General features: G+C 67.3%; 53 protein-coding genes (2 of these 53 running past the window's edge). 25 read left to right on the top strand and 28 right to left on the bottom strand.

The window, feature by feature from the left end; translation table 11 throughout:
- The 3 genes in view from NL241_RS31455 to NL241_RS31445 are tightly spaced (at most 8 nt apart) and all read left to right on the top strand, a layout consistent with a single transcriptional unit that may run on beyond the window.
- Window positions 1–756, top strand: the 3' portion of a protein-coding gene (locus NL241_RS31455; protein WP_494398424.1) for an ABC transporter permease. 90 nt of this gene lie to the left of the window's left edge; the window shows 756 of its 846 coding nt (coding positions 91–846); its start codon lies beyond the left edge, outside the window; the stop codon is at window positions 754–756.
- An 8-nt stretch (window positions 757–764) separates the two neighbouring features.
- Window positions 765–1,583, top strand: a complete 819-nt coding sequence (locus NL241_RS31450; protein ID WP_487690551.1) for an ABC transporter permease — start codon at window positions 765–767, stop codon at window positions 1,581–1,583.
- On the top strand, window positions 1,580–2,626 hold the full coding sequence (locus tag NL241_RS31445) for an ABC transporter ATP-binding protein (protein WP_494396024.1): 1,047 nt from the start codon (window positions 1,580–1,582) through the stop codon (window positions 2,624–2,626). Before NL241_RS31450 ends, NL241_RS31445 begins: the two co-directional genes overlap by 4 nt.
- On the opposite strand, the gene NL241_RS31440 is transcribed toward NL241_RS31445, so the two are convergent.
- Entirely contained in the window at window positions 2,580–3,302 is a 723-nt protein-coding gene (locus NL241_RS31440; protein WP_487690555.1) for a FadR/GntR family transcriptional regulator, read from the bottom strand. The two genes, NL241_RS31445 and NL241_RS31440, sit on opposite strands and share 47 nt — an antisense overlap.
- Window positions 3,303–3,389: 87 nt before the next feature.
- Here NL241_RS31440 and NL241_RS31435 point away from each other — a divergent pair, with 87 nt between their 5' ends.
- Window positions 3,390–4,673, top strand: a complete 1,284-nt coding sequence (locus tag NL241_RS31435) for a maltokinase N-terminal cap-like domain-containing protein (RefSeq protein ID WP_494396023.1) — start codon at window positions 3,390–3,392, stop codon at window positions 4,671–4,673.
- Window positions 4,674–4,690: 17 nt separating this feature from the next.
- On the opposite strand, the gene NL241_RS31430 is transcribed toward NL241_RS31435, so the two are convergent.
- Window positions 4,691–6,283, bottom strand: coding sequence for an aminotransferase class I/II-fold pyridoxal phosphate-dependent enzyme (locus NL241_RS31430; protein ID WP_494396022.1), 1,593 nt, complete (start codon window positions 6,281–6,283; stop codon window positions 4,691–4,693).
- Between the two features lie 79 nt (window positions 6,284–6,362).
- On the opposite strand from NL241_RS31430, the gene NL241_RS31425 reads away from it, so the two are divergent.
- A complete protein-coding gene (locus NL241_RS31425; protein WP_494396021.1) occupies window positions 6,363–6,902 on the top strand; it encodes a CGNR zinc finger domain-containing protein in 540 nt (179 codons plus the stop codon).
- Between the two features lie 35 nt (window positions 6,903–6,937).
- Window positions 6,938–8,392, top strand: a complete 1,455-nt coding sequence (locus NL241_RS31420) for an MFS transporter (RefSeq protein WP_494396020.1) — start codon at window positions 6,938–6,940, stop codon at window positions 8,390–8,392.
- Window position 8,393: 1 nt separating this feature from the next.
- Here NL241_RS31420 and NL241_RS31415 read toward each other — a convergent pair whose 3' ends face one another.
- Window positions 8,394–8,951, bottom strand: a complete 558-nt coding sequence (locus NL241_RS31415; protein WP_494396019.1) for an LppU/SCO3897 family protein — start codon at window positions 8,949–8,951, stop codon at window positions 8,394–8,396.
- Between the two features lie 209 nt (window positions 8,952–9,160).
- On the opposite strand from NL241_RS31415, the gene NL241_RS31410 reads away from it, so the two are divergent.
- From NL241_RS31410 to NL241_RS31380, 7 genes are all read left to right on the top strand, one after another.
- A complete protein-coding gene (locus tag NL241_RS31410; RefSeq protein ID WP_494396018.1) occupies window positions 9,161–10,468 on the top strand; it encodes a cytochrome P450 in 1,308 nt (435 codons plus the stop codon).
- Window positions 10,469–10,605: 137 nt separating this feature from the next.
- Entirely contained in the window at window positions 10,606–11,961 is a 1,356-nt protein-coding gene (locus tag NL241_RS31405; protein WP_494396017.1) for an NtaA/DmoA family FMN-dependent monooxygenase, read from the top strand.
- Between the two features lie 31 nt (window positions 11,962–11,992).
- Entirely contained in the window at window positions 11,993–13,066 is a 1,074-nt protein-coding gene (locus NL241_RS31400) for an aldo/keto reductase (RefSeq protein WP_494396016.1), read from the top strand.
- Between the two features lie 10 nt (window positions 13,067–13,076).
- Entirely contained in the window at window positions 13,077–14,201 is a 1,125-nt protein-coding gene (gene solA, locus NL241_RS31395; RefSeq protein WP_494396015.1) for an N-methyl-L-tryptophan oxidase, read from the top strand.
- Complete coding sequence (locus NL241_RS31390; protein ID WP_494396014.1) at window positions 14,198–15,553, top strand: NtaA/DmoA family FMN-dependent monooxygenase; 1,356 nt, start codon at window positions 14,198–14,200, stop codon at window positions 15,551–15,553. Before solA ends, NL241_RS31390 begins: the two co-directional genes overlap by 4 nt.
- Entirely contained in the window at window positions 15,550–16,938 is a 1,389-nt protein-coding gene (locus NL241_RS31385; protein ID WP_494396013.1) for an NtaA/DmoA family FMN-dependent monooxygenase, read from the top strand. Before NL241_RS31390 ends, NL241_RS31385 begins: the two co-directional genes overlap by 4 nt.
- Complete coding sequence (locus NL241_RS31380; RefSeq protein ID WP_494396012.1) at window positions 16,931–18,067, top strand: acyl-CoA dehydrogenase family protein; 1,137 nt, start codon at window positions 16,931–16,933, stop codon at window positions 18,065–18,067. Before NL241_RS31385 ends, NL241_RS31380 begins: the two co-directional genes overlap by 8 nt.
- A gap of 6 nt (window positions 18,068–18,073) precedes the next feature.
- Here the strand turns inward: NL241_RS31380 and NL241_RS31375 are convergent, their stop codons facing one another.
- Genes NL241_RS31375 through NL241_RS31360 form a run of 4 tightly spaced genes read right to left on the bottom strand, consistent with a single transcriptional unit; the run spans window position 18,074 to window position 21,940 of the window.
- The gene (locus tag NL241_RS31375) at window positions 18,074–19,111 is read right to left on the bottom strand and encodes an ABC transporter ATP-binding protein (protein WP_494396011.1); all 1,038 of its coding nucleotides are present in this window, start codon (window positions 19,109–19,111) and stop codon (window positions 18,074–18,076) included.
- Complete coding sequence (locus NL241_RS31370) at window positions 19,108–19,932, bottom strand: ABC transporter permease subunit (RefSeq protein ID WP_494396010.1); 825 nt, start codon at window positions 19,930–19,932, stop codon at window positions 19,108–19,110. Before NL241_RS31370 ends, NL241_RS31375 begins: the two co-directional genes overlap by 4 nt.
- The gene (locus NL241_RS31365; protein WP_494396009.1) at window positions 19,929–20,819 is read right to left on the bottom strand and encodes an ABC transporter permease; all 891 of its coding nucleotides are present in this window, start codon (window positions 20,817–20,819) and stop codon (window positions 19,929–19,931) included. The genes NL241_RS31370 and NL241_RS31365 overlap by 4 nt, the downstream gene beginning before the upstream one ends.
- On the bottom strand, window positions 20,816–21,940 hold the full coding sequence (locus tag NL241_RS31360; protein ID WP_494396008.1) for an ABC transporter substrate-binding protein: 1,125 nt from the start codon (window positions 21,938–21,940) through the stop codon (window positions 20,816–20,818). Before NL241_RS31360 ends, NL241_RS31365 begins: the two co-directional genes overlap by 4 nt.
- A 316-nt stretch (window positions 21,941–22,256) precedes the next feature.
- Here NL241_RS31360 and recC point away from each other — a divergent pair, with 316 nt between their 5' ends.
- The 3 genes from recC to recD are packed head-to-tail and all read left to right on the top strand — an operon-like array spanning window position 22,257 to window position 30,606.
- Complete coding sequence (gene recC, locus NL241_RS31355) at window positions 22,257–25,559, top strand: exodeoxyribonuclease V subunit gamma (protein ID WP_487690567.1); 3,303 nt, start codon at window positions 22,257–22,259, stop codon at window positions 25,557–25,559.
- Entirely contained in the window at window positions 25,556–28,858 is a 3,303-nt protein-coding gene (locus tag NL241_RS31350) for a UvrD-helicase domain-containing protein (RefSeq protein ID WP_494396007.1), read from the top strand. The genes recC and NL241_RS31350 overlap by 4 nt, the downstream gene beginning before the upstream one ends.
- A complete protein-coding gene (gene recD, locus NL241_RS31345; RefSeq protein WP_487690570.1) occupies window positions 28,855–30,606 on the top strand; it encodes an exodeoxyribonuclease V subunit alpha in 1,752 nt (583 codons plus the stop codon). Before NL241_RS31350 ends, recD begins: the two co-directional genes overlap by 4 nt.
- 64 nt (window positions 30,607–30,670) lie before the next feature.
- Here recD and NL241_RS31340 read toward each other — a convergent pair whose 3' ends face one another.
- The 6 genes from NL241_RS31340 to NL241_RS31315 all read right to left on the bottom strand — a co-directional run bounded on the left by NL241_RS31340 (window position 30,671) and on the right by NL241_RS31315 (window position 37,658).
- Entirely contained in the window at window positions 30,671–31,873 is a 1,203-nt protein-coding gene (locus NL241_RS31340; RefSeq protein ID WP_487697449.1) for an IS30 family transposase, read from the bottom strand.
- A gap of 159 nt (window positions 31,874–32,032) precedes the next feature.
- Complete coding sequence (locus NL241_RS31335; protein WP_487693248.1) at window positions 32,033–33,016, bottom strand: esterase family protein; 984 nt, start codon at window positions 33,014–33,016, stop codon at window positions 32,033–32,035.
- 220 nt (window positions 33,017–33,236) lie between these two features.
- Window positions 33,237–34,436: a low temperature requirement protein A gene (locus NL241_RS31330; protein ID WP_494398423.1), complete on the bottom strand. Its 1,200-nt coding sequence runs from the start codon at window positions 34,434–34,436 to the stop codon at window positions 33,237–33,239.
- Window positions 34,437–34,502: 66 nt separating this feature from the next.
- Entirely contained in the window at window positions 34,503–35,039 is a 537-nt protein-coding gene (locus NL241_RS31325; protein ID WP_494396006.1) for a hypothetical protein, read from the bottom strand.
- Window positions 35,032–35,304 carry a helix-turn-helix transcriptional regulator gene (locus NL241_RS31320; protein WP_487693246.1) on the bottom strand — a complete coding sequence of 91 codons (273 nt, stop codon included), beginning with the start codon at window positions 35,302–35,304 and terminating at the stop codon, window positions 35,032–35,034. The genes NL241_RS31325 and NL241_RS31320 overlap by 8 nt, the downstream gene beginning before the upstream one ends.
- A 56-nt stretch (window positions 35,305–35,360) precedes the next feature.
- The gene (locus NL241_RS31315; protein WP_487693245.1) at window positions 35,361–37,658 is read right to left on the bottom strand and encodes an amino acid permease; all 2,298 of its coding nucleotides are present in this window, start codon (window positions 37,656–37,658) and stop codon (window positions 35,361–35,363) included.
- An 84-nt stretch (window positions 37,659–37,742) separates the two neighbouring features.
- On the opposite strand from NL241_RS31315, the gene NL241_RS31310 reads away from it, so the two are divergent.
- A complete protein-coding gene (locus NL241_RS31310; protein WP_494396005.1) occupies window positions 37,743–38,570 on the top strand; it encodes a pyridoxamine 5'-phosphate oxidase family protein in 828 nt (275 codons plus the stop codon).
- Here the strand turns inward: NL241_RS31310 and NL241_RS31305 are convergent.
- The 7 genes from NL241_RS31305 to NL241_RS31275 are packed head-to-tail and all read right to left on the bottom strand — an operon-like array spanning window position 38,550 to window position 42,585.
- Window positions 38,550–39,302, bottom strand: a complete 753-nt coding sequence (locus NL241_RS31305; protein ID WP_494396004.1) for an ABC transporter permease — start codon at window positions 39,300–39,302, stop codon at window positions 38,550–38,552. The genes NL241_RS31310 and NL241_RS31305 overlap by 21 nt on opposite strands.
- A gap of 55 nt (window positions 39,303–39,357) precedes the next feature.
- On the bottom strand, window positions 39,358–40,167 hold the full coding sequence (locus tag NL241_RS31300) for an ATP-binding cassette domain-containing protein (RefSeq protein ID WP_487693242.1): 810 nt from the start codon (window positions 40,165–40,167) through the stop codon (window positions 39,358–39,360).
- The gene (locus NL241_RS31295) at window positions 40,164–40,625 is read right to left on the bottom strand and encodes a MarR family winged helix-turn-helix transcriptional regulator (protein WP_494396003.1); all 462 of its coding nucleotides are present in this window, start codon (window positions 40,623–40,625) and stop codon (window positions 40,164–40,166) included. The genes NL241_RS31300 and NL241_RS31295 overlap by 4 nt, the downstream gene beginning before the upstream one ends.
- A gap of 26 nt (window positions 40,626–40,651) precedes the next feature.
- Window positions 40,652–41,161, bottom strand: a complete 510-nt coding sequence (locus NL241_RS31290) for a metallophosphoesterase family protein (protein WP_494396002.1) — start codon at window positions 41,159–41,161, stop codon at window positions 40,652–40,654.
- A complete protein-coding gene (locus NL241_RS31285; protein ID WP_487693239.1) occupies window positions 41,161–41,343 on the bottom strand; it encodes a hypothetical protein in 183 nt (60 codons plus the stop codon). The genes NL241_RS31290 and NL241_RS31285 overlap by 1 nt, the downstream gene beginning before the upstream one ends.
- A gap of 16 nt (window positions 41,344–41,359) precedes the next feature.
- Entirely contained in the window at window positions 41,360–42,157 is a 798-nt protein-coding gene (locus tag NL241_RS31280; RefSeq protein WP_487693237.1) for an SDR family NAD(P)-dependent oxidoreductase, read from the bottom strand.
- Window positions 42,154–42,585 (bottom strand): VOC family protein, encoded by a 432-nt coding sequence (locus NL241_RS31275; protein ID WP_487693236.1) that lies wholly within the window; start codon window positions 42,583–42,585, stop codon window positions 42,154–42,156. Before NL241_RS31275 ends, NL241_RS31280 begins: the two co-directional genes overlap by 4 nt.
- A gap of 106 nt (window positions 42,586–42,691) precedes the next feature.
- Here NL241_RS31275 and NL241_RS31270 point away from each other — a divergent pair, with 106 nt between their 5' ends.
- From NL241_RS31270 to NL241_RS31260, 3 genes are read left to right on the top strand one after another with little or no spacing between them, the layout of a single operon-like run.
- On the top strand, window positions 42,692–43,888 hold the full coding sequence (locus NL241_RS31270) for a CoA transferase (RefSeq protein ID WP_494396001.1): 1,197 nt from the start codon (window positions 42,692–42,694) through the stop codon (window positions 43,886–43,888).
- Entirely contained in the window at window positions 43,885–44,685 is an 801-nt protein-coding gene (locus NL241_RS31265; RefSeq protein ID WP_494396000.1) for an acyl-CoA thioesterase, read from the top strand. The genes NL241_RS31270 and NL241_RS31265 overlap by 4 nt, the downstream gene beginning before the upstream one ends.
- Before the next feature lie 35 nt (window positions 44,686–44,720).
- Window positions 44,721–45,176 (top strand): MaoC family dehydratase, encoded by a 456-nt coding sequence (locus NL241_RS31260; RefSeq protein ID WP_494395999.1) that lies wholly within the window; start codon window positions 44,721–44,723, stop codon window positions 45,174–45,176.
- Window positions 45,177–45,274: 98 nt separating this feature from the next.
- On the opposite strand, the gene NL241_RS31255 is transcribed toward NL241_RS31260, so the two are convergent.
- Window positions 45,275–45,745, bottom strand: a complete 471-nt coding sequence (locus NL241_RS31255; RefSeq protein WP_494398422.1) for a nuclear transport factor 2 family protein — start codon at window positions 45,743–45,745, stop codon at window positions 45,275–45,277.
- A 76-nt stretch (window positions 45,746–45,821) separates the two neighbouring features.
- Here NL241_RS31255 and NL241_RS31250 point away from each other — a divergent pair, with 76 nt between their 5' ends.
- On the top strand, window positions 45,822–47,360 hold the full coding sequence (locus tag NL241_RS31250; protein ID WP_494395998.1) for a gamma-glutamyltransferase family protein: 1,539 nt from the start codon (window positions 45,822–45,824) through the stop codon (window positions 47,358–47,360).
- A gap of 85 nt (window positions 47,361–47,445) precedes the next feature.
- Here NL241_RS31250 and NL241_RS31245 read toward each other — a convergent pair whose 3' ends face one another.
- Both NL241_RS31245 and NL241_RS31240 read right to left on the bottom strand, forming a co-directional pair.
- A complete protein-coding gene (locus tag NL241_RS31245) occupies window positions 47,446–48,201 on the bottom strand; it encodes a sulfite exporter TauE/SafE family protein (RefSeq protein ID WP_494395997.1) in 756 nt (251 codons plus the stop codon).
- A gap of 60 nt (window positions 48,202–48,261) precedes the next feature.
- On the bottom strand, window positions 48,262–49,185 hold the full coding sequence (locus NL241_RS31240) for a LysR family transcriptional regulator (RefSeq protein ID WP_487693229.1): 924 nt from the start codon (window positions 49,183–49,185) through the stop codon (window positions 48,262–48,264).
- Between the two features lie 101 nt (window positions 49,186–49,286).
- Between NL241_RS31240 and NL241_RS31235 the strand changes: the two genes are divergently transcribed.
- Window positions 49,287–50,336 carry an LLM class flavin-dependent oxidoreductase gene (locus NL241_RS31235; RefSeq protein WP_487693228.1) on the top strand — a complete coding sequence of 350 codons (1,050 nt, stop codon included), beginning with the start codon at window positions 49,287–49,289 and terminating at the stop codon, window positions 50,334–50,336.
- A gap of 21 nt (window positions 50,337–50,357) precedes the next feature.
- Here the strand turns inward: NL241_RS31235 and NL241_RS31230 are convergent, their stop codons facing one another.
- Window positions 50,358–51,002: a TetR/AcrR family transcriptional regulator gene (locus tag NL241_RS31230; RefSeq protein ID WP_494395996.1), complete on the bottom strand. Its 645-nt coding sequence runs from the start codon at window positions 51,000–51,002 to the stop codon at window positions 50,358–50,360.
- A gap of 6 nt (window positions 51,003–51,008) precedes the next feature.
- Window positions 51,009–52,304, bottom strand: coding sequence for an acyl-CoA dehydrogenase family protein (locus tag NL241_RS31225; protein ID WP_487693226.1), 1,296 nt, complete (start codon window positions 52,302–52,304; stop codon window positions 51,009–51,011).
- A gap of 127 nt (window positions 52,305–52,431) precedes the next feature.
- Between NL241_RS31225 and NL241_RS31220 the strand changes: the two genes are divergently transcribed.
- Window positions 52,432–52,578 (top strand): DUF1059 domain-containing protein, encoded by a 147-nt coding sequence (locus NL241_RS31220; protein ID WP_487693225.1) that lies wholly within the window; start codon window positions 52,432–52,434, stop codon window positions 52,576–52,578.
- Here the strand turns inward: NL241_RS31220 and NL241_RS31215 are convergent, their stop codons facing one another.
- Complete coding sequence (locus NL241_RS31215; RefSeq protein WP_494395995.1) at window positions 52,579–53,058, bottom strand: SRPBCC family protein; 480 nt, start codon at window positions 53,056–53,058, stop codon at window positions 52,579–52,581.
- A 9-nt stretch (window positions 53,059–53,067) separates the two neighbouring features.
- Window positions 53,068–53,952 carry an alpha/beta fold hydrolase gene (locus tag NL241_RS31210; protein ID WP_494395994.1) on the bottom strand — a complete coding sequence of 295 codons (885 nt, stop codon included), beginning with the start codon at window positions 53,950–53,952 and terminating at the stop codon, window positions 53,068–53,070.
- Between the two features lie 250 nt (window positions 53,953–54,202).
- On the opposite strand from NL241_RS31210, the gene NL241_RS31205 reads away from it, so the two are divergent.
- Entirely contained in the window at window positions 54,203–54,586 is a 384-nt protein-coding gene (locus NL241_RS31205; protein ID WP_494395993.1) for a hemophore-related protein, read from the top strand.
- Window positions 54,587–54,597: 11 nt separating this feature from the next.
- On the opposite strand, the gene NL241_RS31200 is transcribed toward NL241_RS31205, so the two are convergent.
- On the bottom strand, window positions 54,598–55,071 hold the full coding sequence (locus tag NL241_RS31200; RefSeq protein WP_494395992.1) for an Lrp/AsnC family transcriptional regulator: 474 nt from the start codon (window positions 55,069–55,071) through the stop codon (window positions 54,598–54,600).
- A 128-nt stretch (window positions 55,072–55,199) separates the two neighbouring features.
- Between NL241_RS31200 and NL241_RS31195 the strand changes: the two genes are divergently transcribed.
- Window positions 55,200–57,419 carry the 5' portion of a thiamine pyrophosphate-binding protein gene (locus NL241_RS31195; protein WP_494395991.1) on the top strand. Its footprint extends 66 nt past the window's final position, so the window shows 2,220 of its 2,286 coding nt (coding positions 1–2,220); the start codon lies at window positions 55,200–55,202; its stop codon lies off the right edge, out of view.

Genomic DNA, 57,419 nt, shown 5'->3' with positions numbered 1-57,419 from the left:
GTGAACGCCTTCGTGGGGGACGAAGGCTTCACGTTCGACCTGGTGGCCGCGTTGTTCTCGGACACCGCCCTGGCCGCACTGTGGCGCAGCCTGTTGCTGTCCGGCAGTACGGCGATCATCGGTGCGGTGCTGGGGGCGGTGCTGGCGTGGCTGATCCTGGCCCGCCCGGCGACGTCGGCGTTCCGGCGGGCGGCGCTGTCGTTGTGCAGCGTGTTGGCTCAGTTCGGCGGTGTGGCACTGGCATTCGCGTTCCTGGCGACGATCGGGCTCAACGGTGTGCTGACCGTCTGGGTGGTCGACCTGTCCGGGTTCAACCTCGCCGGCGGCGGCTGGTTGTACGGCCTGTCCGGGCTGGTGCTGGTGTACACCTACTTCCAGATCCCGCTGATGGTCATCGTGTTCCTTCCCGCACTCGAGGGGTTGCGAGAACAGTGGCGCGAAGCGGCGGTCAGCCTGGGAGCCACCACCTGGCAGTACTGGCGGGAAGTCGCGCTCCCGTTGTTGACACCGGCCTTTCTCGGTGGGGTACTGCTGTTGTTCGCCAACGCTTTTGCGGCCTACGCCACGGCCGCGGCGCTGGTCAGCCAGGGCAGTCCCATCCTGCCGCTGCTGATCCGGGCGGCGCTGACCAGTGAGGTGGTGTTGGGACAGTCCGGATTCGCCTACGCGCTGGCACTGGAGATGATCATCGTGGTCGCCGTGGTGATGGTGGCGTACAACCTGCTGGTGCGACGCACGAGCCGGTGGCTTCGGTGAGTCAAAGAATGGCGAGTCAAAGAATGGCGGCGAACCGGGTGGTCCGTGGCGTCCTGTGGGTGCTGTTCGGTCTGTTCTTCCTGTTCCCGCTGTACGCCATGGCGGACTTCTCGACGCGAAATCTGTTGCAGGGCGGTCGGACACTGCAGGCGTGGGTGAACCTGATCGAAGACGACGCATTGTTCTCGTCGATCGTCACGTCGCTGTTGCTGTCGGTGCTGACCGTCGCGGTGATGTTGCTGCTGTTGTTGCCGACGATGATCTGGGTGCGGCTGCGGGCGCCCTGGGCCACCGGATTGGTGGAGTTCTTGTGCCTGCTGCCGTTGACCATTCCCGCACTGGTCATCGTGGTGGGACTGCGCAACGTGTACCTCTGGGTGACGTATTTCCTCGGTGAGTCGGCGCTGACGCTGACGTTCGTGTACGTCATCATCGTGCTGCCGTTCGCCTACCGCGCGCTTGACGCCGCACTGTCTTCCATTGACCTGCGGACGCTTTCGGAGGCGGCACGCTCATTGGGGGCCGGCTGGTTCACCACCATCTCCCACGTCATCGTGCCCAATGTCTGGTCTGGTGTGCTGTCGGCGTCGTTCATCTCGATCGCGGTGGTGCTCGGCGAGTACACCATCGCCTCACTGACCGGATACAACACGCTGCAGGTGCAGATCGTGGCGATCGGCAAGAGCGACGGACCCACATCGGTGGCGGCGTCGCTGGCGGTACTGCTGTTCGGATTTGTTCTGCTGCTCGGTCTTTCGCTGGTCCGCCGCCGGGGTAGGCGCGGTGCGACCGTGGAAGAGGCCGCTGCCCCGCTAGGAGGGACATGACCCAAAGTATGGGCCTTGCCGTCGATCTCAACGACCTGACCCGTGCGTACGGCCCGGTGAAGGCGCTGGACGGGCTGAGCCTGCATCTGGAGCCGGGCGAGATGGTGGCGCTGCTGGGGCCGTCGGGGTGCGGCAAGACCACCGCGCTGCGCATCCTGGCCGGTCTCGACGATCCCACCACGGGCACCGTGGCCGTCGGTGGGCGAGACATCACCAAGGTGCCAGCCAACAAACGCGATATGGGCATGGTGTTCCAGGCCTACAGCCTGTTCCCGCACCTGACCGTCGTCGACAACATCGCCTTCGGACTCAAGCTGCGCGGAAAGCCGAAGCAGCACAGGGTTTCCCGGGCGATGGAAATGCTGGAGCTGGTGGGGCTGGGCGAACACGCGCACAAATTCGCCACCCAGCTCTCCGGCGGGCAGCAGCAGCGGGTTGCGCTGGCGCGGGCGCTTGCGATCGAGCCCAGCGTGCTGCTGCTCGACGAGCCGCTGTCGGCGTTGGACGCCAAGGTCCGGGTACAGCTGCGCGACGAGATCCGCCGCGTTCAGCTCGAGGTGGGCACCACGACGCTGTTCGTCACCCACGATCAGGAAGAGGCTCTGGCCGTCGCCGACCGGGTGGGGGTGATGAGCCGCGGCAAGCTGGAGCAGATCGCCGCGCCGGCCGAGCTCTACACCAACCCGGCCACGCCGTTCGTCGCCGAATTCGTCGGGCTCAACAACAAGGTGAGCGCCGAGGTGAGCCGCGGGACCGCGACCGTGCTGGGCACATCCATGCCGGCGTTGGCCGGGTCCATCGACGCCGGTGCCGGCGTGGCGATGGTGCGTCCGGAGTCGGTGACCGTGCAACCGGATCCCGACGGCACCGCGGCCGTCGCCGCGGTGGCCTTCCTCGGCCCGGTGTCGCGGGTCAGCACCACACTGGCCGACGGCACGCTCGTCATCGCGCAGATGCCCAGCGCGCAGGCGCAGCAGTTCAGTCCGGGCGACAAGGTCATGGTGGGGGTGGCTGCAGCCCCGGTCCTGGTGGTGACGGGTTGAGGCCCGAGTACTCGTAGAATTCGTGGATGTGGCGGGTGATCACCGCGGTGGCCTGGTCGGGGTCCGAGCGGGCGATGGCGTCGACGATGGCGTGGTGCTCACCGCGCAACTTGTTGATCAGGTTGGGCCAATCCGCGATGCGTGGGATGGCTGCGACCACATAGGTCTCGATCGAACCGCGCAGGGACGTCATCATCTGCGCCACCACCGCGTTGCCGGACAGGGCCGCGATCGCCACATGCAGTTCGGCGTCCAGGCGCAGGAACTCACGGACGTCGATCTCGGGCGCGTCCATCAGCTTCAGCAGCCGCAGCACCTCATCGAGTGGGGCGTCACCCGCGGCGGCGCGGGACACTGCCCACGACTCGAGTAACACCCGCGTCTCCACCACCTGGGCGACGGGAAACGCACGGGTGGCCACGTGCAGCCGCAACGCCGCGTCCAGCGGCGCGGCAGGTTCAGCGATCAAGATGGCGCCGGCTTCCTGCCCTGAGCCCACCGAGCGGCGCACCACACCCATGGCCGCCAACACCTGCAGTGCCTCGCGCACCGATCCGCGCGAGACGTTGAGCTGCTCGGCCAGCCCCCGCTCGCCGGGCAACCGCATCCCGACCTGCAGGTCCCCGGCCTCGAGCTGCTGCTCGATGTAGCGCAGGACGATCTCGGTGGCACGCACGTGGGAACTGTACCGGCGGCTGGTCCCGATTGAGGGTGGCCGGGTTCGGGTAATGGGAGAGACGATGGGACTCGTGGGAGGAAACTCGTGAATCTGGCATTCGACGAGTGGCTGCCGAGACAACGCTGGTACGCCGGTCGTAACCGTGAGCTGGTCTCGGCGCAGCCCGCGGCGGTGACCGCGCTGCGCGACGACCTGGACCTGGTGCTGGTGGACGCGCGGTACGCCGACGGCCCCGCGGAGCGGTACCAGGTGCTGGTCGCGTGGGATGCCGACGGGGTGCCGGAGAATGCACGGATCGGCGTCGACGGGGCCCGGACGGGCTACGACGCGCTGTACCACCCGGCGTCGGCGGCCTTTCTGCTGGCACTGATCGACGGCTCCGCGCGCCGCGATGACGTGGGCTTCGAGCGGGAACCCGATGTGGTGCTGCCCGTGGAGGCGCTGCCGCGGGTGTCGTCGGCCGAACAGAGCAATACCAGCGTCATCTTCGGCAAGCAGGCGATGTTCAAGGCGTTCCGCCGGGTCAGCCCCGGTATCAACCCGGATATCGAGATCAACCGGGTGCTGGGCCGCGCCGGGAACAGCAACGTCGCCAAACTGCTCGGCGCCTACGAGACGGTGTGGGACGGCCAGCCCTGCCCGCTGGGTATGGTGACCGATTTCGCGGCCAATTCCACCGAGGGGTGGGATATGGCCACCGCCAGCTCGCGTGCGCTCTACAGTGGTGAGCCCGGCGGGGACCTGGCGGCCGAGACCTACCGCCTCGGTGAGGCCGTCGCCTCCGTGCATCGTGCGCTGGCTGACGAACTGGGTTCTGCCACAGCGGAATTCCCGGTCGAGACGGCCCTGGCCCGGCTGGAGTCCGCCGCCGCGCAGGTGCCCGACCTGGGGAACTATGTCGCGGCCATCCAGAGTCGGTTCCGGGCGTTGGCCGGGGTGCCGATGACCGTGCAGCGCATGCACGGCGATCTTCATCTCGGGCAGGTGCTGCGCACACCGGAGACCTGGCTGCTGATCGACTTCGAGGGTGAACCCGGTGCGCCCCTGGAGGAGCGTCGCAAACCGGATTCACCGATCCGCGATGTGGCGGGCATGTTGCGCTCCTACGAGTACGCCGCCTACCAGCCGCTGGTCGGCAATGAGGTGGGGGTGAACGCGGTGGCACAGGCGACGGCCTGGGTGGACGACAACCGCACGGCGTTCTGCGACGGCTATGCCGCCGTCGCGGGTACCGACCCCCGCGAACACGATGCCCTGCTGGCGGCATACGAGTTGGACAAAGCCGTGTACGAAGCGGCGTATGAGTCGCGCTATCGTCCCGCGTGGCTGCCGATCCCGATGCGCTCGATCGCCCGACTGGTGACCTGATGCATGCCCGGCCGGGGCTAAAGGCACCGCCCGATCCGGTCCAGGATCTCGTCGAGCAGCGTCGGCGTCGTCGCGAAGTTCAGCCGCGCGTAGGACGAGGTGTCTACGTCGGTGTGCTGGCTGAAATCGGCGCCGGGGCTCAACTGCACGCCGCCGGCGAGGATTCGAGCGGCGGGATCGGCGGCCAGCGAAGTGCCCCTGAAGTCCAGCCAGCCCAGGTAGGTCGCCTCCGGCGCGCGGTAGGTCAGTCCGGGTTGGGCCGCGGCCCACTCGGACACCCGGGTGCGGTTGCGGTGTAACAGATCTGCAAGTTCCTTCTGCCACGGGTCGCTGTCGCGCCACGCGGCGACGGTGGCCACCCGGCTCAGCACACTCGGGGTGCCGAAGAAGTCCAGCGGCGCCCGATCCAGCGCGTGCGCGGTGGGTAGATGTCCGATGTGCGCGACGGCGCAGCGGGTTCCGGCCAGGTTGAACGCCTTGGTGGCCGAGGTGGCCGTGATGGTGAGCGCGGCTACGTCAGGCCCCAGCGAGGCGAACGGAACGTGGGTGTGCGGCGCATAGGTGAGGTCGGAGTGGATCTCGTCGGCGAACACCGGAATCCCGTGCTCGATGGCGAGTTCGGACAGTGCGCGCAGTTCCTGACGATCGAGCACCCGCCCGGTGGGATTGTGCGGGTTGACCACGACGAGGAGCCGGGGCGTGTGCCGCACCAGAGCAGCACGATGCTGCTCGAGATCAAGTTGCCCGGTGTCGTGGAAACGCAGTGGGACGATGGTCCGGCCGGCGCGCTGGATCGCCGCCAGGAACGGCGGGTAGGTCGGGACATGCAGTGCCACAGCCTCACCCGGGTGGGTGGTGTGTTCGATCACCACCTGCAGGATCTGGATCAGATCGCTGAACACCCGGGTGCGGTCGGGTTCCGGGGACCAGCCGTAGCGGGTGGTCATCCGGTCCGTGAACGCGGTGATCACCGGGTCGCCCTCCGGCCAGTACGGATATCCGAGGTCCTGGAGGTCGACGGTACGGCGCAGTGCCGCCGAAACGGCCGGCGGCACACCGAGATCCATGTCAGCGACCCAGGCGGGCAGCACCGTCGCCGGTACCGCTGTCCACTTGGCGCCGTGCCCGTCGCGCAGTCGTTCGGGATTGCCCGGCGGTCTGGACATCAGGAGGTCACGCAGCGTCTCCATTTGGCCGTGGTGTTGGGCGAGCTCTTCGAAGACGTGCTGCAGTGCGGCGCCCTGGGTGAGTTCTCGTGTCGGGCCGAGGAACTCCGACGGTGGCTGCTGCGACAGTGCCTCGGCGGGCTGAGCTGAGTCGACGTCGGCGTGCATGCGGACGCGGGTCTGAATGCACCGGCCCAGCAGTTCGTCCACGGGTCCGCTGGCGGTGAACTCGGACTCACGGTCGCGGTCCACCGGCCTGCCGCGCACGAAGCCCCCCACCCAGGTGTCGACCACAGCCAGGCAGTGGTGCAGCAGCGCGTAGGGGGTGTTGGCGCCGGGATAGGCGTGCGCATTGGCCCGCTCGTCGCCCAGCTGCTCCACGATCGAGACCATGCCATCCAGGGCGCGGTCGGTGAAATAGAGATAGTCGTCGCGCGTCAGCACCGCAGCGTCCCTTCAGTAGTAACCGGTTGAACCGGTGACGAAGTTTGCCTCATGGGGCGTCACCGGTCAAGATGGTGATGTGGACTTCGTATTCGTGAGCGGCAACCTCGGCCTCGACCTGGCCGGCACCAGGAAATGGCGGCGTACCGAGCCCGAGGAACTGCTGCCCGACGCGAACGCCTTGGCCCGCTGGTTCGCCGAGACCGGCGAGATGCCGGCGGGTATCCAGGTGGACTCCGAGGTGTTCGACGCGGGGCTGGTTCTGCGCGAAGCCATCTACCGGCTGGCGGCCGCTCGGATCTCGGGTGCCGCGTTTGATGCTGATGACCTGGTATGCGTTAACCGCTGGGCAGTGCAACCGGGGTTCGGCGTCGAGCTCACCGCCGAGGGCGTGACCAGGACCGGGGGAGCCCGGGCGGCCTTGGCGGAGGTGGCGCGCTCGGCTGCCGTCGTTCTGGCTGATGCCGCTGCGCCCATGAAGGAATGCGGCCGTCCCACCTGTACCCGCATCTACCTGGACCGGTCGCGAGGGATGCGGCGCACCTGGTGCGGTATGGACGAGTGCGGCAACCGAGTCAAGGCGGCGGCCTACCGCGCCCGCAAGCGCGAGCAGGCCTGAAGCTTTACACCACTGAAACGTCACCTGCTTGACAGGTGACGTTCTATCTCCCGATGATCTTCCCGTCACCTGTTGAAGTGGTGACGTCACTGGAATGGAAGGTCGCCCCCATGGATCCCACCCTGCCTACGGCGGTCCACGCCGAACGGCTCACCACCGCAGCGGTGTCCGCTCGTCTGGAACGTCTGCCGTGGACGCGTCATCAGCGCAGCCTGTTCCTGGTCATCGCAACCGCGTGGCTGTTCGACTCGATCGACCTCGGGGCGCTGACATTCCTGCTCGCGCCCATCAGCCGCGAGTTCGGGCTCAGCGCAACACAAGCGGGCCTGGTGGGCAGCGCCACCTTCGCGGGCATGTTCATCGGCGCGGTGGGGGCCGGGGTGCTGGCGGACCGGTTCGGCCGGCTGGCGGTGTTCAAATACAGCATCATCGTGTGGGGCACGGCGAGCCTGCTGCTGGCATGCTCGTGGGATTTCGGCAGCCTGGCGTCGTTCCGGTTTCTGCTCGGTATCGGCATGGGCGCTGAATTCCCTGTCGCCGCAGCACTTCTCTCCGAATTCGTGCCATCGGCCAAACGGGGCCGCTACGTCGCGCTGATGGAGGGCACCTGGCCGCTGGGTTTCATCCTGGCCGGAGTGTTGTCGTTCATCCTGCTCACCACCACGCTCGGCTGGCGCGGCTTCTTCGTCATGCAGGCGGTGCTGGCCGTCGTGGCGCTGATGGTGCGGCGCAATCTGCCCGAGTCGCCGCGGTGGCTGGTCTCCCGGGGACGCTACGAGCAGGCAGCGCAGGTGCTCGACGGACTCGAGCGGCGCACCGAGGCGGCGTACGGCAAGCCGCTGCCGGCGCCGGTCCCGGTGGCCGTCGGTGAGGATGGCGGAAAGGGCGGTCTGCGTGCACTTTTCAGCACGCGGTATCGCCGTCGCACGCTGGCCAGCTGGGCCATGTGGTTCTGTCTGCTGGGCGGCTACTACGGGCTGACGACGTGGTTGGGCAAGCTGCTCGCCGACTCCGGCTTCGACATGGTGAAGTCCGTCGGCTACATCGTGCTGATGGCGCTGTGGGGTATCCCCGGCTTCCTCACCGCCGCGTATCTGATCGAGGTTGTGGGTCGCAAGATGTGCTTGGTGGGCTTCACCCTGTGCTCGGCCGTCGCGGCCTTCGCCTACGGCAACGCGGCCGGGGTTGCCGAGCTGATCATCGCCGGGTCGTTCCTGCAGTTCTTCTTCTTCGGCATGTTCTCGTCGATCTTCGCCTACACCCCGGAGCTGTTTCCCACCCGCGCGCGTGCCATCGGTATGGGCAGCTCCACCGCCGCGGGCCGCCTCGGGTCCATCTTCGGCCCCCTGGTGGTTCCGATGGTGATTGCCTCGAGCGGACCCACCGTCGTGTTCACCTGCAGCGCCGTGTTGTTCGTCATCGGATCGCTGATTGCCATTGTCGCGCTGCCGGAGACGAGGCAGACGGTGCTGGAGGAGATCTCGGGCTAGCCTACAAGAGAGTTTCGGTGCAGTAGGTGCGCTCGGGCGACGGGTACGGCCAGACATACTGGTTGCCGGCGTCCGGGCACATCTGCTTGTCCTGAACGTCGAAGCGCTGGGTGACCTGAACCAGCAGCCCACCCGCTGGGGTGGCCGCGGCGGAATCGCAGTCCGCGCGTTGCAGCGCGCCGATGGGCATCTGCATCAGGTAGCAGTGCTCGGCGAGCAGGTTGGGCACCAAACACAGTGTGGCAGTGGCCTCGTCGGCGACATCGGCCGGAAAGTGTTGGTACTCGGGGTCGGGACACTGCCCCGAGGCGGTGGTGGTGGCACCGACGGTGTAACTGGGGTCCTCGGTGCAGGAGGTCTTCTTCGCCTGAACCCGGTTCGGTTCGGCTTGCGGCACCACCACGCAGTCACCGACGGCGAAGGTGCGGGCGAACTCCTCGTCGAATGCGACGCGGGCGCGGTGCAAGGCGCTGACGCCGACGACCGTGGCGGCAGCGACCATGACGGTGACGCTGAGCGCGACGAGGCTGCGCTCCTGGCGCTGCAGGCGGGGCGTCATCGTTGAAGGTTCTCAGAACCGGCCGCCGCTGTCTCCCGAACCCCATACACGCGACCGAGCGTGTTCGTCCTGCGACACGCCGAGGCTTGCGGGCAAAACCGTGCGCTCGCTGCTGTTACGGATGGGGCAAATGTGAGGTAGCGGCCTACTCTAGACGCCCGAGGTGACCAATGTCACACTGACGCGAAGCGTGCGGAAGGGCGGACACCATGACTGCAACCATCGGTCCGGTTGGTATCGCGCGACGGGAGAACGGGGCGCCGCCACCGGATGTGGCACTCAGCGACGTGCGCCTGGATCAACTGGACTTCTGGGAGCTCGACGACGACATCCGCGACGGCGCCTTCGCCACCCTGCGCCGCGAAGCGCCGATCACGTTCCACGAGGTGCCCGAGATCGCCGGCTTTCCGACCGGGGCGGGACACTGGGCGCTGGCGTCGTACGAACACGTGCACCACGCCAGTCGACATCCGGAGATCTTCAGCTCGGTGCCCACGTCGACGGCACTCAACGACACCGTGGTCGAACTCGCCGAGTTCCTCGGCTCGATGATCAACCTCGACGACCCCCGGCACCAGCGCCTGCGCGCCATCGTCAACCGGGCGTTCACGCCCAAGGTGCTGGCGCAGATCGAGCAGAGTGTGCGCGACCGCGCGCGCCGGTTGGTCGACGAGCTGATCGCCGGCCACCCGGACGGGCAGGCTGACTTCGTCACCGGCATCGCCGGGCCGCTGCCGTTGCAGATCATCTGCGACATGATGGGCATCCCCGAGGAGGACGAGGACAAGATCTTCCACTGGACCTCGGTGTTGCTGGGGGCCGGTGACCCCGAGGTGGCGCATGACGCGGAGGAATTCATCCAGGTGGGTACCGATCTCGCCATGTACGGGATCGCCCTGGCCGAGGCCCGGCGCGCACAGCCCGCCGAAGACCTGACCACCAACCTGGTCCGCGCCGAGGTGGACGGCGAGCGACTGTCCTCCGAGGAGATCGCCTCGTTCTTCATCCTGCTGTCGGCGGCCGGCAACGAGACCACCCGCAACGCCATCAGCCACGGCATGGTGGCACTGTCCCGGTATCCCGAACAGCGCGAGATCTGGTGGAACGACTTCGATGCCGTCGCCGGCACCGCCGTCGAGGAGATCGTCCGATGGGCTTCACCCATCATCTTCATGCGCCGCAACCTGACCCGCGACATCGAATTGGGCGGGGTGGCAATGAAAGCCGGCGACAAGGTGTCGATGTGGTACAACTCGGCGAACCGGGACGAGCGAAAGTTCGCCAACCCGTGGATGTTCGACGTCACGCGCGACCCGAATCCTCAGGTCGGCTTCGGCGGCGGTGGCGCGCATTTCTGCCTGGGTGCCAACCTCGCCCGCCGGGAGATTCGGGTTGCGTTCGAGGAGCTGCACCGGCGGGTGCCCGATATCGTCGCCGTCGAAGAGCCCGCCATCCTCAAGTCGGCCTTCGTGCACGGCATCAAACGGTTACCGGTGGCGTGGTCGGTGGCGCAGTAGCCGCCTGCAGGAGTTCGCCCGGCGCTTTGGAATCACAATGGTTTCGTTCGCGCTGATTTTTTGCACCGCTCAGTCCCCAGACTGCGCTCTGGTAGTAATTACGGCCGGACTAGTCAAGGGTTGGTGTCGATGTGATCGTGAACGCTTTCGAGATGGCGGGTGTCGGGTATTACGCCCAAGGCACCTGGGCGCATCCCGAGAGCACGCGCCACCGGTACACAGATCTCGAATTCTGGTTGCAGCGCGCGCAATTGCTGGACGAGGCGGGTTTCCACGCGCTGTTCTTCGCCGACGTGCTCGGCATCTACGACGTCTACCGCGATTCATTTGATCCAGCCATCGCGGGCGCGGTTGACTTTCCTCTCAACGATCCCTTCATGGTGATCCCCGCCATGCTCACGAAATCGCAGAATCTGTCTTTTGTGGTCACGGCATCGACCAGCTATGAGAATCCCTTTTCGCTGGCGCGGAAATTCGCTACTCTCGACCACCTTTCGAAAGGCCGGATCGGCTGGAACGTCGTCACGTCGTACCTGCCGAACGCCGCCCGCAACCACGGGCTCGATGATCAGTTGCCGCATGCCGTCCGCTACCGCAGGGCGCAGGAGTTCCTGGAGGTGGTTTACAAACTCCTCGAACGCAGTTGGGACGACGACGCCGTGGTATACGACAAGGTGCGCAAGGTGTATGCCGATCCGGCGAAGGTGCACACCATCGACCATCGCGGCGAGTTCTTCGCCGTGCAAGGCCCAGCGCTGACCGAGCCGTCGGTTCAGCGCACACCGGTCATCTATCAGGCCGGGGCGTCGGCCCGCGGTCTCGAATTCGCCGCAGCCCATGCCGAAGTCGTCTTCGTCAACGGACTCAATCGTTCAGGCCTGGCCAAGAACACGGCCAGATTGCGCGAGGCTGCGGTGCGGGCAGGTCGCGCGCCAGACGACGTCAAGGTCGTCACCGATCTGTCGGTTGTGCTCGGCCGCAGCCGATCTGACGCCGAGAGTCGGGCCGACGAGGTGCGGCGCGCCCAATCACCGGAGGCGCAGTACGCGGCATTCGGCGGTGCCAGCGGTTTCGACCTGTCCCGGTTCGGCGATGACGAGGTGCTCCCAGACACCTTGACCCAGTTCTCACAGTCCGAAGCCGCGCGATTCACCACCGAGAAGTCGCGGCCGGACACCATCGGTGACATCAAAGCACGCCTGGTCGACCTGTCACCGTACGCCCGCACCCTGGTGGGAACCCCGGATGACATCGCGACCGAGATGGAGACCATCCTGACCGAGACGGGCGTGGACGGGTTCAACCTGCACGAATTCGTCACGCCAAGGGATTTCGAGGAGTTCAGCGCCGAGGTGATGCCGATCCTCAAGTCGCGCGGAGTGCTCCAACCGCCGACGGGCCGGATATCGCACCGCCGGGCGCTGTTCGGCAACGGGGATCGACTCGAGGGACCACACCCGGCGGCAACGACGCGGCTGGCCGAGCAATCATGACTGACAACAACGAAAGGACACCGACCACCGCATGACTCGTCGCGTCGATTTCAGGGACAAGCGCGCAGACTCACACGCCCCATACATCGCACCGGAGGACCGGTTCAAGAGGTTCGACTACACCCGGGTGGGCAATACCGGCCTCGTGGTTTCGCCTATCGGGCTGGGATTTTGGTACAACTTCGGCGACGACAAGCCCTTCCAGGGGCAACGGGACATCGTCCGGTTCGCGTTCGACAACGGGATCAATCACTTTGATCTGGCCAACCAGTACGGCCCGCCGCTGGGGGCCGCCGAGGAGAACTTCGGCCGAATCCTGGCCAAGGACCTGGCCCGCTACCGTGACGAGCTCGTCATCGCCACCAAGGCCGGGTGGCCACAGTGGCTCGGTCCCAACGGCCGGCTCGGCGGCAAGAAACACCTCCTGCGCAGCCTGGAAGAGTCCCTGACCCGGCTCGGCACCGATCACGTCGACATCTTCTACTCGCACCGCTTCGATCCTGATACTCCGCTTCACGAGACCATCGGCGCGCTCGACCACCTGGTCCGTCAGGGCAAGGCACTGTTCGTCGGGGTGTCCTCGTACTCGGCAGCGCGTACCGCTGAGGCGTTGGACATCGCCGCTGAGCTGGGAACGCCGTTGATCGTGAACCAGTCGTCGTACTCGATGCTGAACCGCTGGATCGAACACGAACTGCTCGACGTGCTGGATCGCAACAACGCTGCCGCCGTGGCCTTCACCCCGCTGGCGCAGGGCCTGCTGACCTCGAAGTACCTCAACGGATACGAGGAGGTGAGTCGGGCAAGCCAACGCAACGAGTTGCCCGCCGATGCGCTGAACGAAGACAATCTGCGCCGGCTCCGTGGACTCGACCAGATTGCCCAGGGGCGGGGCCAGACGCTGGCGCAGTTGGCGGTCTCGTGGACACTGCGCGACCAGCGGGTGGCCTCGGCTTTGGTGGGTGTCTCGCGCATCGAACAACTCGAAGAGAATCTGAAAGCGTTGGACAGTCTGGATTTCTCGGCTGACGAGCTGGCCCGCATCGACGAGTTCGCCGTCATCGACGCAGGAGTGAACCCGTGGAAGGTGTCCTCCGAGCTGTGAGCGTGACACCATGACCAACCGGTACGACGTCGCTGTCATCGGTCTGGGGGCGCTTGGTTCGGCGACGGTCTGGGAGCTGTCCCGCCGTGGCCTCTCGACGCTTGGCGTGGACCAGTTCCCCGTACCCACGGCGCTGGGCTCCACCCACGGCCGCACCCGGTTGTTCCGGAAGGCGTGCCTGGAACATCCGGCGTTGTCGGAGTACGCCGTGCTGGCACAGCAGCGATTCCGTTTGCTCGAACAGTCCACCGGCGCTTCCCTTCTCGATATCACCGGTGGTGTCACCATCGGTGACCGGGAGTCCGAGAGTGTGCTGGGATCCCTCGCGGCGGCCCGCCGGGTCGGTGACGAGCCCGAGGTGTTACCGGCGCCGGACATCATCCGGCGGTACGGCCAGCACGCGGAGATCCGTGCCGGTGACGTGGGTGTGGTCGACCCCGGCGCGGGAATCGGCTATCCCGAACGCTTCGTCTCCGCCGCGCTGACCGCAGCCCGCGGCGCGGGGGCCGAGATCCTCGAAGGGGTGCGGATCTCCGATATTCGCTCCGGGGCACGCGGTGTCGAGATCGTTGCCCCCGCGGCGAGGTGGGTCGCCGACACTGTGGTGATCTGTGCAGGAGGGTGGATTCCGCGATTCCTGCCGGATCTGCCACTCGAGCCGGTCCGCACGCCCATGACATGGTTCACCGGGACGGCACAGCATTCGATAGAGGATCTCGGGATCTTCATCCGCGAGATCTCGCCGGCCCACCTGCTGTGGGGTCACGGTCACACCGGGGACGGTGTGGTCAAACTCGGTCTCAACGATGTTGGTGTGCCCCGGACACGCATCGACCCCGACGAGTTCGACCGCGGTGTCAACGCTTCCGACAGCTCTGCGATCAGTGCGACGGTGGCGCAGTACCTGCCGGGGGTGGATCCGGTGCCGCACCGGGTCGACCCCTGCATGATCACCAGGACCCCGGACGGTCAGTTCGTGGTCGGCCGGATCTCCGGCCAGGTGGTGGTGGCGGGCGGCGACAGTGGGCATGCGTTCAAACACGCGCCCGCGATCGGCGCGTTGGTCGGTGATCTGGTGATCGACGGGCGGAGCGACCTCGAACACGGATTTGTTGCCCCGGAGCGGTTTTCATGACGACTCCGTTGATCTGGAACGCGTTCGAGGGCGCCTCCGCGGGAAACATCCAGCAGGGTCTGTGGGCGCACCCGCGCGATGACCGGCTGGGGTTCGCCACCATGGAACACTGGCTGAACCGCGCCCGACGTTACGAGGCGGCGGGGTTCGACGCCGTGTTCTTTCCCGACGTCCTGGGCGTCTACGACACCTATCGCGGTACTCCCGACATCGCGATCGAGCAGGCTGTCGAGTTCCCGGCGCTCGATCCGGCTGCCCTGATTCCGGCGATGGCAGCGGTGACCACCCACCTGGGCTTCGTCGTCACTGCGTCCACCACCTACGAGCATCCGTTCCCGCATGCCCGTCGGTACTCCACCTTGGACCACCTCACCGCGGGCCGAATCGGATGGAACATCGTCACCTCATATCTGCCGTCGGCGGCTCGCAACTTCGGTATGCGGCAGCAGCTCTCGCACGACGAGCGTTACGACCGCGCCGATGAGTTCATGGAGGTGGTCTACGGGCTGTGGGAGCACAGCTGGGCCGACGGGGCGGTGCTGGCCGACCGGCAGCGGCGGATCTACGCCGACCCGCGTCTGGTGCGGCCGATCGATCACAATGGGCGGTACTACTCCGTCGCCGGACCGCATCTGGTAGGGCCGAGTCCGCAGCGCACCCCGGTGTTGTTCCAGGCGGGCACCTCAGGACGCGGCGTGCGCTTCGCGGGGACCCACGCCGAGGTGATCTTCGTCGGCGGTGACACCGCAGAGGCACACCTGCGCGCGCGTGACCAGATCACCGAAGCCGCCGTCGGCGCGGGACGCGATCCAGCCGATGTCCGACTGATCGGCGGTTTGCAGGTGATCGTCGGCGCCACCACGGATCAGGCCGAGCGCCGGGCAGAGGAGTACGTCAGCTTTCTGTCCGCCGAGGGATCTCTGGCGCACTGGTGCGGGGTCAGCGGTCGCGATCTGTCTGCCCATGACGACTCGACGGTATTCGCCGACGGGAACACCGATCACGTGCAGACCCAGGCCCGGCGGTTCTCGGCGTCCGGTACGCCCAGGACCGTGGGCAACCTCAAGGCGCACTTCGGCACTCTCGGGTCGTATGTGCAACCGATCGTGGGCACCCCGGAGGATGTGGCCGACGAGATCACTCGAAGGGCGGTGGCAGGTCGGCTCGACGGGTTCAATGTGCAGCCGGTGGTGTCGCCGGAGACGCTCGATGATTTCGCCGAACACATCGCGCCGCGACTGCGTGAGCGCGGATTGATGCGCGAGGGTCCCGCCGACCCGGTGCTGCGCCGCCGATGGTTCGGCGATGCCCGGCTGCCGTCCCGGCACCCGGCTCATGAGGTGGGCGCATGACAGAGCTGAAACCGCTGGTTTTCAACGTCTTCGACGAGGCCTGCGTCGGGTTGCGGCCGCACGGGCTGTGGGCACATCCGCAGAACACCCGGTTGCAGGTCGGCAGCCTCGACTACTGGCTGCCGCTGGCCCGGTTGTGTGACGACGCGCTGTTCCACTCGCTGTTCCTCGCCGATGTGCTCGGTGTGTACGACACCTACGGCGACTCTCCGGACGCCGCGATCGAAGGCGCGGTGGAGTTCCCGGTCTACGACCCCACGGTGCTGATCGCCGCGATGACACCGGCCACCCGGCAGCTGGGCTTCATCGTGACCTCGTCCACGAGTTACGAGCCGCCGTTCTCCCTCGCCCGCCGGATGAGCACACTCGACGCCATCTCGGCGGGCCGGATCGCCTGGAACGTGGTGACCTCGTATCTGCCGAACGCCGCGCGTAATCACGGACTTGCAGACCAACTCGAGCACGGCGCCCGCTACACCATCGCCGAGGAGTACCTGCAGGTCTGCTACAAGTTGTGGGAAGGCAGTTGGGATGACGACGCCGTCGTTGCCGACCGGACCACCGCGCGATACGCCGACCCGACGCGGGTACGCCGAATCAACCACGTGGGCCGGCATTTCAAGGTCCAGGGGCCTCACCTGGTGCCGCCGACGCCGCAGCGCACGCCGGTGATCGCGCAGGCGGGCAGCTCCACGCGCGGCATCGACTTCGCCGCCGCCAACGGCGAAGTGATCTTCCTGCATGCCGCCGATCCGCAGCAGATCGCCGACTACACCCACGCGCTCTACACCAGGGCCGAACACCATGGCAGGCCGCGAACCGACTTGCATCCCGTCGTCGGCCTGACCGTGATCGCGGGCAAGACGCGCGCCGCCGCCCAAGACCGCTACGACGAGTTCTCCCGGTGGCAGAACCTGCGGGCACACGAGGTGCATTTCGGTGGCGCCACCGGTTTCGACCTGTCGGGGATGAGCGATGACGAGCGCATCGCCGATACCACCTCCAACCACGGCAAGGGTGCCGCGGCGCAGTACACCGGCCAGGGAAAGCTCACCATCGGCGATATCCGCCGCCGGTTCAATACCCTGGGCAACGGGACGGTGAACATCGTCGGCACACCGGCGGAGATCGCCGACGAGATCACCCGCTACGTCACGCAAACAGGTGTGGCCGGATTCAATCTGTACTCGGTGGTCGTGCCCGGATCCATCGAGGAATTCGCCGAACTCGTCGTGCCCGAGCTTCAGCGTCGCGGTCTCTACCGGGACTCGGCGCCGAAGGGGACCATGCGGGCGGCGCTGCAGGGAGTCGACCGGCTCCCGGACAGCCATCCCGCCGCCCGATTCCGTACCTCAGATCGAAAGGAGCCCGACAACCGTGGGTGACAACTGGCTGGCCATCGCCGAGGAGACCCGAGACCAACTCGACCAGGTGGCGTTGGACGCCGATGCCTCAGGCGATTACGCCGAGGCGCGGGGAATCCTCGAACGCTCGGGCCTGCTGGGACTGCGGGTCCCGACGGAGGCGGGCGGCCCGGGCGGCAGCCAGTACGACGCCGTCGAGGTGTGCCGCATCCTCGGCTCCGCCGACCCCGGCATCGCGCAACTGCTGCAACCGCATTACGGGTTCACCGATGCGGTGAGCATGCTGGGGTCGGCCCAGGCGCGGGAACGGGTGTATGCCGATGTGCTCGCCGGCAAGCGGCTGGCCAACGCGGCCAGCGAGCGGTCCGGAAGGCACAGTGCAGATTTCAGCACCCGATTCGTTCGCCAGTCCGACGGCAGCTACCGCGTGTCTGGTACCAAGTACTACGCCACCGGTTCGATCGACGCGGCGTGGTTGACGGTGATGGCCGGCGACCAGGACGGCGTGCTGGTGATGGCGTACCTGCCGGTCGACTCGCCCGGTCTGGGCATCATCGACGACTGGGAAGGCATGGGGCAGAAGGGTAGTGCCAGTGGCACCGCGACCCTGGACGAGGTCGCCGTGCCGGCCGAGTACGTCTTCACGTGGTCGGAGCAGACCCGCCCCAAGGCGTGGGCCGAGGCGGGCAGGTTGGTTCACGCCGCCATCGACATCGGCATCGCCGAAGGCGCGGTGCGTTACGGAGTGCGGTCAGTGCTGGCCACCAACCGGGTGCCGTTCGAGCTCGCCCAATACAGCAGCCTGGCAGACGATCCCGTGTTGAAGTACCTGGTGGGGCGTACCGCCGCGCAAATCAAGGCGGTGGCGGCGCTGCAGCGGGAGGCGGCACGGACCCTGGACCTGGCGCAGAGCAGCCCGGGTGATACTCACCTGCCGGAACTGCGCGCCCAACTGGCCGCAACCAAGGCGCTGGCCGTCGAGGTGGCCAACCAGGCCAGTAGCGACATGTTCAGCTGGACCGGGGCGCGTACCGCATCGGAAAGCTTGCGGGCCGACCGGTTCTGGCGCAACGCGCGCACCCACACCCTGCACGACCCGGTCCGGCAGCGGTACATCGACCTCGGCACCGCGCTGCTACAGAATACGTAGAGCCGATCAGCTCTCCCGGACCACAACCGGTCCGGGAGAGATACGCAGGTGAATCTCGCTACCCGGTGGGGGTGCGTCGTCGGACGGGTGCTGCACTTGCAGTGTCAGCGGGGAGTCCGCGAGTTCCACCGTGGTTCGGCTGAATGATCCGAGGAACGAGGTACCGGTCACTGTTCCCCGGAAACCATCGGCGTCGATCAAGAGTCGTTCGGGCCGGAGGTACACGTCCACCACCGTGCCCGCCACACCGCCGTCGGCCGCCGTCGGCAACTCGGTACCCAGCACCTCGACGTGCCCGCTGCGGCTGATCCGGCCGGGCACCGCGTTGGTCAGACCCACGAACTGCGCGACGAAAGCTGTTGCAGGACGGTGGTAGAGCTCCTGGGGCGCGCCGACCTGGGCAATCCGGCCGTCGTTGAGCACTGCCACCCGATCCGCGATGCTGAGCGCCTCCTCCTGATCGTGGGTGACGAAGATGGCGGTGATGCCGAGGCGGCGCTGCAGCTCGGAAATCTGCTGGCGCAACCGGACTCGCACCTGTGCGTCCAGTGCCGACAGCGACTCGTCGAGCAACAGCACTCGTGGTTCGGTGACCAGTGCCCGCGCCAGCGCGACCCGCTGCTGTTGGCCACCGCTGAGTTGGTGGGGGTAGCGGTCGGCCAGGTGTGCCAGGTCCACCAGGTCGAGCCCGGCCAACGCGTCGGCCCGGGCCTGTCTGCGGTCCCGGCCGCGGGCCCGCAACCCGTACTCGACGTTGGCCGTCGCGGTCATGTTCGGGAACAGCGAGTAGGACTGGAACACCATCCCGAGATCGCGTTTGTTGGTCGGTATGCCGGTGACGTCATCCCCGTCCACCAGGATGCGTCCGGCGGTAGGCTGCTCCAACCCAGCGAGCAGCCGTAGCGCCGTCGTCTTCCCGGAACCGGAGGGGCCCAGCAGCGCCACGAACTCGCCCGGCGCGACGTCGAGGTTGAAGTCGACCAGCGCTTCGTGCTTGCCGTAGCGCATCCCCACGCCGACGAACTGGACGTGCCCGCCGGTCATTTCGCCCTCTCCGCAGCCGGGCCGACAGGGGCGCCGGCCCAACTGCCGATCCGGTCGGCGATCACCAACAAACCGAAGACAAACGTGAGTGCCAAGAGAGAAAACCCCACGGAGACATATGGACTCTGATAGTTCACCACCGCGAGCGCCGTCTGCATGTTGGTGCGGTTGAGCAGCGAGGCGATGGCGAACTCACCCAGCACCACGGCAATGGCCATGAGCACGGTTGCCGACAGCCCGGCGCGCAGACCGGGCACCGCCACCCGCAGCAGGAACCCGAACCAGCCGGCACCCAGGGTGCGACTGGCTTCGCTGAGCAGTCGCAGATCTGCCGCTGCCAGACTGGAACTCAGCGCCCGGTAGGCGTACGGCAGCACGGTGATGCCATACGCCAGCCCCAGTGACCACACCCCGGTGCCGAACATCCGCCCGATCTCGCGGTAGATCGGCGCCCATCCGACCACGAGTACCACGGCCGGTAAAGCCATGGGAATCAGGCAGATCGCCTCCAGCACCCGCGACAGCCGCGGCACGGCCACTTCGACGAAGATGGTGGTGGGAGCCACCACCAGGAGGACGATCGCCACGGTGACCACCACCAGCACCGCCGAGTTCTGCAGACCGACACCGATGACGGCGAACTGGCTTGCGTTGTCGCCGGAGAACATTCGCTGCCAGTTGGCCAGACCGTACCCGCCGGTCGCCTGGTCGCGCAGCGTGAACTCCAGCATCGACAACAGCGGTAGCGCGAACAGGAATCCGACACCGCCCAGGATGACCCAGCGCCCCGTCCGGCTCGGGCTGATCAGCGGCCGGCTCATGTCTGCCACGTGCGGGCCCGCCGCTGCACCAGGGCATAGACCACCATCGTCACCGTCATCACGACCATCATCGCCAACGCCAGAACACCGGCCACATTCGCGCGGCCCAGCACGGTCTCACTACTGAGCGCCAGCCGGATCTGCAGCGGAACGATCGGCGAGGCCTGGCTTATCAACGCCGCGGCGGTGGCGTACGAGGAGAAGCCATTGGCGAACAGCAACAGCAGGGCACCGAGAAAAGACGGAAACAGCAACGGAATCGCCACGCGTCGCCAGAACATCCACCGGGTGCCGCCCAGGGTCAGGTTGGCTTCCGCCCACTGAGGCCTGAGCAGCTGCATGGCGGGATAGAACACGATGACCATCAGCGGGATCTGGAAATACAGGTACGGCAACACCAGACCCCGTAGTTCGTACAACCAGACGCCGTCGGCATAGAGGTCGACGCCCAACTGGTGACTCAACAAAGTCGTCACCGTTCCGGAGATCCCGATGGTCGCGATGAACGCGAACGCCAGCATCACCCCGCCGAACTGCGCCAGCACACTGCAGGCCGCGTTGACTCCGCGCAAGATGAAACCGTCTGGCCGTAGCCCGAGTAACGCGTAACAGACCAGCGCCCCCACCACGGCACCGACCACGGAGGTGACCGTTGCCAACCAGAGCGAATTCAGAATCGTGCGCCAGATCACCGGTTCGGTGAGCGCCGAGAGATTCTGGGTGGTCCAGTGGCCGTCGTCATCCTGGAAACCGGACAGCAAGGCGATGCCCGTCGGAATCGCCAGGAACAACAGCACATAGGCGGTGAAAGGGAGAAGCCCGACGGTGGTGCCCAGGGCGACGGTCAGACCGCGGACCCTACTGCTGGTCGTCCTCGGATGACTCAACCGACAGCTGCCGCCCACTCTTTGTTGACGAGTTCGCCTGCCTTGGTGGCCTGCTCGACTGTGGGAATCACGAAGTCGGCCGGCTCCGGCGGCAGTGCGGCCTGCGCGGCCTGGTCGATCTCGCCGCTCTCGGTCAGAGCGGCTGCGATCGGGCTCCGGGCGCCCGACTGGATCCACAGGTTCTGCACCTCGGGGGTGTACAGGTATTCCTGCCACAGCCGCGCCGCCGCCGGGTGCGGAGCGTCTTTGTTGATGGCCTGGTACAGGAAGCTGCCGTACGCGGTGCCCTCGGGGATCACGACCTTCCAGGTCGGCACGTCACGTCCGTACGAGGCGTTCGAATAGTCATAGGAGATAACCACTTTGGTCTCCCCGGAGGTCACCGTGGCTGCCCCGGGTTGCACGCTGACCAGGTTACCCGCCTGCTTGAGACGTGCGAAGAAGTCGATGCCCGGCTGGTAGTCGTCGAGCGTGCCACCCTCCTGCAGGGTGGCCAGGCCCACGCCGGCGAGCCCGACCGCGTTCTTCGTCGGGTCGCCGCTGATGGCGGTGCCCTTGTACTCCGGCTTGAGCAGGTCGGTGATCGTGGTGGGCGCCGGGATGGTCGCCGAGTCGTACCCGATCGACATGTAGCCACCCTCACAGGCCACGAACCGGCCGTCGGGATCCTTGAGGCTGTCGGCGAACGAGTCCCACTGCTGATTGCGGTACTCGGCGAGAACGTCGATGCTCTGGTGCGCCACCGTGTCACCGATGTTGAACACATCGGGCGCGGTGTCGAGGCCCTGATTGTTCTTGGCGGCGGCGATCTCGTCGGCGCTGGACGCCTCGGGTTGCAGTTCGTTGACCTTGATTCCGTACTTCGACGAGAAGTTGTCGATGATGGTGCCGTAGTTCGCCCAGTCACGAGGCAGCGCGATCACATTCAGCTGACCTTCGGCCTTGGCGGCTTCCACCAGCTGGTCCATGGAACCGAAGTCGGTGAGGCTGGTGGCCTCGGAGGCCTTCTTGCCCGATGCGGTGGTCGAATCGCTGACGCCACCGCCCCCGCTGCACGCAGACACCACTGATGTCACGAGCAGGGCAGCGGACGCTACCGCGGTGACTTTGGCACGCAACATCAAAACTCCACTCCAGAGAGGTTTGCCCAGAACCGTCCACAGTCGGGCGTATCCGCCGCCTGCAACAGCTGCGCAGGCGCAGAAATCAACGCGCGGAGTTTATGGCGGGGTGCTCGCCCGAGACAGTGTAGAAATCATGCGGATGCAAACACTTGCGATGTGTTGTCGCAGACTGTGGAGAGGTGTCGGCCGGGAAGGTGAGACCTACCGCACACACTCTAGGTAAAGCCGGCCCGCCGCACTGTCAGAACAACACAGTTCTGCGCGGTCGGTCGTTTTGTAAGTTGGGTCGACGGTGTCGTGGCGAAGGGGGCCAGTGGCGTTTCACATCCACCGCGCCGAGCGGACGGACCTGCTGGCGGACGGGCTCGGCGAACTGTTGTCCACACCTTTGGCCGACCCGTTCGCCGAAGAACTGGTGCTGGTTCCGGCGCGCGGCGTCGAACGCTGGCTCAGCCAGCGGCTGTCCCACGTGCTGGGGCGGTCCGGGCTTTCCGACGGCGTGTGCGCCGGGGTGGCGTTCCGTTCGCCACGGTCCCTGATCGCCGAGATCACCGGCACCGTCGACAACGACCCCTGGGCACCGGACGCGCTGGTGTGGCCGCTGCTGCACGTGATCGACGCGCACCTCGACGAGCCGTGGTGCCGGACCCTGGCGGCGCACCTCGGGCACTTCGACACCGGGGAAGAAGCCGCACTACGCCAGGGCAGGCGGTATGCGACGGCGCGGCGGCTGGCGGGGTTGTTCGCCTCCTACGCCGCGCAGCGGCCCCGGCTACTGCGTGACTGGGGCACCGGCGTCGCCACCGACGGCACCGGTGAGGACCTCGACGCGGACCTGAGTTGGCAACCGCAGCTGTGGCGTGCCCTGTGCCGGCAGGTGCCCGGCCCGACGCCCGGCGAGCGGCATGTGCGGACGCTGATGCGGTTGCGCACGGCACCCATGGACCTGCCCGAGCGGCTGTCGCTGTTCGGCCACACCCGCTTGTCGGCCACCGACATCGACTTGCTGGAGGCGCTGGCCACCCACCACGATCTGCACCTGTGGCTGCCCCACTCCAGCGATGCGCTGTGGCGCGGCTTCACCGGCAGTGCCGGGCCCATCGCCCGGGCCGACGACGACAGCCACCTCGGCGCCCACCATCCGCTGCTGGCGACGCTGGGGCGCGATCTGCGGGAGTTGCGCCGCAGCCTGCCCGTCGCGGGGGTGAGCGACGAGTACATCGGCGGAAACCAGCACCGGCCCGACACAGTGCTCGGCTGGCTGCAGGCCGATATCGCGGCCAACGCGGTCGATCCGCGTGGCCGGCGCCGCCGACCCGACGATCGGTCGATCCAGGTGCACAGCTGCCACGGCCCGGCCCGACAGATCGATGTGCTGCGTGAGGTGCTGCTGGGTCTGCTGGCCGACGACCCGTCACTGGAACCGCGCGACATCCTGGTGATGTGTCCCGACATCGAGACCTACGCGCCGCTGATCGTGGCGGGCTTCGGGCTCGGTGACATCGCCGGCGAACGGCATCCAGCGCACCGGTTGCGGGTGCGTCTGGCCGATCGTGCTCTGGTGCAGACCAATCCGCTGCTGGGGGTGGCCGCGCAGGTGCTCAGCCTGGCCGACGGACGTGCCACCGCGAGCGAGGTGCTCAATCTCGCCGAAGCGGCCCCGGTGCGGGCGCGGTTCCGGTTCACCGACGACGACCTGGAGTCGGTGACGGCGTGGGTGCGTGAGTCCGGTATCCGGTGGGGGATCGACAAAGGTCACCGCGCGCGGTACGGGCTCGACAAGTACGTGCAGAACACCTGGCGGTTCGGCACCGACCGGGTGCTGGCCGGTGTGGCGATGTCCGATGACGCGCAGGCCTGGCTGGACGCCACCCTGCCTCTCGACGACGTGGGCAGTGACAAGGTAGAACTCGCCGGCCGGCTCGCTGAATTCCTGGACCGGTTGACCGCGGTGATCGACGCCTTGGCCGGGACCCGGCCGCTCGACGAGTGGATCACCACCCTGGGCGAGGGTGTCGCCCTGTTGACCCGGGCCGACGGTGACGACAGCTGGCAGACCGGACAACTGCAGCGCGAATTCGCCGACATCCTGGACCGGGCCGGCGATCACGCCGCCATTTCTTTGCAGCTCAAGGACATTCGCGCGCTTCTGCACCGGCAGCTGGCGGGCCGGCCCACCCGGGCCAACTTCCGCACCGGCACACTGACGGTGTGCACCATGGTGCCGATGCGCTCGATTCCGCATCGAGTGGTGTGCCTGGTGGGTCTCGACGACGGGGTGTTTCCCCGTATCGATCTGGCCGACGGCGACGACGTGCTGGCCCGGGCGCCGCTCACCGGTGAACGCGACATCCGGTCCGAGGATCGGCAGCTGTTGCTCGACGCGGTGATGTCGGCGACCGAGAAACTGGTGGTCACCTACACCGGCGCCGACGACTACAGCGGCCACCGGCGGCCACCCGCGGTGCCGCTGGCCGAGGTGCTCGACGTCCTGGACCTGACCACCGAGGAACCGATCCGGGACCGGATCATCGTCGAACATCCGTTGCAGCCCTTCGATGTTCGGAATGTGACCCCCGGAGAACTGGGGGTGCCGACACCGTTCACCTTCGATCCCACCGTGTTGACCGCGGCCACCGCGGCGGCCGGAGCCCAGGCCGAACCTCCCACGTTCCCCCAGGGTCCGTTGTTGCCGCGTGCCGGTGGGGACATCGCGCTGGCCGACCTGATCGCCTTCGTGAAGAACCCGGTGCGGCGGTTCTTCCGCACCCTCGACATGGCGCTGCCCCGCGAGGAAGAAGGCATCGAGGACGCGATGCCGATCGAACTCGACGGCCTGCAGCGCTGGCAGGTCGGCGAGCAGATGCTGTCGGATCTGCGGCGGGGCAAGGATCCGCGGTGGGTCCTCGACGCCGAATGGCGGCGAGGCACACTGCCGCCGGGCCAACTCGGCTGGCGGTTGGCCAAGGAGATCCGCGATCAGGCGGTGGTGCTGGCGCGGGCCGAAGCCCCGTTCCGCGGCAGTGCGCCGCACGCCGTCGACGTCGACCTCGATCTGGGCGCGGGGCGCAGGCTGACCGGCACGGTGCTCCCGGTCTACGGCGACCGGGTGGTCGCCACCACCTTCTCCAGACTCGACGGCAGGCACCTACTCGAACCGTGGGTGAAGATCCTGGTCCTGGCCGCTGCCGACCCCGGACCCGAGTGGTCGGCGGTCTGTATCGGCCGCGGCGGTGACGGCGTGCTGACCCGGATCCTCGGGCTACCCGCCGAAGGTGCGCCGACCGTACTGAAAAGCCTTGTGGCGCTGTATGACGCGGGATGCTGTGAACCACTGCCGCTGCCGATCAAGACCTCGTATGCGTGGGCGGAGAACCGGCTGCGCGGCCGTGATCCATGGCAGGCCGCACTGCGCATGTGGCGTAACAAGTACGGCGGAGACCACGAGGACGAGGCCATCGTGCGGGTCTGGGGCGGCCCGCCGGCGCCCTTCGACGCGCTCACCACACCGCCCCGCGAGGGTGAGGAGACGCCCGGCGAAGACACCCGGCTGGGAGCTTTCGCCGCCCGGCTGTGGTTGCCGTTGCTGCGGGCCGAGCGGAAAGGCCGTCCGTGACAGACAGATTCGACCTGCTCGGCCCATTGCCCACAGCCGGCTCGACCACCGTGCTGGAAGCCAGTGCCGGGACCGGCAAGACCTTCGTGCTGGCCGGTCTGGTCACCCGGTACCTGGCCGAGGGTGCGGCCACCCTCGACGACATGCTGCTCATCACGTTCAGCCGGGCGGCCACCGCCGAACTGAGGGAACGGGTGCGCGACCAGATCGTGGCCGCGGTCGCGGCATTCGACGGCACCGGCGCCACCCCCGACACGGCGCTGCTCCGCCACCTGCTCACCGGTACCCCGGCGCAACGACAGGCCCGGCACCGGCGTCTGCGTGATGCGTTGGCGGAGTTCGATTCTGCGACCATCGCCACCACCCACGAGTTCTGTCGCCTGGTACTGACATCGCTGGGGGTCGCCGGAGACAGTGACGCCGGGGTGTCTCTGGTCGAGGACCTCGGTGACCTGGTCCGCGAGGTCGTCGACGATGTGTATCTGCGCCGGTTCGGCAGCCAGACCGCAGACCCGGTGTTCGATCGGGCCGCCGCACTGCGGCTGGCCACCGCGGTGGTGGAGAAGGCCGGAACCGAGCTGCGGCCCGCCGAACCGGCACCGGGCTCAGTGGCACAGGCCCGCGTCGAGTTCGCCCGAGAAGTGCTGGCCGAACTCGAGATCCGCAAACGCCGTCTGGGCATCTTGCATTTTGATGATCTGCTCAGCCGGCTGGCCGACGCGCTGGCGCCGGAGGATTCACCGGCGCGTGAGCGGATGCGGAGGCGGTGGAGCATCGTGATGATCGACGAGTTCCAGGACACCGACCCGGTCCAGTGGCAGGTGGTGGACCGGGCTTTCCGCGGGCATTCGACGCTGATCCTGATCGGTGATCCCAAACAGTCCATCTACGCCTTCCGTGGCGGTGACATCGACGCCTATCTGGACGCGTCGCGCACGGCCGGGACCAAGTTCACCCTGGCCACCAACTGGCGAAGCGACAGCGCGCTGGTGGACAGCTTGCAGGCCGTGCTGCGTGGTGCCGCACTGGGTAGTCCGGAGATCCTCGTGCATGACGTGGACGCCGCCCACCAGGGCCACCGGTTGGCCGGCGCACCGAACAACGCGCCGTTCCGGTTGCGAGTGATCAGCCGCGCGTCGCTGGGATTCGCACGCGGCCAGAACATCCCGATCGACGATGCACGCAGACACGTGGTGGCGGACTTGGCCGCCGACGTGGCAGCCACCCTGGCAGCGAAGCCGACGTTCGGTGAACGCGCACTGCTCGCCGGTGACATCGCGGTGATCGTCGAGAGCCATGCCGATGCGCGCCGGTGCCATACGGCGCTGACGGCCGCAGGGGTACCCGCCGTGTACACCGGCGACTCCAACATCTTCTCCTCTGAAGCGGCCACGGAATGGCTGACCCTGCTCGACGCCTTCGATCAGACCCATCGCAGTGCGCTGGTGCGGGCGGCGGCCACCACCTCCTTCTTCGGCCGGACCATCGAAGACCTGGTGCAGCATGGTGAATCGCTGACCGACGACGTCGCCGACGTGCTGCGCCAGTGGGCCGACCATGCCCGGGAACGCGGTGTCGCCGCGGTGTTCGAGGCTGCCAACGTGGCCGGCATGAGCAGGCGGGTGCTGGCCCGGCGGGGCGGGCAGAGAATGATGACCGACCTGGCGCACGTCGCTGAACTACTTCTGGACGTGGCCCACCAACAGCGCCTGGGGATTCCGGCGCTGCGCGACTGGCTCCGTGAGCGGTGCGCCGAGAATCGCCGTGCCGAGCGGAACCGGCGACTCGACAGCGACGCCGCCGGCGTGCAGATCATGACGGTCTGGGCCAGCAAGGGATTGCAGTTCCCGATCGTCTACCTGCCTTTCAACTTCAACCGTTACGTCGGCAGTGACGATGTGGTGGCCTACCACGACCAGCAGGGGCGCCGCTGCCTGCACATCGGCGGTGAGAGTGCCGACGATTTCCATGACGCCGTGAATGCGGCCCGTGCCGAGGACACCCAGGAGCGGCTACGGCTGGCCTACGTGGCGCTCACCCGGGCGCAGTCCCAGGTGGTGGTGTGGTGGGCTCCGACCAAGGATGAGGTCAATGCCGGGCTGTCCCGCCTGCTGCGGGGGCGCACCCGCGGTGAGGCCGAGGTGCCGGATGCCTGCCGGCGGGGAATCACCGACGAGGATGCCCTGGAGTGCTTTTCGATGTGGTCGGCCGAAGGTGGCCCGAGCGTCGAGGCGTCGGTGATCGCGGCCGCGGCTCCGGTGCCGCCCGCCGCCGTGCCCACCGGTTTGGGTGTGCGGCACTTCCACCGCGGTATCGACCTCGGTTGGCGACGGACGTCCTATTCGGCCCTGATCCGGGTGTCAGATGCTCCCGGGGTCACCAGCGAACCGGAGGCCGGCGGCAAAGAGGATGAGCCGGAGGAGATTCCGGCCGCGGCGCCGTCGACCGAGTTGGGCACCGATGTGGCCTCACCGATGGACGAGTTGCCCGGTGGGGCGGCGTTCGGTTCGCTGGTGCACGCGGTGCTGGAGACCGCCGACCCGCAAGCGCCGGACCTGGCGCAGGAGTTGACGCGAGAGGTCGACAGGCACGCCGCATGGTGGGGTGTCGAGGCCACCGCCGAGGCGGTGGCCGACGCGCTGGTCGCGGTGCACGACACCCCGCTGGGGCCGTTGCTGCCGGGCCTCACCCTGCGGGAGGTGGCGCTGTCGGACCGGTTGTGCGAGTTGGACTTCGAGATGCCGCTGGCCGGTGGTGACCTGGGCCGCACGGCGGCCGGTGAACCGTCACTCGCTGATGCCGGTGTACTGCTTGGCCGGTACCTGCACGCCGATGACCCGATGGCCGGCTACGCCGCCCGGCTCAGCGGTCCGGTGCTCGGCGGGCAGTCGCTGCGCGGATATCTCACCGGCTCCATCGACGCGGTGCTGCGGGTGCGCGTCGAGGACAACCCCCGCTATGTGGTGGTGGACTACAAGACCAACCGCCTGGGTGAGCCGGGCCGTACGCTGACCGCGGCCGACTACGGCCCGCCACAATTGGCGGCGGCCATGCTGCATTCCGACTACCCACTGCAGGCCCTGCTGTACTGCGTTGTGCTGCACCGGTTCCTGCGGTGGCGTCAGCCCGGTTACGATCCGGCGCGGCACCTGGGGGGCGTGGCTTATCTGTTCGTGCGGGGTATGTGCGGGCGGGAGACGCCGTTGTTCGGCGGGCATCCCGCAGGCGTGTTCAGCTGGCAGCCGCCCGCGGATCTGGTGGTGGCGCTGTCGGATCTGCTGGACGGAGGGGTGTCGTGACCGTCGCCGAACTGGACGACCCGCAGGACTGGCGCCGGGTTCGTTGCGCGGCGGGGCTGCTGCGGGTGTTCAACGACGCCGGTGTGCTGGAAGCCGCGGACGTGCATGTCGCGACCCGGCTCGCCGAGCTGGCCAAGGACACCGACGAGACGGTGGCACTTGCGGTGGCGCTGGCGGTACGGGGGCTGCGGTCGGGTTCGGTGTGTGTCGACCTTCGCACCGTGGCTACCGAGATCGATCCCGAGTTGCCCTGGCCGCAGAGCACCGAGTGGCTGGCGGCGGTACAGCGCAGCCCGCTGCTCGGCACTCCGCCGGTGTTGCGGCTCTACGGCGGGAGCCTGCTGTACCTCGACCGCTACTACCGCGAAGAAGAACAGGTGTGCGCCGACCTGCTGGCCACCCGCGGACAGCAGGTCCCGGTGGACGACGCGGCTCTGGCCGCCGGGCTGGACCGGGTGTTTCCCGCGCCGAAATTCGTCGAACAGCGCGCCGCGGCGCAGATCGCATTGTCGCAGTGGACAACTGTGCTGACCGGTGGACCCGGTACCGGTAAGACCACCACGGTGGCCGGTCTGCTTGCCCTTCTGGCCGAACAGGCGGAGCTGGCGGGCCTGACCCGGCCCCGCATCGCGTTGGCGGCGCCCACCGGCAAGGCCTCGGCACGGTTGCACCAGGCCGTGCAGTCCGAGATCGACAAGTTGGAGCCGCAGGACCGGGAGCGCTTGGCGGGTCTGCAGGCGGTGACCCTGCACCGGCTGCTGGGGCGGCTGCGGGAGACATCGGCGCGCTTCAGGCATCATCGCGGCAACCGGCTGCCCTACGAAGTGATCGTCGTCGACGAGACGTCCATGGTGTCGTTGACGATGATGGCCCGGCTGCTCGAATCTGTCCGCCCGTCAACCAGACTCATCCTGGTGGGCGATCCGGATCAGCTGGCGTCCGTGGAAGCGGGAGCGGTGCTGGCCGACCTGGTCGACGGGCTCGGCGCCCGGCCGGATCTGCGGGTCGCGGCCCTGCACACCTCGCACCGGTTCGGGGCGGACATCGGTGAATTGGCCGACGGTATCCGGCGCGGTGACGGGGATGCCGTGCTGGAGCTGCTGCGCGCCGGCGGCCCGCACATCGAGTACGTCGAGGCACCAGAACCCCACGCCGCCCTGCGTGAGGTGCTGGTGCCGCACGCTCTGGCCGTGCGGGCGGCCGCGGCGCGCGGTGACGTGACGGGTGCGCTGGCGGCGCTCGACACCCACCGGCTGTTGTGCGCGCACCGGGAGGGCACTCATGGTGTGCGGCACTGGAACCGGCAGATCGAGCGGTGGCTCACCGAGGAGACCGGTGATGCGTTGTGGACAAGCTGGTACGTGGGCCGCCCGGTGTTGGTGACGGCCAATGACTACGGCTTGAAGCTGTACAACGGCGACACCGGCGTGGCGGTGCTCGACGGCGACACGTTGCGGGCGGCCATCGGAACCGCGTCCGGGGTACTGCAATTCGCCACCAGCCGGCTCGCCGATGTCGAGACCATGCACGCCATGACCATCCACAAGAGCCAGGGCAGCCAGGCCGAGGAAGTCACCGTGCTGCTGCCGCCGGACGATTCCCGGCTGCTGACTCGTGAGCTGTTCTACACCGCGGTCACCCGGGCCAAGGCGCGGGTGCGGGTGGTCGGCACCGAGGCCGGGGTGCGGGCCGCGCTGGAGCGACGGGTGGTGCGGGCGACGGGACTGCGGCAACGGCTGGCGGAGTGAACCGTGCCGAAACCGACGAAATGCCGGTTTCCACTCACTCATAGTCAAGTGGTTGAAGAAACATTTACGCGGTTTGGCTAACGAGTGCGGCTAAGCGTTGGGCTGGGGTGTCGAGGTCCAGGGTGGGTCGGGGCCGGGAGTTGAGTTTGTCTTGGACGCGTTTGAGGTCGGCTTTGGTGTGCACGGCCAGGTCGGTGCCCTTTTCGAACCAGAACCGCAGCAGGCGGTTGGTGTTCTCGTTGGTGCCCCGCTGCCAGGGTGAATGCGGGTTGCAGAAGTACACCGGGGCCTTGAGTTCGAGATGAATCCGGGGCCACTGAGCCATCTCCGAGCCGCGATCCCAGGTAATCGATCGGCGCAGATGCTCAGGTAGCTCCCTCATCGCCTCGATCATCGCGGTGGCCACGGACTCGGCGGTGTGGTCGAGCGGAAGGTGCAACAAGATGGTGAACCGGGTGCTGCGTTCCACCAGCGTGCCGATCGCGCTTTGGTGGCCGGCCCCCACGATGAGATCTCCTTCCCAGTGCCCGGGCACGGCCCGGTCGGCGACCTCGGCGGGCCGGTCGCTGATCGTGAACTCGTCGCCGCTGCCATAAACCCCGCGCGGCCCGCCGGCCGCGCCGCGGGTCTTGCGGGTGGCCCGCTTGGTCGACAGGCACTGATGCAGATCAGCGCGCAGCTGGCCACGGGTCTGCACGTAGAGGCACTGATAGATCGTTTCGTGGCTCACCTGTTTGAGCTTGTCATCGGGATGGTCTTGGGCCAACACCTGTGCGATCAACCGGGGGCTCCACCCGTCATCCATCCACGACTCGACCACGGCGCACAAGTCGGGGTCATTGAGCTTGAATGCTTTGGGGCGCCTGGCTTTATGGTGTGCGCGGGCATGGGCCATCAACGCGTGATAGTCACCGTCGGCGCCGCGGTTGCGGGTGGCTTCCTTCCACACCACCGAGCGGTCCCGGTTGATCCGCCGCCCGATCTCGGCGTAACTGAGTCCATCGTCGAGGCCCCGCATGATCGCGACTCGCTCGTCGAGATTGAGGCGGTGCCCCGACCCACCCGGCCCGCCACCACCGACAGCATCACCGATACCGCCACGCTTGCCCGCTGCCAACGCCATCCCGCCAGCTTTGTGCCACCACTCATGACCAGTCCCATGCGACACGCCCAACACCTTCGACGCCGCCGACACCGACTGTCCTGCACACACCCGATCAAACAACGCCCGCTTCAACGACCGCGACGCAGGAACCCCACTCGGCACAGCAAACCCCCACGCTCAGAAATGTTTCTCTGACCGTATGAATCCGCCTCACACTTTCGGGCCCGTGTGTCGGTTTGGGCGCGGTATGACGGCGTAGAACGACAAAGCGGCCCCTGCCGTGGCAGGGGCCGCTTGATCGATCTGGTACGGAACCGGAGCCTAGGCGGCAGGCGGGGCGCCGTTGAGCACCCGCTGCATGTCCGGAATCATCTGCTGCAGCTGCTGTCCCCAGTAGCCCCAGCTGTGGGTGCCGTTGGCCGGGAAGTTGAAGACGCCGTTGCGTCCGCCCGCGGCGATGTAGTTGTCCCGGAAGGTCAGGTTGGTGCGCAGGGTGAAGCCTTCCAGAAACTGTGCGGCCATCAGGTTGCCGATGTTGCCCGCGGCATCGAGATCCGACGGGGTGCCGGTACCGCAGTAGATCCAGATGCGGGTGCCGTTGGCGACGAGGCGGTTGATGTTGACCATCGGGTCGTTGCGCTTCCACGCCGGATCAGCCGACGGGCCCCACATGCTGTTGGCGTTGAAGCCGCCGGCGTCGTTCATCGCCATGCCGATCAGCGTGGGCCACCAGCCCTCGGACGGGTTGAGGAAGCCCGACAGCGAAGAGGCGTAGATGAACTGCTGGGGATGCCAGATGGCCAGCGTCAGCGATGCGGAACCGGCCATCGAAAGGCCCACGGCCGCATTGCCGGTCGGTGAGATGCCGCGGTTGGCGGACAACCAGGTCGGCAGCTCCTGGGTGAGGAACGTCTCCCACTTGTAGGTGTAGTTCTGGCCGTTGCCCTGCGACGGCTGGTACCAGTCGGCGTAGAAGCTGGACTGACCGCCCACCGGCATGATCGCCGACAGGCCCGAGTTCTCGAACCACTCGAATGCCGGGGTGTTGATGTCCCAGCCGTTGAAGTCGTCCTGGGCCCGCAGGCCGTCGAGCAGATAAACCGCCTTGGCGCCGCCGGGCTGGAACTGGACCTTGATATCGCGTCCCATCGACGGTGACGGAACCATGAGGTACTCGACGGGCAGGCCGGGCCGGGAGAAGGCCCCGGCGGTCGCCGACCCTCCGGCGATCCCGATCAAGCCGGGCAGCGCGGCGGCCGCAACGGTTGCGACTGTCAGCCGCTTTGCCGCCCCGCGCAACTTCACACCAACTTTTCTTGCGAGCCTCACGACAGTCGCTCCTCCATGATTCAGTGACTTACAGGCTTGTTACTCGTGTGACGAAAGTGAATCATGTGGTTTCCAGGCGACCCGCCCGCAAAACCCGGTTCCGCTGTCGCGGTTGGACAACGATTGAGCCTCGGGCAGAGGCCCATTCGACACCGGGTTGTTATGGTCGCCGGGCGTGTCGGTCCGGCGCACCCCCTCAGACGTGAGTCAGGGACGCCTGCGCCCTCCGGTGCCCCACCAGCTCGTAGCCGAGCACGGTGACGGCCGGGGCCAGCGTGACAACCAGCAGGCAGACGGCCATTCCCACCCCTGCGGCAGCCATCGCGATGGCCACCGCCAGCACCAGGGCCGCCAGTGCCAGCAGCACCGCGTGGAAGACGTCGAAGCGGCCTACCAGCAAAACGTAGAGCGTACAGATCAAGACGAGGTAAACACCCACCGGAATGGCCACCGCCAGCACGGTGGACATCGAGCTGAGCGTCGAATGGTGCTCCAGGTAGTACGCCGCGGCGTGCAGTCCCGCCCCGGTGGCCACGATCGATCCGAACACGATGATGTGCAGGTACCCCCACGGGAAGGACCGCTCCCGGTGGGCGTGCAGCAGGTCGGCGGTGGGGATCACGAAGTACACCCACCACATACCGAACGTCAGTCCGATACCGGCGGCCGTGACGAACACGGCGTCGGCGGTCCAGCCCTGTTCATGCACGACGGCGGTGAGGGAGGCGACCGTGCCGATCACCCCTTCGCCGAGAGCGATGATGACCAACAGGCTGTAGCGCTCGGCGATGTGGTGGGAATGCCAGGGTGTGCCGCCCATCCGCTTCTCGGCCAGCCACGGACCCGTCATCTCGACCAGCGTCATGATGGTCACGAGCAGGAACGTCACCGGCACCGACGTGTCGACGACGATCACGCCGATCCAGCCGACCTGCGCCACCGTGATCGAGAGTGCGTAGGTCAGGCAGGCCGCGCGACGGGCGGGGTCCTGGCGGGCCGCCCGGAGCCACTGCAGGATCATCGCGACCCGCATCACGACGTAACCGGCGACCAGGACCCGGTTGTCGACGTGCTCGCCTTCGTAGATCGACGAGAACACCGGCGGAATGCCCAGTGCCAGAACAACAACGCCGGCCATCTGCAGCATCGTGGTCAGCCGGTACACCCAGTCATCGGTGTCGTAGGCCGAGGCGAACCAGCTGAAGTTGATCCAGGCCCAGCTGATGGCGAATGTCGAGAACGCGAAACCGGCCAGCCCGGTACCCAGGTGGTTCTCGGCGAGCATGTGCGCCAGTTCGGAGGCCGACACGCCGAAGGCGATGACGAACGTCAGGTCGAACAGCAACTCCAGCGGGGTGGCGACGCGGCCGCTCTCGTGCGGGTCGCGCCCCGACATCACCTGGAGGCGGTGGACTGGGGTGATCACCGGGTCATGGTGACAGGTGATGCTGTCAACCGCGCCTCAGTTGTCGTCGGCGTCGGGATCGGGACGGACCCAACCCAGGATCATCGCGGGTGAGCAGCCGCCGGCCAGCAGCATCGTCAGTGCCATCAGCCCGCCGGCGTAGGCCATCTCGGTGTCGGTCCCGCCCGTGAAGACGGCGCCGAAGATCAAGTACGCGACGGGGATCATCATCAGGTTCTGCGTGATGGTCAGACCGATGGACCGCGCGCTGTTGCGCTGGGCGATCTCGAACTCGTCGAGCGCGCCTTCGGGAGCGTCGCCGCGTCGCCCCGAGACGATCTGCAGCGCGATCCACAACGGGAAGAACACCAGGCACGCCGGCAACCAGAGCAGCGGCGCCCATTGGACGCCCAACGCACATGCCACGCCGACTGCGAACATGAACACGAAGTCCGCCGCCAAGGCCGCGACCAGGATCCGGCGCCGGTGCCGGCCGCGCCACCCGGGAAGCGAATTGGCCCAGCTGCGTTCCTGTTTGAGGAATCGGTTGGTGCGGTAGGTCTGGTAACGCTCGATCAGGTCGGTATCAGCCATGGGATTGCCTTCGGTACACCTCGGCGGACAAGGGAGTGAACTCCGTGCGCGAGAACACGGCTTCGACGGGAAGGTCGAACACGTCGCAGATGCGAAACGCCAGATCGAGGCTGGGATAGTGATCGCCTCGCTCCAGTGCGCCCACGGTCTGCGGATTCACGTCGATCCGGCCCGCCAGGTCGGCCCGGCTCATCTGCCGCTCGGCGCGAAGCACCCGGATGCGGTTGTAGATGGGAAGAGATTCCCCACGTCTGACCGGACTCACCTAATCAAGTGTTGGGAAAACCCAACGATCTGTCAAGGCGAGGGTACGCGGCCGCCCTACTCCGCGGCCAGTGCCGTCACCGCCGGATCCTCCAGGAAGATCGGCCGCGTTCCGGTCTGACGGGCCTTGCCCGTCATCCGTAACCGCTGGCCGGGCTGGATCCCGTCGCCGCGGCCGTCGTTGAACAACACGTTGAGTTCACCGCTGTCGTCGCCCAGGACCACGATCCGCAACGGCTCGCCGTCGCGCACCTTGTCTTCGACCCGCACCACGGTTCCTTCCACCGTGGCCCCCAACCCGCTGACCAGGTTGTCCACCGAGATCACCCCGGGTGGGGTGCGCGGTTGGGCGCTGCTGTCGGAACCCTCGACCCGTGCCTGCACCCGTTCCAGTTCCCGGGTGATGCGTTCCTCGAAGCGGTCCGGGAACGTCTGGCGGATCCGGGATTGCACGTCGTAGGGCACGATCGTCGCCACCGCGAAAGGCAACCTGCTGACGGCCCTGGCGATCCGGTCGGCAGTACGGTCGTGCAGGAAGAACCCGATCATCGGCGCGTAGCTGCGGCGCGGCAGTAGCAGGGTGACGCTGGTGCCGGGCTGCTCCGCGGCCGCGGTGGTGACGAGTTCCTGTGCAGCCCTGATCAATCGGCGATCGGGGCAGTCGATGATCCGCAACGGCGTCTGCAGCCCGAAGTGCTCCCAGCGCGTGCGCAACTGCTCGGCACGCTCGTCGTCGATGTTGAAGTGGACGGCGCTGAATTCGTCGGCCTCCAGTCCCTGGCCGTACCGCAGCGCCTCGAGCGAGGCCAGGTCCACCGAATTCACCAGCACGTAAACCCGCAGACGGTCATAGTTGTTTCCGTTCTGATCGCTGCGGATGGTCTCCAGAATGGCGGCCTCGGCGCGGTATTCGCGGTTGAGCCGGATGAGGGCGAACACCAGGATCGGGAAGATGACCACCACCAGCCAGGCGCCCTCGGTGAACTTCGCGATGGCGAAGATCAGCACCACGATGGTCGACACGATCCCGGCGGACAGATTGATCGCCAGCTTGTACCGCCAGCCCGGTTCCTTCTGTGTCAGATGGTGTTTGGTCATGCCGTAGCCGGCCATGGCGAAACCGGTGAACACACCGATCGCGTAGAACGGCACCAGGTCGCTCACCGAGCCACCGGTGAAGATCAGCAGGGACACCGACAGCACCGTCAGCAGGATGATGCCGTTCGAGAACACCAGGCGGTGGCCCCGTTTGGCGAGTTGGCGCGGCAGGAACCGGTCACCGGCAACATAATTCGCCAGCGCGGGGAAACCATTGAAACTGGTGTTGGCGCCGGTGAACAAGATGGCGGCGGTGGCGATCTGCACCAGCGCATACAGGATGTGGCCCAGCGGCCCGGAACCGAAGACCGCGCGGGCGATTTCGGACAGCACCGACGGGTAGCCCGCGGAGTAGGGGGTGGCATGGGTGGCGTAGGCCAGGTAGGCGACGCCGGCCAGCAGGAAAGCCAACACCGTCGCCATCACGATCAGGACCTTGCGGGCGTTGCGCCCGGCCGGATCCCGGAATGAGCCCACCGTGTTGGAGATCGCCTCCACCCCGGTCAGTGAGGCGCCGCCGTTGGCGAACGCCCGCAGCAACACCAGCAGGGTGGCGCCCATGATGAGCCCGTCGGCGTGCTCGACCGGCACGGCGCCGACAAGGGTGGTCGGATCGTATTGCGGCAGGCCCCAGATCAGGTGCCGGACCACACCGGTGGTGATCATCACCGTCATCATCACGATGAAGAAATAGGTGGGGATCGCGAACGGCCGGCCCGCTTCCCGTAAGCCGCGCAGGTTGACGAAGCACATCGCCACGACGATGCCGACGGTGATCTCCAGGCTGTAGGGCCCGAGCATCCGCAGCGCCGACACCACCGCGACGGTTCCCGCGGCGGCCTGCACCGCCACGGTGACCACGTAGTCGATCATCAGTGCCGCCGCGGCCACCTGCGCCACCCGCGGCCCGAAGTTGTCGCGCGCCACCACATACGAACCGCCCGCTTTGGTGTAGGTCATCACCACCTGGCAGTACGACGCCGCGACGAGCACCAGGATGCACAGGATGACGCCGGTGATGGGCAGCAGCAGCACAAAAGCCGCCAGCGCGGCATACGGCAGCAACTCCACGAGCACCACCTCGGTGCCGTAGGCGCTCGACGAGATCGCATCGGGTGAGAGGACTCCCAGGGCGACCCGATTGGAGAGTTTCTCGTCCTTGAGCTGGCTGGTGGTCAGCGGTTTGCCCAGGAACAGTCGTTTGAGGGTGTAGCCGAACGACGGCGGCAGCGGCGGGGAGTCCTGAGTCACCGCCACATTCTGACGCCTCGGATGATTTGCTGCGTGAGTTTGTGTCCGGCGGCACGGAAGCTACGCGCGCCTCCCGCTGTTGTAACCGCAATGGTCTGGGGATTTCACGAAGGCGAGCTCGCCGTACAACGCGAGGCGGGTGTGCAACTGCAGGCGCATCGACTGCAGGGCATGCTGGCCCCGGCGGATCTTTCCGGTGGCGGGCAGAGGTTTCTCGCCCTGCAGCGCTACGCCGTGCTGACCGCCCGCGACCGCCACGGCGTGCTGTGGACCTCACCCCTGGCCGGGCCGCCCGGTTTCCTGGACGGCGACGCCGACGTCCTGCGCATCGCCGCGGTCCCACGCGTCGGCGATCCGTTGCGCGAGGTGGCCGCGGACCAGCAGGTCGGCCTCATCGCCATCGATTTCGCGGCACGGCGCCGGGTCCGGATCAACGGAACTCTCACGGCGGCCGACGACCACGCTCTGGTGGTCCAGGTGGACCAGGCGTACGGCAACTGCCCAGAACACATCCACCGGCACGACACGGACGCCGCGGCGTCGGCGGCACCGCATTTTGCGCGCGGCACCGCGCTGACGGCCGCCGCGCAGGGCCTGGTGGCCGCGGCGGACACGTTCTTCCTCGGCACCACGCACCCGACGCGCGGCAACGACGCCTCCCATCGCGGCGGCCCGCCCGGCTTCGTCGAGGTGACGTCGCCGACCACGGTGAGCTGGCCAGATTTCCCGGGCAACAACATGTTCAACAGTCTGGGTAACCTCGCGGTCGACGACGAGGCCGCGCTGTTGTTCACCGACTACACCACGGGCGCGACGGTGCAGCTGTCGGGAACCGCTGCGCTGCAGTGGACCTCCGAAGGCCGCCGCGTCGAGTTCACCGCACGTGCGGTGGTGGACTCAGCGGACCAGTCGGCGTAGCAGCGTCGAGGCGACGGCCACCCCGAGCACGGCGGCCACCACCAGGACCCCGAGATCGAGCGCCATGTTCGACGGCGTGCCGATCAGCAGTCCGCGTAACGCGTTGACCTCGTAGCTCAGCGGGTTCACCGCGGACAGCCAGCGCAGCCACTGCGGCATGATGTCGACCGGATACAGCGCGTTGGACGCGAAGAACAGCGGCATGGTGATGGCCTGCCCGATGCCCATCAGCCGGTCCCGGTTGCGCACCAGCCCGGCCAGCGACATCGACAGGCAGGCGAAGAACACCGCACCCAGTACCACCACCGCCATGGCGGCCAGGATGCGCAGGGGGTTCCAGGTGAGCGTCACGCCCATCAGGTACGCGATCGCCAGCACGCCGATCACCTGGGCGACCGAACGTACCCCCGCCGCAAAGGATTTGCCCGCCACCAACGCCGACGCCGGCGCCGGGGTCACCATCAGCTTGGCCAGGATGCCCGCGTCGCGGTCCCAGACGATCTGGATGCCGTAGAAGATCGAGATGAACAGCGCCGACTGCGCGATGATCCCCGGCGCCAGGAACGCCAGATACGACACCGACCCGGTGTCGATCACATCGAGATGACTGAACGTCTGCCCGAAGATCAACAGCCACAACGCCGGCTGCACCATGCGGGTGATCAGTTCGGTGCGGTCATGGCGCAGCTTCTGCAGTTCGACCAGGGCGAATGTGCCCATGCGCAAAGCCATTCCGCGCACCCGGTGTAGCCCACGGGGTGCGCGGACGAGTTCAGCTACCACTGTTTCAGCTGCCACGGCGCGCCGTCCTCCTGCTGGACCGGATTTCCTTGAGGCCCTGCGGAGCCGATTCGTCGAGATCCGAGCCGGCATAGTGGCGGAAGACATCCTCGAGAGTTGCCTCCGCGCCGACGGTCTCCTTGAGTTCGGCGGGGCTGCCCACGGCTTGCAGCTTGCCGTGATGCAGCAACGCCACCCGGTCACAGAGGACGTCGGCCTCCTCCATGTAATGGGTGGTCAGCAGCACCGTCATACCGAACTCGTCCTGCATGCGCTGCACCTGGGTCCACACCCCGTCGCGGGCAATGGGATCCAGCCCCACGGTGGGCTCGTCGAGAATCAGCAGCGAGGGCCGGTTCACCAGGGCTTGGGCGAGTTCCAGGCGCCTCACCATGCCGCCGGAGTAGGTACTGGCCAGGGAGTCGGCGACGTCGAGCAAATTCATCGCGGACAGCGCCTCGTCGACGCGGGCGGTGCGTTGCCGCCGGGGCACGTCGTAGAGCCGGGCGAACCACTCGACGTTCTGCCGGCCCGTCAATGCCGATTCGATGGAGAGTTGTTGGGGGACATAGCCGATGTTGTACCGGATGTCCATGGTGTCGCGCTTGGCGTCGAAGCCGAAGATGGACACGTCGCCGTGCTGGACGGGCGTCAGTGTGGTCAGGACCCGCACCGCGGTGGTCTTGCCCGCCCCGTTGGGGCCCAGCAGTCCGAGCGTTTCACCCGGTTCGACGGTCAGGGTGAGGTCGTCGACGGCGGTGAAGTCGCCGTACCGGTGGGTGAGGTGACGACAGTCGATCGCCGGGGTGACGCTCATGGTGCGCGGTCCTCGAGGAGGCGGGTCATCTTCGTCAGCACCTCTAATCCTGCTTGCAGGGAATCGATCTCGTCATCGGTCAAGGTGTCGAGCACGTCGGCCAGCACTGCCCGCCGGGCGGCGCGCGAGGCGTCGGCCAGCTGCTGCGCCGGTTCTGTGAGTCGCAGCCGCCCCACCCTGCGGTCAGCGGGATCGGCCTGGCGTAACAACAGATCTTCGGCGCAGAGTTTCGACACCAGGGTGGAGGCCGTGTTGGCGGCCAGGCCCAGTTCGGCGGCGGCCTGGCTGACCGAGATGCCGGGCTGCCGCCCGACCAGGCGCAGGAGTTCGGCCTGGGATTCGGTGAGACCGGCGGCGAAACTTCGATCTGCTGACCGGCCCGCCGAGCGCCGGACCTGGCGCCGGAACCGACCGATGGTGCCAAACAGCACGCTGGTCAGTTCGGTCCGGGACTCCACGGATCCAAGATACCTCTGTCGCAGAGCTATCTCGGCACCTGGTGCACTTCGACGTCGCTGAGCTCGCCGTCGGCCACCGTGGCCGTCATGTACGTGCAGAACGGCTGCCGACGCCGATCGGTGGGTGATCCGGGGTTGAGGAGGCGTAAAGGCTGGGGCCGCCCCACAGAGAAGGTGGTGTCCCACGGAATGTGGCTGTGCCCGAACACCAGCACGTCGCTGTCCGGGTACTCGCGGGCCATGCGCGCGTCACGACCCTGGGATCCGCCGGTTTCGTGGACCACGGTGAAGCGCACACCCTCGAGGGTGATGTCGGCGCGCTCGGGCAACCGGGCGCGTAGTTCGGGGCCGTCGTTGTTGCCCCAACACCCCACCAGACGCTCGGCGCGACCCTCGAGCGCGTCGAGCAACTCGACGTTCACCCAGTCACCGGCATGGAACACCACGTCGGCGGTGTCCACCTCGTCCCACACCTGTACAGGGAGGTCCTTGGCACGTTTCGGCAGGTGGGTATCGGCGATCAGGAGCAGGCGCATCACTCTGTTCTAGCGCGTGCCTCCGCACCGGATTCCTCGGTGTCCAAGGCGTCGTCCGAACCCGTTCGGCCGACGTAGGAGCCGCCGTCGGAGTCGCTGCCACCGGCGCGAGAGGACGCCACATGGTCGTCGTCGTTGACGTCTTCTTCGGAATCGTCCTTGCGGTCTTTCGGATCAGTCATGGCAGGGGAGTACCCGTCAACTCGGACCGTAGACGTAACCGTTGCCGTCGGCGCCGTGATACCAGCCGCCTGCGGCCTGCGTCCCCCCGTCGACGTGCAACGTCTGCCCCGTGATGTAGCCGGCCAGATCGGAGGCCAGGAACACCGCCGCACCCGCCAGATCGTCGACATGACCAGGCCGGCCCAGGGGAACGATGCGGGCGAACCGGTCGGTGTGGTCGCCGTCGGACAGTGTGGTGAGCCCCTCGGTGAGCGTGATGTCCGGTGCCAGCGCGTTGACCCGGATGCCGTGGCGCGCCAGTTCCAGCGCCGCGGTCTGGGTGTAGTTGATGACGCCGGCCTTGGCGGCGGCGTAGGCCGCGTAACCCGGTGCGGCCCTGACGCCTTCGATGGAGGTGACGTTGATGATGCTGCCGGGCAGCGCCGCGCCGGCCATCACCCGGGCCACCCGCTGCGTGCAGAGCAGCACATGCCGCAGATTGGCGCGGTACAGCGCGTCCCAGCCGTTCTCACCGGTGTCCAGCAGCGGCGAGAAGAAGGTGCCGCCGGCGTTGTTCACCAGCACGGTCGGGGTGCCGAGTTCGGCGACGGTCTGCGCCAGGGCCGTGTCCACGGCGGCACTGTCGCGGACGTCGACCGCGATGGCCTGCACATCGGATGCGGCAGCACACGCCCGCTCGTCGCGCTCCCAGATCATCACGGATGCGCCGAAGGCGGCCAGGCCCGCGGCGATGCCGCGCCCGATCCCGGAACCACCGCCCGTCACCACGGCGACGCGGCCGTCGAGGCTCAGCTGCCCGGGAGTGACGGTCATGCGGCGTCCAGGAATGCCTGCCAATCGCCGAACAAACCGCGTTGCACGATCTCGATCCGGACGCCCAGCGCATTCGTGTGATAGGCGAACACCGCGGTGCCGGCCTCGAAGGCGAATCCGGCCGCGTCGAGGTCACGCGAGGTCACGGCGACGTCGTCGACGAAATAGCCGAGGTGATGCGTCGCGATCCCGGGTGCGGCTGTCCACAAGGTCCCGGGGATCTCGTGAACCAGTTCGAGGTGCGGCGCCTGCACCGAGTACGTCATCCGGAACTCGACATCACGTTCGGTGTCCCCGATGACCACCGGGATGGTGTTGGTCATCGGGGTGGTCCAGCGGTATCCCGCAACGGCGCTCAGCTGCTGCATCGCGGCGTCGAGGTCGGCCACCACGATGCCGGTGTGGAAGAGGTCGGCCGGATCCAGCATAGAACGTGACTCTAACGCACGAAGAACCGCGTTCTCGACCGGCGGGCCCGCCGACCTGCGCCGGGTCCTCACGGTGGGGAGAACGGGCAACTGGTTGACTACCGTCATGACCGTCGATGCGACGAGACCGCTGGCCGGAGTGCGCGTCATCGAAATCTCCAGTTTCGTGGCGATCCCGCTGGCGGGCATGACGCTGACCCAACTGGGCTGCGAGGTGATCCGGGTGGACCCGGTGGGTGGCGCCGCCGATTACCGGCGCTGGCCACTGGCCGAAAGCGGTGACAGCATCTACTGGGCGGGCCTGAACAAGGGCAAGCGCTCGGTGGCCGTGGACTTCCGCTCGGGCGAGGGGCAGGACCTGGTGCGGCGTTTGATCACCGACGCCGGTGTGGTGATCACCAATGTTGTTGGGCGACCATGGCATTCCTACGAACAGTTGTCGGCGCTGCGTGCCGATCTGATCCATCTCGAAGTATCCGGGCGCGCCGACGGCGGCACCGGGGTCGACTACACCGTGAACGCCGGCATCGGGTTCCCGATGGTCACCGGCCCGGATACCGAAGAAGGTCCGATCAACCACGTCCTGCCGGCCTGGGACGTGGCGTGCGGACTGTACGCGGCACTGGGTATCACGGCCGCTCTGCGGCATCGTGACGCCACCGGAGCGGGCAGCCACATCCGGTTGCCGCTCGAAGACGTCGCCCTGGCCACGGCGGGCAACCTCGGGTTCCTCACCGAGCCGATGATCAACGGAACCCAGCGGCAGCGACTCGGCAACGCGATCTACGGCCAGTACGGGCAGAACTTCACCAGCAGCGACGGGGTGTCCTTCATGCTCGTCGCACTCACCCCACGACACTTCCGCGACCTGGCCGAACTGACCGGTTCTGCCAAAGCCGTTGCGGCACTGGCCGAAGCGCTCGACGTCGACTTCGCCGACGAGGGCAGCCGATACCGGCACCGCGAGGCACTCAGCGGGTTGTTCGCGGTGTGGTTCCGCGAACACACCGCCGACCAGATCGCCGCCGGCCTGGCGTCGACATCCATCCTGTGGGAGCGCTACCGCACCTTCGCCGAGGCGGCCGCCGATGAACGGGTGACGGCCAACCCCTTGTTCACCGCCCTGCACCAGCCGCGGATCGGTGACCACCTGGCGCCGGGGCTGCCGTTGTCGGTCAACGGTTCTCGATCCGTGGCAGTGCCCGCGCCGGCACTCGGCGACGACACCGCCGCGGTGCTGACCGAACTGGGAGTCTCCGCCGCAGACGTGCAGCGGCTGACGGAATCCGGGGTGGTGCAGTGAGCGCTCTGCTGGATCTGTTGGAACTGTCCGCGACACAGGAGGATTGGTTTCAGGCGCCGGGACACGGGCCGGCAGGCAAGCGCGCCTTCGGCGGTCAGTTCCTGGCGCAGTCGCTGGCTGCGGCAGGACAGACCGTCAAGCCGGAGGCGGTGCCCACCAGCCTGCACCTGCAGTTCCTGCGAGGTGGTGACTCAGGTGCGCCGGTGGATTACGCCGTGGAGCGTTTGTACGACGGGCGCACCGCGATGACCCGGCGGGTGCTGGCGCGCCAGGGGGAGCGGGTCATCACCTCGGCCACCGTGTCATTCGCACTCCCACTGCCGGGCCCTGAACACGGCGACCTCGGCGTGCTGCCCGACGATCCCGAGGCGTTACCCGCCACCGGCCCGGCCGGTCCGGCGCCCGGATTGCCCCTCGACGAGCTGGACATCAGAATCGCCGACCATGGCGAAGGTGCTGGCTTCACGCGCCGGTTGTATTGGCGGACAACTGTTCCGGTGCCCGATGAGGAGCTTCTGCACACCTGTCTGGGACTGTTCGTCACCGATGTCTACATGATCGATGCCGCCCTGCGTGTGCACGGCCATTCGATGCGCGACCGCAGCCACCGCAGCGGCACCACCGACGCGTCGGTGTGGTTCCACCGGCCGATCCGCGCCGACCGGTGGAACCTGTTGGAAACCCGTTCACCCGCCGCGGCACGTGGCCGCGGCGTGGTCACCGGTCAATTCGTCGACGCCGGTGGCGCGGTCTGTGCCACGGTGGTCCAGGAAGGTCTGATCGCCGCGCGCGAGTAGTTTGCAGAACACAACCAAGGAAAGGAACGACAGGGATGCGGACGTTCGAGTCGGTCGAAGCACTGGTGGCAGCCAAAGGCGAGGAGCTGGGCTCCAGCGACTGGGTGACCATCAGCCAGGACGAGGTGAACCTGTTCGCCGACGCCACCGGCGACCACCAGTGGATTCACATCGATCAGGAGAAGGCCGCCAAGGGTCCGTTCGGCACCACGATCGTGCACGGCTTCATGACGCTGTCGCTGCTGCCGCGGTTGATGCACCAGATCTTCACCGTCGACGGCGTCAAGATGGGCATCAACTACGGGCTGAACAAGGTCAGGTTCCCCTCGCCCGTGCCAGTCGGTTCCAAGGTGCGCGCCACCAGCACCCTCACCGACACCCAGGACGTCGGCCAGGGCACGGTGCAGATCATCGTCACCACCACCATCGAGATCGAGGGCGCCGCCAAACCGGCATGCGTGGCGGAGAGCATCCTGCGCTACGTCAGCTAGCCCTCAACGGCCGAGCGCGCGTGTTTGTCCGGCAACACGCCGGGTCTTTGTGCACCAACTGTGCGCTCGCCGACCGGGCCGGAAAGCGACGCTGGAGTTCACAGGCCGAGGTCGCTGAGCCCGGGATGATCCTCGGGCCGCGGACCCGAGCGGTCCCAGTCGAACAGCCGGTCGCCCTCGGTGATGGGGACGTCGTTGATACTGGCGTGGCGTTTCCGCATCAGGCCGTCGTCGTCGAACTCCCAGTTCTCGTTTCCGTAGGCGCGGAACCAGTTGCCGTCGGCGTCGTGGTACTCGTAGGCGAACCGGACGGCAATGCGGTTGCCATCGAACGCCCAGAGTTCCTTGATCAGATGGTAATCGAGCTCCCGTGACCATTTGTCGGTGAGGAACTCGACGATCTCGGCTCGGCCGTTCAGGAACGTCGACCGGTTACGCCACCAGCTGTCGGGTGTGTAGGCCAGGGACACCCGGGCGGGGTCGCGGGTATTCCAGGCGTCTTCGGCCGCGCGGACCTTCTGGACCGCGGTGTCGTGGGTGAACGGCGGCAGCGGCGGTCTCGGTGTCACCGGGCCTTTCGATGTCATAGGGACACTGTGCTCCTGTCCGCCGCCGCTGTCTCCGGAGGGAGGGCAGGATTACCGGATGCCTCCCATCGCCATCGCCGCCCCGCATCCGGCAGCTGTTGACACCGCACGCGACATCGCCGCTGCCGGTGGCACCGTCGTCGACGCCGCGGTGGCCGCCGCAGCGGTGCTCACCGTCGTCTACCCGCACATGTGCAGCATCGGGGGCGACGCGATCATCCTCCTGCGCCGGCCCGATGGAACCACGCTGTGTCTCAACGCTTCCGGTGCGTACGGATCGGCACCGACGGGCCTGCACCAGCTGTCCGCGATGCCGACCCGCGGTCCGCTGGCGGTCTCGGTGCCCGGCCTGGTCTCCGGCTGGGCGGCACTGCTGGAGCGCGGCGGTTCGTTGCCGCTCGAGACACTGCTAGAGCCTGCAATAAGGCTGGCGCGCAAGGGATTTCCGGTGAGCCCAAACCTGGCCCGCGCGCTCGGCAACGAGGCCGCGACGCTGCGACAGGACCCCGGGTGCCATGCGACACTGTTCGCGGGTCCGCGACCGTTCGCCCTTGGTGAACCGCTGGTGCAGGAGGCGCTGGCGGACACCTTGGAAGCCCTGGCGCGCGACGGCCTGGAGTCCTTCTACCGCGGCGCCACCGGGCGTCGGCTCGCAACCGGGTTCGATGCGCTGGGTGTGCCGGTGACCGCCGCGGACCTAGCCGGCCACCAGGTCAGTATCGAAGACCCGCTGACCGCGGACTTCGGCGACCACAGGGTGTCGACAGCCGCCCCCAACTCGCAGGGTTACGCGCTGCTGTACTCGCTGGGGGCGTGGCGAGCCGGAACACCGGACGCCGGGGTGCTGGCCGAGATCTTCTATGCAGCCAACGCCCACCGCGACAGCGTGCTGGCCGATCCACGATGGGCGCCGTTCGACGTCGCCGCCCTGCTGACCGAACAGTCCTATCGGGACGCTCGCGAACAGGCGGCGCGCCGTGCCGGCGGCGGTTCGCGTGTTCGCAATGCGCCCTCGGACAAGCCCACCGGGGACACCGTCGGCATCGCGGCCGTCGACGCCGACGGAACCGCGGTGTCGTTGATCCAGTCGGTGTTCCACGCGTTCGGCGCCCAGGTGCTCGACCCGTCGACCGGCGTGCTGCTGCACAACCGTGCCTCGTTCTTCTCGCTGGACCCCGACTCGCCGAACCGGGTGGCGGCCGGTAAGCGGCCGGGCCACACCCTGGTGCCGGTGATCGTCGAACACCGCGACGGCGCGGTGGCCGCACACAGCACCATGGGCGGCAAGGCGCAGACGCAGATCCACACCCAACTGCTGCTGCGCAGCGCCGCGGGGTTCAGCGCGCAGGACATCGTTGCGGCACCCCGGTTCATCGTGGGTGCGCGACGCGCCGGTCAGACCGACGATCACGTGATGATCGAGCCGGGTCTGGACCCCGCCGCCATGGACCAGCTTCGCCGTACATCGCTGACCGTCGAGGAGGTCGACCACCTCAACGACGATGCCGGGCATTCGATGATTGCCCGGGTCGGTGCCGACGGGTTGCTTGATGCCGGGGCCGATCCCCGCAGCGACGGCACGGTCTTGATCGGGTGAGCGCTCAGTTTTGTACGCCAGAGGCGGCGTGTTGGTGTACAGACACGCGCGCTCGGCCTGGGAGGGGGGGCGGCCTGGGAGGGGGTCAGTAGGCGTCGAGGCCGAGCTTGATCGCCAGCACCAGGCCGCCGGCGCCGATGAGCCAGCGCAGCGGCGCAGAAGGCGCGTGCCGCACCACGATCGGGCCCAGCCGCGAGCCGATGATGCAGCCGATCGCCAGCGGGATCAGCGACGGCCAGTGCACCGGCGCCACCACCACGAAGATGACGGCCGCGGTGCCGTTGGACGCGCCCAGCAGCACGTTCTTGGAGGCGTTGGCGTGCGCCAGCGTCGCGCCGCCCGCCCGTAACAGCAAGGCCAGCAACAGCACCCCGGCGGCGGCGCCGAAGTAACCGCCGTAGATGGCGATGGCCACGACCGCCGCACCCTCGGCGAGCAACACGGTCCGGTTCCGGCGGGGGTGATCCGTGGGCGCCTTCTCCCGGCGCGGCCACACGATCGCGACCGAGGAGAACCCGATGAGTAGCGGCACCAGCTTCTCGAAACCTTCGGCCGGCGTCGACAACAACAACACGGCACCGAGCGCACCGCCGAGCGCGGCCATCGGGACGGTGCGTAACAGGAACGGCCGTTGTCCGCGCAGCTCGGGTCGCGAGCCGATGATCGACCCGACGGCGTTGCCCACCAACGCGACCGTGTTGGTGATGTTCGCGGTCACGGGCGGCAGCCCGACCGCCAGCAGGGCGGGATAGGTGGCCACCGACGCCAGCCCGGCGATACTTCCGGTGAGCCCGCCCGCCACACCGGCGACGAGCAGCAACGTGACATCAGCCCAGCTCATTGCCGCACGGGCCTATTCATAGAGGACATATGTATTGACAAAGTCTGGCATACGCCCGCCTCAGGCGTACTCGCGGGCCACCTGGGCTATCGCCTCGCGCAGGAACCGGTGCTCGGGGTCGTGCTCGTAAACGGGGTGCCACCACATCACCAGGACCAGCGGGTCCAGGGGCACCGGACTGGGGTGCACGCGGAGCCCGTCGCTCATGCCGGCGATGTCCAGCAGCCGCCGAGGGAGCAGCGCCACGCGGCTGCTGTCGACCACCAGGCTGCGCACGGCCAGGAAGCTGTCCGTGGTGACCTGGGCGTGGGGATCGATACCGGTCATCCGCAGCCGCTGCGCAGCGGGAGTCGACGCGGTCTGGGTGTTGTAGAGCAACACCCACGGCCTGGTCCGTAGATCGTCGACAGAGGGCGTTTCGCCCGGAAACGGGTGCCGGTGATCGGCGACGAGCACCCACTCGTCGCGGAAGGCCTCGGCGTGGGGCAGGTCGGCAACAAAACCGTGCGGGACGAGCAGGACATCGGCGGCGGTCAGGCTCTGCTCGGCCCGGTCGACGAGTTCCGGAGCGGCTGGGATGAACCGGATGCGGGCCCGCGGTGCCGCTGCGGTGACCAGTTCGATCAGGCGGCGCCCCAACACGGCGGAACCGTAATCGCTGACGATCACCGAGAACTCCCGGGCGGTGTCGGTGACGTCCGAGCGGCTGGCGAAAACCCGCTCGACGCCGGTGAGCGCCAGCCGGGTGCGCTGACGCAGATCGACGGCCAATGGCGTCAGCTGGTACCGGTTGCCCACGCGCCGCAGGATCTCGTCACCGAAGTGACGACGCAGCCGGCCCAGGGCCGCGGAGACAGCGGGTTGGCTGACGCCGAGGTGCTCGGCGGCCCGAGTGACACTCTGGTGCGTCAGGATCGCGTCGAGAGTCACCAGCAGGTTGAGATCCAGGTTGACCAACGACGGCGTGCCGCGGCTGTCCTGCATAAGCCGAGTTTATGTCCGCCATCAGAAATCTCGCCTTCACTGATGGCGCCACGACCGGCAGAGTGAACGTGTCCCTGGCTGAGCCCGAACGAAAGAAGTAGATGCGTTTCTCGATCATCGCCGGCCCGCGGCAGCGAACCGACCTCGGTCAATCCGCTGCCGACGCGTGGTGGAACTACGTCAACGATGCCGTCCTGGCCGAGGAACTGGGTTACGACGCAGTGTATTTCGGTGAGCACCACTTCTGCTTCGCCTCGGGCAACTCATCGCCGCTGACCATGCTCGCAGCCGTCGCCGGCCGCACCAGCCGCATCCGGTTGGGGACCTCGGTGATCTGCGCGCCCTTCCACAACCCCCTGAGGCTGGCCGAGGACGTCGCCGCCGTCGACATCGCTTCCAACGGGCGCTTCGATCTGGGCATCGGCGTCGGCTCGCAATGGGAGGAGTTCCACACCTTCGGTGTCGATCCCCGCACCCGTTTCGGCCGCACCTGGGAAGTGATCGACATCCTCGAACGCTGTCTGCACGGTGGCGAGGCCGAATTCGACATCGACGGAAAGTACTTCACCTTCCCGGACGTGCGGTGGATCATGCAGCCGGTGCAGAAGCGGATCCCGATCTTCTGGGGTGGTTTCGGGCCCAAAGGGGTCAGACGGGCTGCCGAGCGCGGCTACAACCTGATCGCGCCCGACGTCACCGGGGTGTACGAGCAGATCACCCGGGACCGCGGTGAGCGCCCCGAGGACAAGCTGATCGGCTTCGTCAACCACCTCAGCATCGCCGACACCTGGGACGACGCATTCGAGGCCACCGCCGAGCCATGTATGTGGGTGTCCAATCAGTACGCCCTGCGGCGAGATCTCGACGGCAATCAGCCGCCGGAGTCGGCACGCGTGACCATGGACATGATGCGACACGGCGCGCAGACCGGCGAACAGGTCGGTTTCGCCGTGCCCAACCCCGGCACCGTCGAGCAGATCATCGAGAAGTTCCTGCCGATCGTGCGCGGCGAGCGGGGCCTGATCACACATATCGGGCTGGAGGTCCGCCCGCCGGGAACGGCCACCGAGAACGTGCACCGGACCATGCGGCTGTTCGCCGAGCACGTCATGCCGGTGCTGAGGGAGGAAGCCGAGAAGCGCGGGATCTGAGTCGAGTGAGATGACCCGGCTTCAGCGGCCCCGCCGCCGGTCCCGTTCGGAGGACAGCTGGCGCGTCTCCTCCGAGACCGGCGCCGCCAGGATGGCGGCCACCACATCGATCAGATGGCTGGTGAACAGCCGGTCATCGGTGTGCGGGCCGGATTCGGCGCGGCGGGCCAGTTGCACGGCCGTGTAGAGCAGCGCATCCATCCGCAGATGGAGCTTGGCGCCCTCGGGATCGAGCAGCGGGGCCACCATCGCGCGCCACCGGCTCAAGCTGCCGAACCGGCCGTCTTCTCCTTCCATGGCATCCCGCCATGGCTTGGGCCGGTTCAGCAGGTCGGCGTACACACGTAAGAACTCGGGGCCGCCGCCGTCATCGGTGAGTTTGGCCGCCAACGGCCGCACCAACGCCCCGGCCATCACCGGCAGGGCGGGACGGGTTTCGGCGGCGTCGAGCAGCGCGTGTCGGCGCTCGTCGACTCCGGGCAGATGTTTGTGGAGTATGGCGCGCAGCACCCCGTCGCGATCGGCGAAGTGATACTGCACGGCGATGACGTTCTTGGCGCCCGCGCTGCGGGCGATCTCACGCAGGCTCACGCCGTCGACACCCCGATGGGCGAACAGTTGCTCGGCGGCGGCCAGTAGGTTCGCGCGCGTCTCGGTGGCGGGCATCGGCGACTACAGTTCTGCCACTTCGCGTTCCAACCGTTCGGCCAGCCGGGCCTGCGCTTCGGCGCGCCGGGTCGGGATGTGCGCCGACGGGAACAGGGTGTCCACCGGCTCGTACTCCTTGAGGGTGCGTCGGGCCAGCGTCAGCTTGTGCACTTCCGTTGGGCCGTCGGCGATTCCGAGTGACTGCGCCGCCACCATCATCTTGACGAACGGCATCTCGTTGGACACCCCGAGCGCGCCGTGCAGGTGCATGGCCCGCTGTACCACGTCGTGCAGCACCTGCGGCATCGCCACTTTGACCGCGGCGATGTCACGTCGCACCTTCGAGTAGTCGTGATGCTTGTCGATCAGCCACGCGGTGCGCAGCACCAGCAGCCGGAACTGTTCGATCTGGATCCAGCTGTCGGCGATCTTCTCCTGCGTCATCTGGAAGTCGCCCAGCGGACCCTGGCGCGTCTGCCGCGACACAGCCCGTTCGCACATCATGTCGAAAGCCTTGCGCGCCAATGCGATGGTGCGCATGGCGTGGTGGATGCGGCCGCCGCCGAGCCGGGTCTGCGCGATCGCGAAGGCCTGGCCTTGACCGCCGAGCACATGGTCGAGCGGTACCCGGACGTCGGTGTAGCGGACGTAACCGTGGGTGCCGTGCTCAGGGGATTCACCGCCGACTCCGACGTTGCGGACGATCTCGATGCCGGGTGTCTCGGCCGGGACGATGAACAACGACATCTTGTCGCGGGTGCGGGCGTCGGGATCGGTGACCGCCATGACGATGAAGAACGAGGCGTGGCGGGCGTTGGACGAGAACCACTTCTCGCCGTTGATCAGCCAGGAATCGCCGTCTCGGTCGGCGCGGGTGACGAACAGGCCGGGGTCGGACCCGCCCTGGGGTTCGGTCATCGAGTAGCAGGAGCTGATCTCACCGTCCAGCAGCGGCTGCAGGTACCGCTTCTTCTGCTCGTCGGTGCCGAACAGGGCCAGGATCTCGGCGTTGCCGGAATCGGGTGCCTGACAACCGAATACCGACGGTGCCCAGCGCGAGCGGCCCAGGATCTCGTTGAGCAGCGCCAGCTTGACCTGGCCGTAGCCCTGACCGCCGAGCTCCGGGGTCAGGTGGGCCGCCCACAGGCCCTGGTCCTTGGCCTGCTGCTGCAGCGGTCGCAGGGCGGCCATCACCGCCGGGTTGTGTTTGTCGTAGGGGTCCAGTGGAAGCAGGTCGAGCGGTTCGACCTCGGTGCGCATGAAGTCGTCGACCCAATCGAGTTTGGTCTGGTACTGCGGGTCTGTCTCGAAATCCCACATCGTCACTACCCCGTCTCGGCGTTGAAGCGGACTCACTTGTGAAGCGACATCATCATGACTTGATGCAGTTGCATCAGACAAGGAGTTCTGACTTTCCTGACTGCGACACGTCGGGTAGACCTGTCTCATGAAGACTCACCTGAACTGCCCGTGCGGCGAGGCGATCGTCGGCACCGATGAGGACGATCTGGTCGAGAAGACGCAGAAGCACCTGTCCGAGAACCATCCCGGGCATGACTACTCGCGCGACGAGATCCTCTTCATCGCCTACTGATCAGGCGTAGCGGTCCCGCAGCCGGGTCAGCGTCGACTCGATGCCGGTGGCATTCGACTTGGCGAAGCCCAGGCGCTCGTAGTACCTGGTGCGGTCCTTGACCGCACCGGTGTCGCGGTAGTCGAACGTCTCGGTGACCCGCGTCGAGGTGGGGGAGAGCTGCTCGAACTCCCACCGCCAGTGGTGGCCGAACGGGTGACGCCACTCGACCAGTTCGCCGGGTTTGAGCGCGGTGACGGTGCTGGTGATCCGATACGGGATCCCGAACATCGTCATCCGGGTCGAAAAGCGCGATCCCACAGTCAACTCCGTCGGGGACGTGACGTTGGTCCGCACTGTTCCCGAGCCGTCGACCTCATGGTGGCGTCGGGGGTCGGCGACGATTGCGTACAAGTCGGCGGCAGGTGCGTTCACGTCGACCGACCGGCTGACCTGACGCGGGCCACCGTCCACCACGCGGACGGTGTCCTCGGGGCTCATCTGTCCTCCTCAGCAGCGGGTGACGGCGGTCGACCGGCGATCTGTGGAGGCGATGAAATCCTCCAGGATCCGGGTCACGTCCCAGGGTGCCTCGACATGCGGGAAATGTCCGATGTTCGGCAGCACTTCGAGCCTGCTGCCCGGCAGCGCCTCATGAGCGGCATGGCCATGGGTCACCGGAATGATCCGGTCGCTCTCACCCCAGATGAACAGCACCGGCACCTGAGCTGTCAGATGAAGCCGGTTCAGCGCGCTGACCGCCTGACCGCGGTGGTCGACGACCGAGCGGAGCGTGCGCAGGAAAGCACTGCGCGTCTCGCGGTCAGCCAGCGAGGTGTAGGCACTCCACATCTCGCTGCCGCGCGGGGAGTGGATGCCCGCCGAGGACAGCCATGACCTGATCGAGTTGCCCACGTTCAGGACCGGCTGTGGTGCCACCGCGGGCAGCACCAGCTCGGCCCCCGGCGCGCTCAGCAGCCGCAGCATCCAGTTCAAGTCCGGGCCCAGTCCGCCACTGCCGATCAGGACCAACCGTTCGCATTTGTCGCGGTGCTGATAGCCGAACTGCATGGCGATGCCGCCACCGAGCGACTGCCCGACCACGGTGGCATGCGGGACGCCCAGCTCGTCGAGGAAGTCGCGCAGCCATACCGCGAACGCGCCCAGTGAGTAGTCACCGCGCGGTTTGTCCGAGCCGCCGTGTCCCAGCAGGTCCGGCGCGATGACGCGGTGCTGGCGGGCGAGCTGCGGGATCACCGAGCGCCACGTCTCCGAGCTACCCGCCATCCCGTGGATCAACAGCAGGGTTTCGTGGCTGCCGTCGTCGGTGTCCGGGCCGGCGTCGCGGTAGGCCACACGATTGCCATGCAGGTCGAGATAACGAAGTTCGTCCATGGGGACCGTCCTTCCGTGGAGAGTGGAGATGGTGGTCCGTCTGCCCGACGATAGCGGAGGTTACGCCGACGTAGGTTACTCACTGGTAACACGGAGACGGATTCGGTTCGCGGGACCCCTTGTCACCTGCCTGGATAACGTTTCGATCACATCCGCCCGTGGGCGTGTCGGGTGGGGGCCGGCGTTTACCGCCCACCCCGGCGGGTACGTAGCTGCCAGGGACGGGGCGTACTCGAAGGGAAACACTTTTATGAACCTCACCGGGAACATCGTCCGTCGGGGCGCGGCCGGAGCGCTGGCCGGAGGATTCGCGGTAGCCGTCCTGGCCGCACCGACCGCAGCGGCGGAGCCCTGCCGAGCCGACGCCGCGACCGCCACCATCAGCCAGGTCTCCGGTGCGGCCAGCCAATATCTGGCCTCGCATCCGGGGGCCAACGACGCCCTGTCCAACGCGTTGACGCAACCGCGGGATCAGGCCACCAACACCGTCCGGTCCTATTTCACGGCAAACCCCGGAGAGTACTTCGACCTGCGCAACATCACCGCACCGTTGCTGACCCTTCGCAGCCAGTGCGGCGCCTCCTTCGCCGGATCCGATCTGATCGCGGCGTTCGACGAATTCCAGATGGGCTGAGGCTCAGCGGGTCACTGCTGTTCGAGCAGCGGAGTCAGCCGGAAATCCACCAGCTGACGCATCACCAGCGAGGTGTTGGTCTGTTCCACACCGTCGATGTCCAGGATGCGCCCGGCGATCCGGTACAGATCGTCGGCGTCGCGGGCCACCACGTGGACCTGCAGATCGACCGGTCCACTGATGCCGAGCACCTCGAGAACCTCGGGAATCGCCGCGAGCGCATCGGCGACCTGCTGCAGTTTCCGTTGTGTGACCGTGGTCAGGATGAATGCCGTCAACGGATAACCGAGGGCAGCCGGTGAGATGCGCCGCTCGAACCGGCGCAGCACGCCGCCGGCCTCCAGCCTGGCCAGCCTGGCCTGCACGGTGTTGCGCGATAGCCCGGTGCGGTCGGCGAGGGTGACCGCGGCGGCCCGGGGATCGTCGTTGAGCGCGGACAGGATGCGCGTGTCGATGGTGTCGACGGTGTCGCGTACCTCAGGCATAGTGCTCGTCTCCCCGCTTCGTTGCTCGTCTCTGCTGTGCAATCTGCACAGAGTCTGCGGACATCGTTGCGCAGATTCACGTCGAGAATCCAGACTCGAGGTGACTTCGCACGTCAGAGGAGGGTGACATGAGCGATCCGCTGGTCGAGATCGAGAAACGCGTGCTGTGGCTGTCCACCGCGATGATCCACCACGCCAATCGTGTCCGGCCCAACACCTCGGGCCTCAAAGTCGGCGGGCACCAGGCCTCGTCGGCCTCGATGGCGACGATCATGACCTCACTCTGGTTCGAGCATCTGCGGGCCGGCGACCGGGTGTCGGTGAAACCGCACGCGTCACCGGTGCTGCACGCGATCAACTACCTGATCGGCGAACTCGACGAGCGGTACCTGACCACCTTGCGGGAGTTCGGCGGTCTGCAGAGTTATCCCAGCCGCACCAAAGACCCTGACCCGGTGGACTATTCGACCGGCTCGGTGGGGATCGGCGCGACGGCACCGATCTGGGCCGCCATGGCACGCAGGTATGTGTCCCGTTTCGGCGATGCGGGGGGAACGGGGCGGCAGTACTCGCTGGTCGGTGACGCCGAACTCGACGAAGGCGCGGTCTGGGAGGCGATCCTGGACCCCGCCGTGGCCGAGTACGGCGAGATCGTGTGGATCGTGGACATGAACCGGCAGTCGCTGGACCGGGTGGTGCCACACATCGCCGCCGACCGGCTGGAGCGGATGTTCGCCGCCGCCGGATGGCAGGTGATCACCTGCAAGTTCGGCCGGCTGCTGGAAGCCCTGTTCGCACAACCCGGTGGTGACGCATTACGACGCCGCATCGTGGAGATGCCGAACCCCGAGTACCAGCGCCTGCTGCGCTGCGACGCCGAGGAGCTCCGCGCACGCCTGCCCGGCGGGGGCGAGGGCGCCGGCGCCATCAGCGACCTGATCGCGGGGCTGGACGACGCCACCCTGTTGTCGGCCATCCGCAACCTCGGCGGCCACGACCACGACCTGCTGCGTGAGGCGTTCAGCCAGATCGACGACACCAGGCCGACGGTGGTGATCGCCTACACCATCAAGGGTTACGGCCTTCCTACACAAGGACATCCGCAGAACCACTCCTCCCTGCTGACCGTCGAACAGTATGACGAGCTGGCTGCCGAGCTGGGCATGGACCCCACACACCCGTGGCGGCGGTTCGACGAGGGCAGCGACGAGGCGGTGCTGTGTGCGGCCACCAGAGACCGTCTGGAGCGGCGGCCGGTGCCCGACGGCACACCGCCTGCGGTCCCCATCGACATCGGCCGCACCCCGACGGGGACATCCACCACCCAGGCGGCGCTGGGACGCGCGCTGCTCGACCTGACTCGGGAAGCGCCCGAGGCGGCCGGGCGGGTGGTCACCGTCAGCCCCGACGTGAGCTCGACGACGAACCTGGCCGGCTGGCTCAACAAGGTGGGGGTGTGGTCCACGACCGAGCGGCGCGACTGGTTCGACGACGACGCCGAGACCATCATGCACTGGCGCGAGAAACCGACCGGCCAGCACATGGAACTCGGCATCGCCGAGACCAACCTGGTGGGGCTCATCGGCGAACTCGGCGCCACCTGGAGCCGCTGGGGTGAGCCACTGTTCCCGATCGGCGTGCTCTATGACCCGTTCGTGGAACGAGCGCTGGAGCCGTGGTCATACGGCATCTACGCCGGCGGCCAGTCCATTCTGGTAGGCACGCCGTCGGGGGTGACTCTGGCCGCCGAAGGCGGTGCGCACCAGTCGATCAAGACACCGTCGATCGGCCTCGAACAACCCGGGTGTGTCAGTTACGAACCCGCCTTCGCCATCGATGTCGAGTGGACCCTGCTGTCGTGTCTGGCGCGGCTGGGCCGGGTGGATGGCACATCGTCGTACTTGCGGTTGTCGACGCGGCCGGTGGATCAGAAACTGGCGGCGGTCCCCGGGGATCCGGCGGCACGCGAGCGCCGCCGACGCCAGGTGGTCGCCGGCGCCTACCTGCTGCGGCGGGCCGCTTCTCCCGCGGTGACGTTGGTGGGGATGGGCGCGATGATCACCGAAACCCTTTCTGCCGCAGACCGTCTCGCCGAGCAGGGGATCGATGCCGACGTGGTGTGCGTGACCAGCCCCGGACTGCTGTTCGATGCCGTGCAGGCGCGGCGGGGGCGCTCCGAGGCGCCCACCTGGGTTCTCGAGCAGGTGTTCGGCGCCGAACGCGCCGCACCGATGGTGACCGTGCTCGACGGCCATCCCCACACGCTGTCGTTCCTCTCCGGCATCAACAACGTCCGCTCGATTGCGCTGGGCGTCAGCCGGTTCGGGCAGGTCGGTGCCCTCGAGGAT

Source organism: Mycolicibacterium sp. SMGY-1XX (assembly GCF_059132455.1).
This window is presented reverse-complemented; position numbering and strand designations above follow the sequence as displayed.

What these genes read in the sequence shown, in the direction of transcription:
- NL241_RS31360 (WP_494396008.1), bottom strand. Translation starts at nt 21,940, where the DNA reads ATGTTGCGTGCCAAAGTCACCGCGGTAGCGTCCGCTGCCCTGCTCGTG.
- NL241_RS31415 (WP_494396019.1), bottom strand. Translation starts at nt 8,951, where the DNA reads ATGACGCCCCGCCTGCAGCGCCAGGAGCGCAGCCTCGTCGCGCTCAGC.
- NL241_RS31310 (WP_494396005.1), top strand. Translation starts at nt 37,743, where the DNA reads ATGGTCTGGGGATTTCACGAAGGCGAGCTCGCCGTACAACGCGAGGCG.
- NL241_RS31280 (WP_487693237.1), bottom strand. Translation starts at nt 42,157, where the DNA reads ATGACCGTCACTCCCGGGCAGCTGAGCCTCGACGGCCGCGTCGCCGTG.
- NL241_RS31270 (WP_494396001.1), top strand. Translation starts at nt 42,692, where the DNA reads ATGACCGTCGATGCGACGAGACCGCTGGCCGGAGTGCGCGTCATCGAA.
- NL241_RS31370 (WP_494396010.1), bottom strand. Translation starts at nt 19,932, where the DNA reads ATGAGCCGGCCGCTGATCAGCCCGAGCCGGACGGGGCGCTGGGTCATC.
- NL241_RS31220 (WP_487693225.1), top strand. Translation starts at nt 52,432, where the DNA reads ATGAAGACTCACCTGAACTGCCCGTGCGGCGAGGCGATCGTCGGCACC.
- NL241_RS31235 (WP_487693228.1), top strand. Translation starts at nt 49,287, where the DNA reads ATGCGTTTCTCGATCATCGCCGGCCCGCGGCAGCGAACCGACCTCGGT.
- NL241_RS31385 (WP_494396013.1), top strand. Translation starts at nt 15,550, where the DNA reads ATGACAGAGCTGAAACCGCTGGTTTTCAACGTCTTCGACGAGGCCTGC.
- NL241_RS31215 (WP_494395995.1), bottom strand. Translation starts at nt 53,058, where the DNA reads ATGAGCCCCGAGGACACCGTCCGCGTGGTGGACGGTGGCCCGCGTCAG.
- NL241_RS31300 (WP_487693242.1), bottom strand. Translation starts at nt 40,167, where the DNA reads ATGAGCGTCACCCCGGCGATCGACTGTCGTCACCTCACCCACCGGTAC.
- NL241_RS31305 (WP_494396004.1), bottom strand. Translation starts at nt 39,302, where the DNA reads ATGGCTTTGCGCATGGGCACATTCGCCCTGGTCGAACTGCAGAAGCTG.
- NL241_RS31285 (WP_487693239.1), bottom strand. Translation starts at nt 41,343, where the DNA reads ATGACTGATCCGAAAGACCGCAAGGACGATTCCGAAGAAGACGTCAAC.
- NL241_RS31230 (WP_494395996.1), bottom strand. Translation starts at nt 51,002, where the DNA reads ATGCCCGCCACCGAGACGCGCGCGAACCTACTGGCCGCCGCCGAGCAA.
- NL241_RS31200 (WP_494395992.1), bottom strand. Translation starts at nt 55,071, where the DNA reads ATGCCTGAGGTACGCGACACCGTCGACACCATCGACACGCGCATCCTG.
- NL241_RS31245 (WP_494395997.1), bottom strand. Translation starts at nt 48,201, where the DNA reads ATGAGCTGGGCTGATGTCACGTTGCTGCTCGTCGCCGGTGTGGCGGGC.
- NL241_RS31250 (WP_494395998.1), top strand. Translation starts at nt 45,822, where the DNA reads ATGCCTCCCATCGCCATCGCCGCCCCGCATCCGGCAGCTGTTGACACC.
- NL241_RS31330 (WP_494398423.1), bottom strand. Translation starts at nt 34,436, where the DNA reads ATGTCGGGGCGCGACCCGCACGAGAGCGGCCGCGTCGCCACCCCGCTG.
- NL241_RS31410 (WP_494396018.1), top strand. Translation starts at nt 9,161, where the DNA reads ATGACTGCAACCATCGGTCCGGTTGGTATCGCGCGACGGGAGAACGGG.
- NL241_RS31375 (WP_494396011.1), bottom strand. Translation starts at nt 19,111, where the DNA reads ATGACCGGCGGGCACGTCCAGTTCGTCGGCGTGGGGATGCGCTACGGC.
- NL241_RS31240 (WP_487693229.1), bottom strand. Translation starts at nt 49,185, where the DNA reads ATGCAGGACAGCCGCGGCACGCCGTCGTTGGTCAACCTGGATCTCAAC.
- NL241_RS31325 (WP_494396006.1), bottom strand. Translation starts at nt 35,039, where the DNA reads ATGGCTGATACCGACCTGATCGAGCGTTACCAGACCTACCGCACCAAC.
- NL241_RS31445 (WP_494396024.1), top strand. Translation starts at nt 1,580, where the DNA reads ATGACCCAAAGTATGGGCCTTGCCGTCGATCTCAACGACCTGACCCGT.
- NL241_RS31210 (WP_494395994.1), bottom strand. Translation starts at nt 53,952, where the DNA reads ATGGACGAACTTCGTTATCTCGACCTGCATGGCAATCGTGTGGCCTAC.
- NL241_RS31400 (WP_494396016.1), top strand. Translation starts at nt 11,993, where the DNA reads ATGACTCGTCGCGTCGATTTCAGGGACAAGCGCGCAGACTCACACGCC.
- NL241_RS31390 (WP_494396014.1), top strand. Translation starts at nt 14,198, where the DNA reads ATGACGACTCCGTTGATCTGGAACGCGTTCGAGGGCGCCTCCGCGGGA.
- NL241_RS31225 (WP_487693226.1), bottom strand. Translation starts at nt 52,304, where the DNA reads ATGTGGGATTTCGAGACAGACCCGCAGTACCAGACCAAACTCGATTGG.
- NL241_RS31290 (WP_494396002.1), bottom strand. Translation starts at nt 41,161, where the DNA reads ATGCGCCTGCTCCTGATCGCCGATACCCACCTGCCGAAACGTGCCAAG.
- NL241_RS31275 (WP_487693236.1), bottom strand. Translation starts at nt 42,585, where the DNA reads ATGCTGGATCCGGCCGACCTCTTCCACACCGGCATCGTGGTGGCCGAC.
- NL241_RS31260 (WP_494395999.1), top strand. Translation starts at nt 44,721, where the DNA reads ATGCGGACGTTCGAGTCGGTCGAAGCACTGGTGGCAGCCAAAGGCGAG.
- NL241_RS31205 (WP_494395993.1), top strand. Translation starts at nt 54,203, where the DNA reads ATGAACCTCACCGGGAACATCGTCCGTCGGGGCGCGGCCGGAGCGCTG.
- NL241_RS31450 (WP_487690551.1), top strand. Translation starts at nt 765, where the DNA reads ATGGCGAGTCAAAGAATGGCGGCGAACCGGGTGGTCCGTGGCGTCCTG.
- solA (WP_494396015.1), top strand. Translation starts at nt 13,077, where the DNA reads ATGACCAACCGGTACGACGTCGCTGTCATCGGTCTGGGGGCGCTTGGT.